This is a genomic window from Bacillota bacterium (assembly GCA_013178125.1).
Lineage (GTDB): Bacteria > Bacillota > SHA-98 > Ch115 > JABLXJ01 > JABLXL01.
On the sequence record JABLXJ010000014.1, the window covers coordinates 1 to 57,671 of the forward strand.

Below are 57,671 nucleotides of genomic sequence, written 5' to 3' on the forward strand. Positions count from 1 at the left end.
AACAACTAGGGAAGCCAACTCTGAATTGCTCATACACTAATGATACACTATGACGGCGGGAAAAGCCAGATCCAAATTTTGCAGCCAGTTGGAGCCAGATATTGGTGGAACTTTGACGGAACCCTGGGTAGGGAGCGACCGCCCCGACCGCCCGCTGCCTTATTCCCGATGTCTGAAGAAAAGGGGCTTGCGGTGGCCCATATAGCCCCATTTGCGCCATCACGCCATCACGAGGCCACCGTCAACATTGATAGTCTGGCCTGTGATGTAGCTCGCCCCATCAGATGCCAAAAACACGACCGCGGGGGCTACCTCCTCAGGCTCCCCCAGCCGCCCCATCGGGGTCTCCACCATCCAGCGCCCGATGTTGGGTTCCACGCGGCCATCCAGGATCTCCGTCTTTATCCTGCCCGGGGAGACGGAATTCACGGTTATACCATAGGGAGCGAGTTCCTTTGCGAGGGATTTTGTGAACCCGATCACCCCTGCCTTGGACGCCGCATAATGGGCGTGGGCAACCGAGCCGCGCATCGCCGCCTGTGATGAGATGTTGATGATCCTCCCGGACCTGAGGCTTATCATGTGGGGGATTACAGCCTTCGAGCAATTGAACACCCCCTTGAGATTGATATCGATGGTCTCGTTCCATTCCTCCTCGGTCATGTCCTGGACCCGGGCCGTGGTGAAAATCCCGGCATTGTTGACGAGGATATCGATCCTACCGAACCGGGCCAGCACGTCATCTACCATGGCAGCGACTTCCCTGGCAGATTGCACCCTGGCGCAGACTACAAGGCCCTCCACTCCCATATCTCTAATACAACTCAAAACCTCCTCAGCACGATCCCTGTGAGCAGCGTAATTTACAACGACACTGGCGCCTTCTCCTGCCAGCGCCAGGCAAATCGCCCTCCCAATGCCCCTCGACCCGCCAGTTACAATCGCCACTTTGCCCGTAAGCCCTGTTGCGTTCACAGAAACTCGGTGTAGGATGCCTCCCAATGAATTGGGAGGCATCCTACACCCATGCCCTCCTCCTGCTAGACTGTGGACTTCTCATGCTGCCAGCCATCAGCACGCTGCAATACCCTTCGGCCCCGCGCAGGTTGTTTTTTAGCCTTCCTCCAGCCACGCTTCAAAAACGGCCTCGATATTCTGCCGAGGATCCTTAACGCCCCACTCGCACTGGGCAATTACTCCCCCGCCTTTGCCATCCAAAGCCCGCCGCACCCTCCGCATCGCCTCTTTAATCTCTTACGGAATCCCAAAAGGAGAGAATATGCTGGCGATCTATCTCTCCCTAGGTAGGTACTTTCGCGAGAGATTTTCTCTCGCCAATCGATCAATTCATCAAGAGCCGGGTGGAATTCGTTTTGTCGAGCAATATATATCAGCCTTCTCATTATTGCATCGTATGGCTTAATCATACTGCATATTACACGTAATTGCAACTACTATCCTTGCAAACCAGTCGCTTCCTAAACCTTAGAACTGGAAATTCGACCTCCTCCGAGACAATTTCTACCACCCAGAAAGGGTTTTTGGAGCTTACTCCTAGGATTATATCCTTCCTACATTAAATTAAGCTCCAACTTCGGGCGAGTGTGATATAGCTCGACGCTAAAGCCTGGCTTTCAAATCTCTTACAACGCAGCATTACCAAAGTGCTTTGATGTTTTTCAAAGGGCCTTGAACTCAGGTATGGCTAGACTTGCGGCTTCAGGGTTGGAATTGGAAGCAAAATGCTGGTAGATGATCAAACGCTCGATACTCATGCATTCTACCTTTACTTTGTCGGCGGCGCATGCTGCGACGAAAAACTCATCGCCACCCAGATCTTCCCGCGTCATGAATATGGAGGCAGATTCAATCTGACTCGGCTCTTTGCCCGGTACCCATACCCTACCGTGCCCACCAAGCACGATGGCACCAAAGGCCGCCTTTTCTTGAATCTCCCATGTATATGACGGGTTGATAACGGTTTTCTTTGCGCTATATAGGTCGGGATTAGTCTTTTCGCTAGCTTTACCGCATCGGTAGATGACGAAAGCTTGAGAGCCAGCGTCCTGCTCACGTACTTTTACCGGCGGCCGGAAGTACTCTTGCCGAAAATTCTCTGTGTTGCCGGAATTCTTGCACCGTATCATGGAAAGCATATACTCGCAGACCTTTTCAAACCCGTCATCCCTGATGGTGACAGGTAAGTCCCTATCAATAAGGTCGGGCGGCATTACCATATCATTCACTCTGGATTCTGGGATACAGGTAACATCGGAATCCACTTGGAGTTCATAGGTTACAAGCGAGCCTGGGGCATGCAACGTGCAAGGAGGCATGTACCAGCCGGTCCCCGGTACCAGATTAATCGTATTAGCCAGATCGGTTAGACGGTTATCTCCTCTAAAATAAGCTTTCAAATAGCCTAAGATCTGACTATCCGTATACGTGCGATCAACACCCATCGAAGTAGCAGGATAAGCGTTTCTATTCATGCCGGAAAATCCCGCCGGTACGCTCGATTTCTTGCTCAATAAATTGCCTAATTTTCTTTTCATCAGTCAATCTTTGAAAGGTTAAAGTTTTGTCGAGTAGACATATCGATTTTGCTTCCTTTCTAAGCAGTTATCATTGAAAAAGTGCGTTTTCTCCGGCCGTAACTACATAATCTCCTCTTGGAGTTCTTATCGAAGCTGGTACTCCTCTCTAATGATGGAATGAAAGTCTCTTGCGCCATCTCTTAAGGTTAGTACCGTGGATGAAAACAGATATTCTTTATTTATAGCTATAACTGTTTCCTTTACTTCCCACAGACTATCTCATCAGCATCTCCTAGAAGCGCAATGGGAGTACCTATTGGGACAGTCTCCCCCTCACTAACCAATATCTTTAGCAAAACGCCAGAGATGGGGGATTCTACCTCTAACGTACTCTTTTCCGTCTCCACCTCCAGGAGAATTTCGCCTTTTGAAACCCGCTCGCCGACTTGCTTTTTCCAACTGGCTATGGTCGCCTCTTCTGACATGTGTCCTAGCTTGGGCATTATAAATTCTACCGCCATTGCCAACCCCCATTTGTTTTTTGATTTCAAGACTATTTAACTACTACCGGCTTGAAATCTAGAATCTCACATACTTCTACCAATTCTGCTATCCAATCACCATATACCATGTGCAAGTGGTTAGACCGAACTGCATCTATAAACTCATTCCGATTACAAAGCAATTTTAGGAATGCATGTGGGCGCTCCCAGATGGTCTCCCTTAACCTCTCACGAGGCAGTTCAACAACCTCAACTGGTGCAATTAACATTTCATATTTTTCGGATTCCCGACTAAGCCGTGCAACAGTTGCATGACCAGGACGTGCTACGTGCTGCGGACATGTACCCCCATACCTCCACTTAAATTCATGTACACCCTCTCGCTCCCAGTAAACATCTTTTTTACATTTAGCGAAATCGGTCGGTTGGGACCCACAGTTGCAAGTGGTGAGCACATTATCCTTCAAATTGAACTCCGTCAGATCGGTGAACAACACGGGGCCATCGGCAAGCATCTTGAGAATTTGCATCGTTAACGCTCCATTCAGATCAGCCTCGCAAGCAAAGATAAATCGTTCCTTGGGACCTTGGTCATCTTCAGCATCCCCCATGATGGCGTGAGCTAGACAGAAAGTAGTATACAACCTAGGCAATTCAGGTAGGCATTTGACCGCAATGAAGTCATAACCTTTCTCGGCTGACAACTCCTTTAATGCCAAATATAGTTTGATCTGCTTTATAATCACATCCTCACTAGCCACTAGTTTACCGAAGGTATCCTTCATCCATTGCAGAAAGGAAAAAGCACGACTATTGTCTATTGCCTCTGCACGATCAATCACTTCCATCTGCTCGAAAGAATCAATCTCGGTGCCAAATTTTACCCTTACCTCATTAGGATCACATACGGCCGTCACCATCCCCATTGAACGTCCGCCACCAACACCCAGCACTTGGCCTCTTAAACCCTTCGCAGCACATGCGGCATTTAAAAGGCATTTAACCTTTTTTCGAGTCTCATCATCATCAAAGAGACCATAAACCAGATGAGCGTGGCACCCCAGTTCTGCCATAGCCCCTCGTGCGATAGCACCGCCAACCAGTCCACAGGTTCCAGGAGTTGCATCTCCCCAAATCACAACCGGGACATCTGCCTCTAACGCAGCCGCCGCGGCACAATTAGCGTAGGTCCACGTGCCTACATAAATGACAAGTGCATTTATTCCTCGTGCCCGGAGGCTCCGTCCTGCCGACCTCATTTCTTCATAGGTTCGATGCAGGGGACCTTCATCCAACACATCAAACCCCATATCTTCCAAAGCGTTTTTTATTACATTATGCGTAACGGCAACTCTCTCTAATACTTCCTTCGCCCACGTATTGTCAGGTGACATAGTTGAAATTAATCCTATTGTTCTATGGTTCATAAAAAATGCCCTCTCCAATTCATCAAATTTGATTTTACGGGTTTAATACTTGCCATACTCCCTACTGACTCCTAACCCAGCTCGATAACGACAACTTTGAAGCGGGGTTTTCCAAAAATAGCATTGATAGAACCGGGAACAAAATCACCACCCATCTACAGCTAAGGCACACGCGCTTTACATTCTCACGAATAGTTTCCACCGGTCCGTACTAGGGGCGACCCCAAGTAATACATATCTTTAATGCCCCGTTGTGTTATAACTAAAGACTAGCTACCTACTCAAGGACCTCCCGAACACCTGCAATAATCCATTCATCATTTGGCACTACGGATTTTTCGATCTTCCCGTATGGAATTCCCGTTCTCATACCACATATACGCTTTACCGGTTTCTTTAGATCGCCAGAACACTTTTCTGTTACCACTGTAGCTGCTTCAGAGCTCCAACCGCCCTCTGCCGGAGCCTCAGTCACCACGACGCAGTGTCTAGTCTTTGATACCGAATTTACGAGTGTCTCTTTATCCAGAGGCCACAGAGTCCTGGGATCCACAATTTCACAAGATATTCCTTCTTTGGCCAGCTTCTCTGCTGCTTCAAGGGCATGCAAAACCATCCAGGACGTAGCAATAATTGTAACATCAGTCCCTTCACGCTTAATATCTGCTACTCCAATGGGTACCACATATTCATCTTCCGGCACATCACCTTTAGTAAAATAGAGGGATTTATGCTCGATAATTATAACAGGGTTATTATTTCTAATAGATGATTTCAGCAGCCCCTTCATATCATAGGGAGTCGATGGCATAACCACAATTAATCCTGGGACGTTAACAAACCAGTTCTCCAGACTCTGCGAATGTTGGGATGAATTGCGCATCCCTACCCCGCCTTGGGTCCGAAAAACCACCGGAACATTAACCGTCCCGCAGGAGAGTTGGTGATACTTACAAGCATGGTTTATAATCTGATCCATTGCAATGGTAATGAAATCTATATACATTATCTCAACAACCGGACGCATCCCCATTACAGCACTTCCGACAGCACATCCTGCTATAGCCGCTTCAGAGATTGGCGCATCCTTAACGCGTTCGGGGCCGAATTCTTGCAACAACCCTTTCGTTGCCCCGAACAGATTTCCCCACCGACCTATATCTTCGCCGATTAAATAAACGGCCTCGTCACGTTTCATTTCTTCACGCAAGGCCTCACGTATCGCATCACAGTATGTTATTCTTTTAACTTTACTCCCTGTCATTTCAGCCGGCCTCCCTCAGCTAAAGGAATCATAACATGATCGGTTGCCTGTTCTACTGTTGGGAATGGCTGTTCTAATGCCCAAGCAAGGTCGGATTCAAGCTCCCTGACCACTTCCTGTTCCAATGCGATGAGAACGGACTCTTCAACCCCTTCCTCTAAGAGACGGGCCTTGCAACGGGCAATGGGGCATTTTTTCCGCCACCATTCTACCTCATCCCTCGTTCTATACGTATATTCCGGGTCACCACCGTAGTGTCCCCTCGTACGATAGGTTATCGCCTCGATGAAGACTGGCCCATCTCCTGATCGAGCCGCGGTCACGCCCTTCTCAACAGCGGCCAGTACCTCTTCTACATCGTTTCCATCCACCATCACGCCCTCGAGGCCATAGGACGCTGCACGTTTGGAGATCGGATAGACAGAGACGAACTCGCGTACCGGCATAGCCTCGCCATACTGGTTATTCTCGCATATATAGATCACAGGTAATTTCCAGATAGCAGCCAAGTTGAGGCCTTCATGGAACGAACCGGTATTAGAAGCACCGTCCCCAAAGAAACACACACAGATACGACCTTTCCCCTCGCGTTTCATAGCCATAGCGATCCCTGTTGCAATCGTAATGCCGCTGCCAACTATCGATCCGCAGAAAAAGTTGTTTGGGGTATCAATCCACTGCATTGGACCACCAATACCCTGGCTGACTCCTCCCCGTCTTCCAAGCATCTCACAGAAAATCTGGCGAGGTGTGCTTCCTTTAGCTATAGAGTGACCTTGTGGACGGTGAGTCGAGATCACCGCGTCGTCGGGCCTAAGATTTGTACACACCCCTACGGCAACTGCCTCCTCTCCACTGTAGGGGTGGAATCCATCCATAATTAAATCCTTCATTTTAAGATCAAGACACATTTCGTCAAAATGCCGAAGCACGAGCATCTGTCGATATAGCCCTAATAATTTGTCTCTATCCATTGTTTAAACCTCCTTCTCGGATGGCCACAATGCGGACGGGGCATGCGTCAATCCCCTTGATCGGCAGTGGTAGGATAAAGACGGTTACTCGTTTATCTCCAATAGCTGCAAGGTTTGTTGCCGACTCCACCATAGCGATATCATGTTTGAACATGTTCAAATGGTTCGGCTGGTAATCCGTACCGGGCACTTCGAAGCCCGCGGCGTCCGTCCCTATTATAGAAGGATTAAAGGAGATCAACCACTCCATCGCCTCGACTGTCAGGTATGGCTGCTCTGCCCAGCGCTCCGTCCGAAAGAACTTATCCATGTCGGTCCGAATAAAGATCATATCACCTTCCTGGATACGGTCAGCATGGGCTTGAACCTCCTCGAGTGTGATCGCTTCTCCATTTGCCTTATGGGAAAAATCAAGGACCACAGCCTCCCCAATAAGCCTTTCAACGGGATAATCGGCCGCATCAGCCCCTTCCTTCCAATGATGATACGGAAATTCAATATGCGTTCCCATATGGGACGACATGTTGATCTCACTCAGAACATACCAGATGTCGGGTCGGTGTTTAACATCTGGAAGCAATTCTGTTACATCAAAGGTGCGAGTCTCTAATTTGAAATTTTCTTTCTCTGGAATCATAGGATGGCTCAATTCAATAATGAAGTCTTTTCTCATATCAATTCTCCTCGCCTGCCTACGTTTATTCCACAACTGAGATAGCACCGAGCATTTATGATTAACCTACGCGATACTGAGCGGGCCATTTAGCCGATGATTCTCCACTGTAAATCCCGAAAATCAAACTCTATTGGTTCAAGATGTATGTCTCATTCTTTCCCTATTAGTTTCCACTTTTGTTCCAAGTAGTATAGATAGTTTTTCAGTGTTACATCAGGTGGAATTAGGTGATCCAAGTGGGGGATATATCCACCCTGTTCCAGCAATGGAGCAATTCTCTCCAGTTCTTTGTCAATCGCATCCTTACCGGAAATCAGTACTCTCTTGTCAATGCCCCCTTGGAGTAAAACCTTCTTACCATATTTCTTACGTAACATAAACATATCTGTACCAGCAGCAACCTCACAGGGGAACATTATGTTGATACCAGCATCCAACCACCCCGGCACAAGGTCATGAATGAGGCCGTCACAATCAACACTTTGTAAGCAACAACCGTGTTTTTCAAGTATAGCAGTCACACGTTTATATAGTGGTACCATCAACTTTTCGAACGTGCGAGGACTGATTAAGGGTCCATAATTGAAACACATATCTTCCCACCAGCTAAAACGGTGAATGGGTACATCGTCAGGCACCTGTTCCAGACTATTGAGAATAAGTTGGAGATGATGATCAAGCATCTCTTCTACAAGAGCAGGATCATCATAAAGAAGATACGAAAGACCTTCCACCCCTAACCAGTTACGTAACTGCCCGTAAAAACCTGTTGCCGTGGATGTGACCTCGAATCCGGCAGCTGCAGCCTTACGTGCCTGATCCCAAACTTTGGGATCAATCTTTCTAACTGGAGACTCGATGCGGAGACGCTTTTTAAATTCTCCCCAATCTAAGCGGTTTTTGACAGGATATTCGAGGTATTGAGGGATACTCGCGAAACCACTTTTATGCTTGTACCAGCGGGCGATAGTACCATCTCTATCGCGTCGAACTTCAGTCTCTTCATCTTCCTCAAGTACTACGATTTCATAGGGTGGGTCAATATCGGTGTAAACTGGAATATTAACTTTACCCTTATAATAACCCTCCACTAACTGGTCTAATCCAAAATAATCGGCAAAGATATTAGAAAACGCATCATCACCGATTGTGTCAACCAACTCTTGCGGAAACCCCTGTTTGACCCAAGCCTGGATTGTTTGTGGCCAGTAACCAAATTCAACATCAGGGACACGATCGATTTCCTTATAAGTGAAGGTCTTATATATACGGGTTTGAGGTTCAATGAATTGCTGTGTAACCATATTTATTCCCTCATTTTAGTATAAAGCCGTCTTCGTTATGCCCCTCACAGCGAAGGGTTGCATCGCCGGAGTATTGCCAATTTACTCGTACTCTAAAGCCAACATTAAAAAAGTCTCTAATCTTGGGGCAGTAAATTCTGCATAGTCTTCTCTACACTCATAACTTAATTCTCTTTCATCCGGAAGTATTATGAAGCGTTTAACTCTCTTGTTACCTAATCTTATCCTGACCTTTATCTCATTAATTGGAATGTTGGGTAATTCTTCCTGAAAGTTGAGTAGGTTAACAATATATCGTTTTTTATCCGTTTGGTGAAATGCAGTTATCTCCACCGACTTTGGAGCATCGCTTTCGAATACAAATGGACTTCGGGAAAGTAACCTGATTAAATTGATAAATATCTTATGATGATATTCAACATTTTCTAAATCACCGGCCACATAGATTACTTTTCCTTTACCATATCTATTGAGAACGACGGCAGGATAATCCGTCCATATACCTGGAGGATTACTGTGAATAGAAGCATAACGCCTTATATCTTTAGGATCCGTGTATGGAAGAACTATTTTCCCTAAAACATTAGTATCTTTTTTTACCTCGATCTTTAATTGAGAACCATAAATACTTAAAGGGTATTTTGGGGTATAATCAAGGAAGACATCCTTTCCTTCCTCCGTTGGAGAAATATAAGTGAAATTCTCTTTCGTTTCTCCTAGATAAGAAATACCAAAGACATCAGCTAATAAGAAATTATCTTTTCTGATTCCACCTTTAGTGATCAAGGAAGTATATTTGCTTGCATATAAGCTACCACCAGACTTAACATAATTTTTGATTGCCTCAACTTCTTCTTCGTCCATCATTAACACATTGGGGAGTACAAGTACCTGATACTGCGAAAGTTCCCTGATGTTCTTTTTTGTGACAACCCCAAAGGGGATATGATGATTTATAAAAGACTTAGCAACACTAAGTGTAGCATCTAAATGAGGTATTTTATCCGAGATTTCTAGGATGTTAGAACGACCCTTGATAACATTTTCTCCACTATATTCCGGGTCAAATTTTGACTCAGTACTGAAATAAATAGCAACATCTTGACAAAATTGCCCTCCAAGGTATTTCTCGTATTCTTTTATTTTACGGTAAATTTCCCCCATTGTACTATAAACTCTTTTGTTCAAAGTCCCTACAGGATCAATGGCATCTATAAATATAAAGGCTCCGCCATTAACTAGAGCTGAAAACGCCTTGGCTTCTAGTAATTCCTTAGGTTTTAGCGTCGTATGATCTTTTAGATTTACGTTAGAAGAGGTCTCGAAACCAAAGGGCTTATTTTCGGTAAGATTGTAAAGAAGCTTGCAGACAAAAGAACCTTGCAAAGCATTACCATAAAAATCACCTTGTAAAAAATCGCTTTCTTTACTAAGTCCCACAGTCACCCCCCACCGCCAAGAAGCTGTATATGTCGAAGACTGGTGTTCAACACTGACATCTGGTTTTATTTTCTTTACTGTAGAAGTAGCTAAAGCAGCAAAGTCGATTAACCATTCTTCTCTTTTACGTTGAAAGGTTACCCACTTTGGATCCTCCCAATTAACGACTCTAGGCAGTTCACCACCAACCTCTTCAGAGTACCTCTTCTGGCAAGAAGAACAATAGCAGACCTCAGGCCAGAATGTCATGTCAAAACGAATCCCTTCAAATTCATAGTTGTTGCAGATTTCTTTAATTTGTTCTACAACGAAATCTCTATATGGAGAATTTGGACAGCAAACACCATAACGACTATTTTCAGCTGCTTCTTTACCATCTGCAGTAATAATCCTCCAATCAGGGAAATGATTATACGTCCAGTCATTAAAAATCAGACTATAATAAACCACTACTTTGATTCCCTTCTGATGGCAAAGATCAATTACTTCTTTTAATATATTTCTCCCCTTAAGCCCCTTGTGCATCTCTCCTACCTTTGTGGGATAATTACAAAGACCTACATGGGAATGGGCGTACACTACCGCTGACTCAGCTTGAGATAACTGTAACATCTCTACATATTTCTCCGAATCAAATTCAGATAAGAATTTCTCATCCCAATCTGTAATATGCATATCTATTACATTTCTACAATAAGCACTTTGGTACCACTTCTTTTGCATCTTTATCCCCCTAATCCCAATATTCCATTGCAACTTAAATTGGTATCCTTCTAGAACCGGATCATTACATTCTTATAATCATCATCCATAAATCACCTTACCAACTTTCGGATATAGTTTAAGGTTACATACATTTACTATTGCTATAATCACAGAAAGCTTCGTATACTGCTCTGATATTATCATCGGGAGTTCTGTAATCAATATCGGGAACAGATAACTCGAACTCGGTATCTTGGTGAATTGAATCCATAATCCGTCTAACATCCTCAACGAGGTCTTCCCTTGAAGCCGACATCAAGCGTTTTGCACTAAATATATAACTAATGCTAGCCTTCGGGAAAGTATCACACACCTTCCTCAGATTTGATTGCCATCCAACTTGAATATATGAAACATTATCATGGAGAGCATATTGGTCGATCATACGATCTACAACACCACAGTGATGGATTCCGAATGATGGAAACTCTTCCGATAGTCTATGATCATGTTTATAGAGAAACCGGCTGTAGATTTCTGGTGAGATAAAATCTACAGTGCAATTAGCAATAACTAAGCGGAGCGGTGTCTCACCGTGCCGCTCCATTAATAATAGTGCAAGTTGGGCAATGGTTTCTCGTATTATTTCAAAAAGCCTATGAGCCAGCTCCGGGTTTTCATAGTAGTCAATGAATAATTGTTCTCCTCGAAGTTTAAAGGCGATATTTTGTACTCCAAGATTCCAGATAGAAGAAGTTTCCCGACCGTACCGCTTTCTAATTTCGTCCCACTGCCTAATAAGCGGTGCTATAGGGTACGAATTATAAATATCAGGTACCTTAAGGTTTCTGATGTCCTCATCCCCAAGTCGCATTGGAACTTCCCAAGGAAAGTTATCTTCAGGTAGTTTTACCTGTGCACCAAAAAGTGCTGGAATCAAAGCATTGGCGAAAGGTGGAAAAAATAGTCCTTCCGGATCATCTAGTGGACCTGGCTCCGGGTTATCATCGCCTAAGCCAATGTCACCAAAGCGCTGGTAGAGATATTTCTGCATTTTCCTATGGATATTGCTTCTATACTCGAAATCGAAAGTGTAAGACTTTCCGAACTTAATACCATAATTTTTATTCCACCATGACGGAAGAAACACGAAATGTATTGTTTTATTACCCATTGTACCCACTTCTTCCTAAATTCTAATCCCACAACAAATCTTCATCTACAAGGTTACCTAAACGAACCCAATGTCATACCACGCATAATATTCTTGCTAAAAATTAGATAGAAGACAATCATCGGTACAGTTGCAATTGATAATCCGGCGAATAATGGTCCCCACGATGTCTGACCCCATAAACCCCGGTATCCTAAAAGACCTACAGGTAAAGTCTTGACATTATTACCCCAAAGGAGAACCATTCCCAGAAAAAGCTCATTCCAAAATGCAATAAAGTTTACAATTGCCACAGCCGATAGGGCTCCTTTAGAGATGGGGGCTACTATATACCAAAAGACTTCTAGTTCTTTGCAACCATCAACTCTAGCTGCATCTTCAAGCTCTGAAGGGAATCCTCGAAAATAGGATTGGAGAATTAAGATAGACATTGGTAACCCGACTGTAGAATATACTAGAATTAATCCGGGGTACCTGTTGAGTAGGCCCATTGTCTTGATTAGGTGATACAACGGAATGATCAATGAATGCATCGGGACAGCAACCATTCCAATTAAAAGCATCAAAAAGAACCTCTGCCCTTTAAATTTATATCGAGCAAGAGCGTACGCCGCCAGGGTAGCAATTAAAGTCAATGCAATCATGGTAGCCGATACGACAATTAAACTATTACTGAAGTATAAGCGGAGAACAACGTTACTCTTTTCACCGGTCCAAGCTATAGGGTAGTTCTTAAAAGTGGGCAGCCACGCCAACTTCAATGGGAATTGAACAATCTCTTGAGAAGTTTTAAGGGATGTATTTAACATCCATATTAACGGTAGAAACTGGACTAGGGCCCACCCAATTATAACAACAAAGAGAATAAACATACCGACATTGTATCTCTTTTTCATAACTCCACTCCTTCATTTTTTCAGCTATGGGTATCTTAACCTTCATCAGGTGCTTGCTCAAAACGTACTGCCCGCAAGTAAAACCAAGCTAATATCATTTCAAGCATCAACATTATTACAGAAATAGCGGATCCATAACCGAAGCGTCTAAACCAGAAAGCAACGTTATACATATATAATGAAAGAACTTCGGAGGCTTGTCCCGGACCGCCTTTAGTTATTACAAAGACCACATCAAATACTTTAAATGAGTTGATAACCTGCAACATCGTTACTATTGCTAAAACAGGTTTTATCATTGGAAGAATGAGATACCATACCTTTTTCCAAAAGGTAATTCCATCAATTTCGGCAGCCTCGTACATCTCAGTTGGAATACTCTCCATTGCCGTAAATAGAAATAGCATCGGATAACCCGAATATTGCCAAATATTGATTGCAGTTATAACCCACATTACCAAGCTGGGATTACCGAACCAATCGGGTGCTGTAATGCCAACCAATTTCAAAACCAGCTTAACGGGCCCGCCGATCGGGTGAAGAAGATTACCCCAAAGAATACCGACAGCTGTAATAGATAAAATCACATTCATAAAGAAAGCTGTTCGAAAGAAACGCCAACCTTTAATCTTAATATGCAAAGCTAGAGCAGTTAAAAATCCGATTAGGAGAGTACCAAAAACGGATCCTACTGTATATTTTAAAGTGTTTCCCAAGGCATTAAAAAATCGAGGATCCCGAAACAATCCTACAAAGTTTTCAAACCCGATGAAAATCTTCGATCCGAACCCATTCCACTGATATAAGCTCAGGACTAGTGCATTGAAGAGTGGATATACCATAAATACGATTAACATCAACACAGCAGGAGTGATAAGGAAATAGGCAAAGGCTTGACGCTGGGCCTCCAATGACCTTCTTCTACTGGCACGATTTGTCATATTAGATCCATATCTAGAGTAGCTTTCCAAGTTCGTTGGTCTATTCATGTGACCACATCCTTTTAGGCCTTTTCTCTCGTTTTTAAACTATATCTCGAATTTAAGACTGTACTTAAAACTCCTCATTGACGAAAGGAGCCACCGGATGGAGGCCCTTATTAGCCATAAATAAAGGTAATGACCTCCACCCGGAAGAGAATCTCACTTTTATTCCCATTTTTAGTTAATTGCTACTTTTTTGCTCCACGGACTCGCGCTGCTACTTTATCCAACTGAACTACGGCTTCTTTCGGGCTAACCTGACCCCCGATGACCTTTTGGACGACGCTCCGTAGTTCAGCGTAAAGTTCGTTGCCCCAGAAGGTAACAATCTCGTCAGTTGTATCATATTTACCACTGCCAAATAGCTCCATTATTTCAATGGCAATAGGGTCAACCTTGCTACCTTTAAAACTTTTACTTGTAAGATCGGTGCGAATCGGCATAGCCCCTGTCGTCGCGACGATCTTTTGTCCCTCCGTGCTCAACACATAGTTATAGAAATCAGCGATGATATCCTTTGTCCGCTGATCAACATAAGCAGACAGAATATACTCATCGGGATATGAAACAGTTAGCACAATGGGTATATTATTATGAACTTGGGGGAATAGGAAGAAGCCTAGCTCGTCACCCAATCCTTTTCTAAGTTCGCTAATGATCCAAGTTCCGCTTTCATACATGGCGCCCTTCCTATTCAAGAAAACCTGTCGCGCTTCCATATCATCCATAGATAGTACACCGTCGCCCCAAACCCCTTTAGTTTCCATATCACGCATAATCTGGAACGCTTCTGCAAATCCAGGATAATCGCCCATCTTAACCTCGTTACGTGTCATATATAGTATCTTATTGTACTCTTCGAGTGGAGTCGTTCGAGAAGCAATAACCTGATACATGTGGAATCCAGGCCAAGCGTCGCGATCCCCCATCAAAAGGGGTTGGTAGCCTGCTTTCCGCAACTTAGCACTTATAGTGAATAAATCTTCCAACGTTTTTGGTGTTTCAATTCCAACCTTAGCAAAGATCGCCTTATTGTAAAAGATGAGTGGAGTTGTGACAAAGGCTAATGAGAAATGATACATACTACCGTTAATCCGGTGGGTATTTAAATGTTTTGGAAGAAAGCTCCACCAGCCATACTTTTTATAATATCGATCAAGGTTCTCTACGGCTCCTGTTTCCACCAAGGCCGGCACATCGCCCGATCCATAATTGAGCCAACCTGTTGGTGGGGCACCTGGCGTAGACATGATAACAGGAAGTGTAGCCCGCTGTTGTTCCTGTTCCATAACGGTCAAGGTAAACTTGACATCTGGGTGCTTAGCTTGATATTTCTCTATCAATTGTGATAAGTATTCGACCATACTACCTGGACATGTCACAATTTCAATCTTCGTGGAAGCAAAGGTAAAGGATGCCTGGGCAAATAACATAGCAAATATTGATAACAAAAGAATAAATCTCTTCATCATTGTTTACCTCCTCATGATTTTTGGACGTATCTTGAAAGCACTCATAAACTGATATAGCTATTTTTATATAACACTTTCTACTCCTAGATTAGACCCACTATTTCGTCTGGAAATTTGTTTGGACTTCGCATAACAACCCCAATAGTAACTCAACTCATCCCAGATTCTACATGACTATCCATTCCATCACCTCTTCCCTTTCAACGTCTTCTTCCTCCTGAGGGCTACTGTACTTTCATACGTGTAACTACCGAACATATCCCTCCTTTAGAAGGGATAGAAGGACCTATTCAGAAACTCCCTCCGCGCTAAAGGCTTGGCTTCCAGCATACCCTTCCTGCTGCACTACCTCCACCATTACAAAACCCAGATCAGTAGAAAGGGAACTCGTCACGTTCAACTGGAACGACAGTCGTGGACGTCGCCCGGATAACTGGCCGACAGGGGATCAATAACGGCTCAGCGCCGGCCACAGCTACCGGCGCGGTATCATCAACGCTATCGGGATCAATTAAATAAAGGAAGCTGCGAGCCGCTGCCTGACCGATTTCATACATAGGCAACTGGACACTGGAAAGCCTGGGCCGGGTGATGTGAGTCACTTCCCGGTTGTCGAAACCGATGATCCCTAATTCATCCGGAACGGTGACGGATTCTTCGTGAGCCGCCTGTAAAGCTCCTACAGCCATGAAGTCATTCGCTACAAAAATAGCGTTAGGATGGACCTGGCTCAAAAGTTCCCGGGCATGCCGGTAGCCGCTGTCTGGTTTCCAATCGCCATAACGAACGAGTTCGTGGGTGTAAGGAATTCCATTATCTATTAAAGCCTCCTTAAAACCTTGTAACCTCGCTTGGCAGGCATGCCAGGTGTATGGCCCGTTAATCATGGCGATTCGTCGATAACCTTGGCCCACCAAGTGGACGGTAGCTGCATAAGCTCCTCCACGCTCATCGGGCAATATGGTCGGATAGCGTCCACTGGCGGGAAGGCAGTGAGCATAAACCGATCGGACCCCGGCTGGTATCCAGCTATCGTCAAGAATTCGGATCCAACCCCCCGCTATTAACAAGCCAGCTAGATGGCCCTGCTTGAGTAATGAAAGAAATGGCTCAACCCCGCCGAAATTCGGGCCGGCTTGACCAAGAAAAAGGGTCCACCCCCGTTCCCGTAACCAACTTTCAGCCCCAGCAGCCATAGCGCTAACTAAGGGGCTAGCTAGGTTATCGGTGATAAAAGCCAGCATATTTGCCTTCCCGGTACGGAGGTTACGCGCTAGACTATTAGGCTGATAACCCATTTCCACTGCTATCTTGATAATCTTTTTCCGAGTGGGGCCACTTACAAGAGAGCTGCCGCTCAAGGCCCGGGAAACTGTAGAGGGGGAGACCCCCGCTCGTTTGCCGATATCATATATAGTTACTGACATAGGCATCCTTTTTGCAATCCAATGCAAAAGCTAAAAGTTAAACTAACTCAATAATTATATGGAGTTACCCCGGGTTCACAAGGTACCATTAATGGAATCGATTGCAACCAAAAATAACCTTTCTATTTTCGTCGCTTATAATATTCAACACCATAATGCATATTCCTGCTTACTCAAAAAATTTCTTGTTAGAGGTAGCACCCAGACCTTCCCGTTCCACTGGGAGGCATCCCAGACTGCCGGCATGAAGTCATCAACATCAAACCAGGCTTTGTCGGTGAGCTTCGAATTCGAAATATAGGTATTCAGTGGCTCGACGAAACCTGCCTTCGCATACTGTGGGATAAACATAAGGTCGGTCATCACGACATCGAATATGCCGCTCCGGGAGGCGAGATCCACCAGTGTCTTTTGATGGAGCTCGAGCTCCGGGTATTTCTGGATCCGGACCTTTATCCCGGTAAGCTTCTCGAACTCAGGAATCTGCGGCTCGAGCTGGTCGGTCTCGTTCGTCAGCAGCAAAGCCACCACGATTTGCTCGCCTTTGCACTGCCCCCAGTCAATCTTGGCATCACGCGGCGGAGCAGCGAAGACTTGCATCGCTGAAACCGATAATGCCAACAGTATCACTAGACCAAATAGTGCCAACCGGCCATTAATCTTCATCTCTCAGACTACCTCCTCGGGCATTATGCCACAGTCTTGGAATCTGGTCCCTCTCTGACTGAATGTATTAAACTTCATCCCCGAATCAAACCATACAAAATTATGAGATTACGATAACCCTATGAGACTGTGGTAGCTGCAGCCCCCCTTCCCGCCATCTATTAGCTATTCTAATCCCCGGGCCCCATTCCCGGACGTGATAGCAGCTCAGGCAGCTTGGGGAGTTCCGCCCCGCTCCTCCGCTCCCACACTCCCTCACTTCTTCACTCCTTTACTCCTTCACATACTGCCGCCAGTACTCCACAGACTCCTTGAGGTCGTCAATCACGCGGTCTTCATCCGGATAGAAGGCTTTATGGCTTACCTCAAATACAAGGAGCACCTCCTCCGCCCCTGAATCCTCTATGGCCTTCAGGATATCCTGCGGCTTGATGACCCCCTGTGCATTGTATTCGCTCGTAAACGGCCAGTGGCGACTACACTCCTTATCTGTCTGCTGAATGTGTATAACAGGCGCAACCTTCCCAAACGTCCTTATCCATGCGCAGGGATCCGCATCGGCAGGGTCGCCCGAGTTTACCGAGCCGTGCCCTACATCAAGGCAGAGCCGCATCGGGACCGCCATGTTAGCGCAACGCTCCAGGAGCCCCGAGGTCTCTGATATGGTGCAGGCCATCTCGCGCGGCACCGAGGTAGGCTCAAACATCAGGTACTCGAGCCCCACCTCCGCAGCATAGTCAGCCAGACGGCGATAAGCCTGGACCGCCTGCTCCGTGATGTATTCCCTTCTCTGGGGGTCAGCGGTGTCTCTTGCCGACATGATTGCGAAACAAGTCCCGGTCCCCTTGGCGCCCAGCATCGCCGCCTGCGCGATGAGCCTCTTCATCCACCTCTCGCCCTCTGCCCTTATCTCATCATCCGGGTGGCCGAGATAGTGTTGATGGGCGAAATGGCCGCCGAATGCGGCATATATCTGTATCCCGTACCTGTCACATGCGGCCCGGGTCTCTGCGCAAACCCTCTTCTGGATAGCATCGGGGAGATAGGGGTCGAGCAGGTCGCTCGCATATTGGACGTAGCGCAGCCCGAGCTCCTCGCCTACAATCCGCGTCCACTCCTCTGGCTCCGTATAGCGGTTTGCCGCAAAGTTACAATTCATGCCAAGCAGTACCCTCGCCATATCCCTTGCCTCACCTTTTCATTTAACGCTATTTCATTTAACGCTGTGCCTATATTTGCGTTTAGTGTATACCACCCTCGTTTAATGCTGCGCCATTCCCATCCAATTCTGTGCCGCGCCAATCTCATTCGATGCTCCCATTCTCGTCGATGCCACGCTGATCTCGTTCAGTCCTACACCCACGGCTTTACGACAACCTTCATCCCTTCCCTCGACTCCATCAGCCTGAAGCCCTCCTCTATCTGATCGAGAGGGATCACGTGCGTTATCAGCTTACGCGTATCGATCTTGCCACTGGCGATGAGCTCGAGAGCCTCCCGGTTTCCCCTCCCTGTGCTCGAGGAGGCACCGGTGATTATGCACTCGCGGTAGTGGACGATGTTCGCATCCAAGGTATTGAGGGAATCGCTATGGGCCAGGCCGCCGAAGAAGCTTATCCTTCCCCGCTTGGCCACCATTTGCACCGCTTGCGCCTGTGCCTCCTTCGAGGCGCAGGCAACTATGACCACGTCCGCCCCCCACCCATCTGTTTCCTGGAATACGCGCGCTACAAGATCTTCCTGACCCGCGTTGACAAATACGTCGGCGCTGAACTTGCGGGCAGCCTCGAGCCTGCCGGGGGAACGGTTGGCTAAGATGATCTTGCCTGCACCCCTAGCCCTGGCGAGCTCCACATGGACGCAGCCGGCGGGCCCTGCACCTATCACGACCACCGTATCTCCCTCGTTAATCCCCACGCGCTCCTGGCCATTAATGCAGCATGCGATGATCTCGGCCAGGCTCGCATCCTCATAGCTGACCCCGTCCGGGATCTTGTTGACGAAACCTTCGGTTATTGCCTTTCCGGGCGGGACATGGTACTGCGCGAACCCCCCCGGCCAGGCATAACCGATAGATATCATGTTCTCGCACAGGTTCTGGTAGCCCCTCTGGCAGCTGCGGCAGCTGCCGCACGAAATACCGGGGGCGACTGTCACGCGATCCCCAACCTTCAGGCCCTTCACGAGTGGACCGGCCGCCTCGATTATCCCGGCCGTTTCATGGCCAATAACCTGCGGAAGCTTCGCCCTCTTATCCCCCCGGCGATAGATTCTAAGATCCGTGCCGCAAATCGCACAGGCCTCAACCCGAATCATGACACTATCATCGAGAAGCGCAGGTTCGGGCACTTCCTCAATGCGCAAGTCGTTCAGGGCATGGACTACTGCAGCTTTCATCTACCTGCTCCCTCCCCGGAAGTCTCTTTCTGAAGGTCTCTTTATTTGGAAGCCTCTTAGAATTCTAATTAGAAGTCTTGCTAGGAAGCTCTCTAGGAAGCTCACTCGGAATCTTGCCAGGAGTATGGTCGGAAAATCATCCAAAGTCCTCTGTTATGAAAAGCACCTTGTTGAAATACTCGGTCTTGTTTTTCAGCATCTCAAAGACCTTCGGGGCATCATCCAGTCTAAACCGGTGGGTCACCAGTGGGGCGATCTTGATCTCGCCGCGCTCCATAAACCCCAGGACGGTCTCCCAGTCATGATGCGGGTATGAAGTGAATTCAAACCCCCACGTTCCGGCGATGCTGACCTCCTTGCGAAGTATGGTGGTATATGTATCCGGGCTGAGGCGGATCTCGCTGCCGGGCCGGCCAATCAGAACGATACTGCCCATCCGCCTGACGGCGTCGACCATCGTATTGAACGTGAGCGGGGATCCAGCTGCCTCGACGGCCAGGTCGACCCCGCGACCACCCGTAAGGGAATTGATTACCTCCCTGGCGTCCTCGCGCGAGGCATCTATTGTTGCTATTGTTGCCTCGATCCCCAGGGCTCTTACGGCATCAAGCTTCTGTCTCTGGACGTCTACCGCAAACACCCGCCTGGCGCCCAGGGCCACCGCACACTGCGCCACCAGCGCCCCGATGGCGCCCACCCCGAAGACCGCAACCTCGCTTCCCGCAAGCTCACTCCCGGCCCGCCTCAGCGCATGCAGCGCAACGGCCACCGGTTCCGTAGCGGCACCCAGCTCGAAATCAACCTGTGCTGGGAGTCGCACAACGTTTGTCACCGGCACCTTGACGTATTCAGCGAAACCGCCGTCACAGCGGGAGCCAAGATAGGTGTAGTTGATACAGTGGAAATAGTTTCCTCTTTCACAATATATACACTTGCGACATGGTATACAGGGTACCACGGTGACGCGATCCCCGGCCCTGATAGGGTTGGCACCGGGCGAACTGGCGCCGGGCCCGACCTCAACCACCTCGCCGGAGAATTCATGGCCCGGGATGAGGGGATGCCTGTAGGCCCCTGTTACCATAACACGAGGGATATCGGAGCCACAAACGCCCGCGGCCTTGACATTGACCAGGACCTCCCCCGGTCCCGGAACAGGCCTCTGGACCATTTCGCAGCGGATATCGCCGGGACCGTGAAGGACAGCGGCCTTCATGGTAGCAGGCATGGTAATCAGTACCCTCCTCAGGATCTCCACGTTGCCGACCTTAACCCCTTCGGCCCTCATCAATAACCCCTTCGATTTCGATCAACCTTGGACCTCGGATTAAATGTCGACGGTTGATCCAATACAAATGTGGTGAGTCAAATATGAATACCCGATTTGCATTTTCAGACTTCGACAACTGCCTTGATTACTTCGTCCTTGCGCCGCGAAGCCAGCTCAAAGGCGTCCACAACCTGAGCCAGCGGGAAGGAATGGGTGATGAGCGATGCGGTGTCAACCCTCCCGCTACCCAGGAGGTTGATGGCCTCCGGGTAGACGTTGGAATACCGGAACATGCCCTTGACGTCGAGCTCGCGCACGCCGATGGTCTGAATGTCAATGGGGACCTCGGGCTCGTTGACCCAGCCCACCAGCACGACCGTTCGGCCCTTGGACGCGCTACGTATTGCTTGTTGCGTGGTAACTGTGCTCCCCGCAGCCTCGATTACGATGTCAGCGCCCTTGCCCTCCGTAAACTCCATCACTGCGTCCACCGTGTTCCCCTTCGATGCGCCCACGATCCGCGTGGCACCGAGGCGAGAGGCCAGCTCCAGCCGCTTTGGGTAGATATCCGAACCAATGATGTTGGTAGCTCCCTTTGCCTTCGCCACCTGGAGAACAAGGAGACCAATGGGGCCCAGCCCGAGGATAGCTACGGTTTTACCTATCTCAAAGCCGGCGCGGCGTCCTACATACACGGCCACCCCCAACGGGGTGTTGGGACGTCCACCTCTCTAATCTCAATCCTTTTCGGACCGCAGAGGAAAGCTGCGCGCATCTTGTCACCCATTAACCCCCACCTCTTTCTTGAAGCCTTTCCGCTGAGGCCCCCGGCACGTTTCTCAGGATGGGCCCTTTTTCACAACTCAAGCCCGGCGGATAACTGGATGCCTGAGCGAGTCTGAGCGGTCACCTAGCGCTGTCATTCAGCATGTGCTGTCATTCAAATTCACTATGAAGGCACGAATTTGTGCGGATTGAGTTAGACTTTATGCCACTACGACAAATCTGCTGTTTTATTTATGTTCGTCTATGTTATTCTAAGTTCTACATTGTTGGGGAAAATCCTCCTGCCTTTATAAATTTTTGTTGCATCGCCTTTGTTGTGTATTTGCTATATGGATTTGTCATATGACTTCACCAGCATTTCATTTGCTCCGGAATATGGCCTTGACGCTGGGATAAATCCTCTCAAAGACAGGCATGCGTTCGTCATAGAGCGCTGCCAAGTTCTGGTCGGGCGTAAAAACCTCTCCAGGCTTAACCATAACCCCCGCGGCCTGGGCGACAGACTCATATTCCCCCAGGGCTGTTGCAGCAAGTATTGCAGCGCCGAGGCACGGGCTATCTGATACCTCGAGCGACACTACCTTGGTCCGGAACATATCCGCTTTAAGCTGCAGCCATGTCCTGGACCTGGAGCCGCCACCGGTGGCCCTCAATTCCTTCACCTGGAACCCCAGGCCGGACAGGTATTTCAGGTTGAGCTTCATCTCAAAGGTAACGCCCTCGATGATAGCCTTTATGATCTCCGCTTTGGTGGTGGATAGCGTCAGGCCAACTATAGCCCCCTTTGAGGATGGGTCACAGTAGGGGGTCCCGGAGAACGCGAAGTGCGGGAGGACGTAGATGTCTGAAGGACCTGAAGAACGGCTGCTTGCCTTCTCCAAAATGACATCATACACGTCGCGACCGGCTGCGCGAGCCTCCTCAATCTCCTCCCTGCCAAAGGTATCACGGTACCACTTCAATAAGGCCCCTGCAACCAGGTTGAATGCGACTGTGATATAGGTATCCTCGAGCACATATGGATAGCACGGGTAATTGTATCTGCACATATCATCCTTGAGGATGGGCACCGGGGAAACTAGGGCTATACTCTCGGTGGTCCCTGTGGCATCCATGCCTATATCGGGTCCTGTAACTCCAGCCCCCAGAGCCCCCGCTGCCTGGTCGTGGGCCCCCACGACCGCTACGACGTCGCTCCTGAGGCTAAGCTCATCCGCCGCGGACTTACTGATCCTCCCAATGATCTCCCCTGAAAGGTGGGGCTCGGCCAATTTCGATTCGTCAATCCCGACGATATCCATTAACTCGGTGGACCATCTCTTCGTGATAACGTCGAACATCATCGTCTTGCCGGCGAGAGAGAAATCTATTACAGGCTGGAGTCCCAGCTTATAATGAATGTAATCCTCATAACATAAGAATTTCCAGGCGTCTCTGAAAACCTCCCTTTTATTCTCCCTTAGCCACAGCAGTTTGCAGGCGGTATACATGCCACTGAGAGGTATGCCCGTTATTTTGAATATCCGGTCCCTTCCTACGTTCTCTTCCAGCACCTCGACCATTTCAGCGGCACGGCTGTCAAACGTGACTATGCTGTTATCCAGGACATTGCCGCGGCGATCCACCGGGATGACGGCTTCACCCTGCGCTGAAACGGATAGGGCTCTGACCTCGTCCCCGGCCATCCGCGCGACCTCCCGCACAGATTCCCTTACTCGCTCCCACACCACTGTTGGATCAAGCTCGGCCCAGCCCGGCCTGGGATGTATAAGAGGGTATTCCCTGTAAGCAGCCGCCCGGACGCTGCCACGCTCATCGAAGATCAAAGCCTTACAGCCTGTAGTCCCGACATCTATCGCCAGCACCGCCATAGTTACTCTGCCCCCTCATTCCAAATTGGCGTGCGCGGCCCACATCTGTTCCTCGGTAATACCAAAACGCTCCTTCAATTTCATGGAGACGCTATCGAAGAATATCAGGAGGCTCTGCTCATATAAACTACCCATGGGTTGGACAGACTTGACCTCATCCGGGCGATGAAGCTTCGTGGGGCACCGCAATGCCACAACGCAATCGGCTATTCTGCCCAGGTTCGATTCCTTATGTGCCGTTATAGCCGCGATCCTCGCCCCATGCTGCCGAGCGAGCCGGGCTATATTTAAGGTTGTCATAGTCTCACCCGAGCCCGAGCAGGCGACCAGTAGATCATTCCCGCTAATTGGGGGGATCGTGGTTTCCCCGACTACATAGCTCCTTATACCCAAGTGTCTGAGACGCTTGGCGAAAGCCTGGGCCATGAACATGACGCGCCCGACCCCGATAACAAATACCTTGTCTGCATCAAGAATCGCCTTGATAAAGGAATCAACCTCGGCTTCGTCCAGGCCGGATAGGACATCCCCTATCTCCTGCAGAATCAAGCTTCCTACCTTGCGGAGCTCCATAATTACTTACCCCTTTCCAATTTGATTTGATCCGATTTAATTCCCAAGATGAAAACGACCTTCATGAAATTAACTTCAAGGTGTTAGAAAAGCGGGGACTCAGCCTGGCACAAGGCGCAATAGCTAAGGCGTAATACAGAGGTTCTAAAGTCGAGCCGACAGCATCCCGGGGGTGGAGGGGGGCATCCCGGGGGACCGGATCCAAAACGCACCCGAGAAGGGCCTCTGGGGGTTAACGGGCCACGATAACTTCAATCGACCTCTTTTGCAGCCCTTCGATGTATTCGGGCGGGACCTTGTCGTCAGTGACTACGTAGGTAACGCTCTCGAGTGGGGCTACTTGAATCAGCCCAACCTTGCCAAACTTGCTATAATCCGAAAGAAGGACAACCTCAGAGGAGACTCTTATCTTGTTTCTTTTCACTTGAGCCTCCGCAGGGTCGTTCTCGGTTAGACCTGACTCAAAGCTAATCCCCTTTACAGCAATAAATAGCTTATCCGCGTGAAGCTTCAAAAGGAATTCCTCTGTCTCAGGCCCAACGAGCGAACCGGTCGAGTGCCTGAGCATGCCACCGAGGCAGATTACCTGGATCGTAGGACACAGCATAAACTCAGAAGTAAGATATGGGGAGTTCGTTATGACCGTCAGGTTTGAAAAGCGCTTGAGCTCCTGGGCAAAGTAATAACAGGTCGAACTTGCATCGAGGAAAATGGATTCCCCATCCTTGACCATCTGGGCGGCCCTCTTGGCGATTCTCTTCTTCTCCTCGGCATGGATATGCAGCCGGAGAGCCAGGAGAGGGGTGCCGTTGGTGCTGAACTTCGAGACCGCGCCGCCGTAGGTCCTTTTCAGCGCAAAGGTCTTATCCAGATAGTCGAGATCCCGCCGGATTGTCATCTCGGAGACATTAAGTTCCTGGCTCAACTCGCTGGTGGTGACGCTTTGCTTCTCCTCCAACATCTCGAGGATCTTCATTCTACGTTCTTCCGCTAACATTTGGGTTTCCGACTCCCGCTTTTAGATTTTCCGCTTTTCAATTCCGAGTCTATAACAAAAACAAGCTACATACGAACTTACTTACACATACGATCTGCGATCTGCAACATTTCACCTACAAATAACATTTATACCATAATATAAATATAAAACCCGGACAATAAGACTAGACCAATGCAAATAGAGGTCGTTATGGCAATTGAACTGGACATAACCGGAAAACCAGTTTTACCTGAGAGGTGTTTACCTGTATTGTTTTATGTTCTTCTATGTTCGACATGCACATCAAGAATCCTTCTGTGGCGACAAAAGTTTTCTTGCCGTGCATAAGGTCGCGGATAAGATGAGTGTGACTGAGATGTTGGAAAAATAAATAGCAGCGTGGCTCTGACATCTGGTACAAATGCAATATAGCTGTATTAGGCGTTACTTGTTCCTTCAATAAAAGAGATAATCCTCCGGGCCAAGACCAGGGCTTCTCTAGCATCTTTTTCTGAAGGGAGACTCTCTGATAAAGAGCCGGGTAGGGTGTCGGGGTAATGCGTAGGGATATGGAATCGATCTAGAGAATACAAATCATCCGCAAGACAAAGCAGACGCCGACTGCTTGGGAATACTCTCCCAAAGCTGCCGGCGTTTCTGAAATAATACACAGAGCGGGTGATGCCGCCTTAGGGGATCTATCCACACGCTCTATTACGCTCTACTGCAACAGAAAAGTGCATATCTCGTGCTTAGCCAGGTGGAATCTGAGGGTACCTCCCTCGAGCTTTATCCCACTCCCGGGACTGGCCATGGTCGCCGGAACTGGCCGCTCGATGATGTCCAGCTCTGTAACCTTTGAAACATTAAATCCGAACAAAACCTCAACATCCGCCTCGCGGCCTTCACTCTCATAGACCCGGATTACCAGGCCATTATCATCCTCGGCCCGCTTAAAAGCGGATATCATCGCATTACCGGGGTTCACCCGCACGAATGACCTGGACTCCGGGAGACTCATAACCTCAGGGCATGCGGGGCACGCCTCAGCGGTCTCCGAAGTCTTGGTAGCATCCAACGACTCCCCGGCAAGTTCCCCGGCTACCCCAGTTAGGGGAAGCGCCAGGAGGGGGCGATTAACCTCTTCGCCGCGGCGCGGAGTCCCGGCCTCGCGCCAATCGCCCTCATGCGGGTAGATCGAATACACAAATCGGTGCAGCCCCTGGTCGGGGTGGGGATCAGGCTCGTAGCTCGTGCGTAAGAGCGTAATGCGCATGGTGTTACCCGATACATCGAAACCGTACTTGCTATCGTTTAGGAGGCTAACTCCATATTCATCGTTAGAGAGATCCACCCAGCGCAGGGCGGGCACCTCACGCCCATCGGCAGGGCGCTCTATATACCCATATGGTATCTCAAAGGTTGCCCTGGCACCTGGAATGTCCGGCGTAAAGGCGGCTTTGAGCATGGGGGCATCCTTATCAGGCCCGGATTCCTCCCGCCAGTCGATCTCCGTTACGAAATCTACCCGCTTGATGCCACGATAGATGGTGATCTCCTGCGAGATAGTGGAATGTCCTACATGGTGGGTGACCCTTATCGCCCCGCGAACCGGGCCCGCCTCCACCAGCTCTACCTGAGCTCCCCGGATCAGGTTTTCGACCCGGCTGATTCCCCCGATAATCCAGGCCGACATGTCGTGGGGCACTTCGTAGAGCACCTGCAGGAGGTTGTTATACACGGGCTGGACATGAGGCTGGCGCTCCTTCGTCATAGCCATGCGCCTTGCAGCCTTGTCATACACCTCCGTAAGGCAGCCGGAGTCAGGGTCTACCTTTAAGCTGAGATATTCATTCTCCAGGCGCCAGTCCTGTGCCGAGGCGAGAACCCCGGCTTCAGGACCCGCATCTCTAACATCCCTACCCTCCCGCTCCAAACCCCAACTACAATCCCCACAGCCATCTCCATCTCCATATCCATACCCATGTCCCTCTCCATGTCCCTCTCCATCTCCGTTGCACAGGTAAAAGACTTTATACCCAAGGGATGGCACACCGGGCGCGACGAAGATGAGCTTATCCCCGGCAAGCTGCACAGGGTGTGGGGTCCCGTCCGCCTCCTTTATCACCGGCTTTTCCGGCAACTCGAGGCCTGCGGTGGGCAATGTCACTACGTCCGTGCGGTCCCACCCGAGCGAATTAAAGACTACTATGGGGACACCGGCTACACCCTTGGGCACACCTTTGCCAGGTATGTCTTTGGCTATGTCCAGGAGCGCCTGGCGAATGACCGCCGAGGCATATTCCTCGGCGCTCCGGGCGAGGCGGTCCGAATACCTGTAAGATGGCCCGATGGCGCTGCCGTCCAGTATATCGTGGAATTGGTTGAAAAGGGTGATGTCCCAGGCCTTCCAGAGCAGGTCATAGGGGTATGAAGACCCCATGAGGGAGGATATGGCAGCAAAGGTTTCGGCATCTAACAGGAGGTTCTCGCACCTCCGGTTGTGTCGCTTGATGTCTGCGTGGGTGGTATAGCAGCCATCGAAGACAAAATTGAGCTCATCCCGGACTACCGGAAGCTCGGGGTTCTCCTTCGCTACAGCATCGAAGAAATCCACCGCGCGGGATAGCTTAACATGTGGAAATCCCGGTTCTCCATCGAGGGCCTTTGCCTTGGCGATCTCCGCCCTGGTTGGGCCGCCGCCGTGATCCCCGACGCCATAAACGATCAGGCTATCTTTGACTCCGACCTCCTCCTTGAGCATCAGGGCGCGACCTATAAGCTCCGCGGGGTCTGCCACATTGTTATATGTGTTCGGCTCGTTGAATGCCATCACCCGGGAGCCGTCGGGCCCTTCCCACCAGTAGAGTGGGATACCCTTGCCCGCCCGCATGTGGTAGTAATAGTCAATCCCTGTTTTCTTGAGTATCTGGGGCAGGGTCCAGGGGTGTCCGAAGGTATCCGGCTCCCAGCAGATCCTCGGCTCCACCCCGAACTTATTCATGAGATAGCGCTTTGAATAGAGAAGGTGGCGTGCGATGGACTCCCCCCTGGCCATATTGAGGTCGCCCTCAACCCAGGTGGAGGCCGTCACCTCCCACTGGCCCGAACGGATCTTCTCTTGTATCCTCTCAAAGAGATGCGGGAATTTCTCCTCAGCCGTCTTATACAGGAAGGCCTGGCTCTGAGAGAAGCGGAAGTCGGGGATATCATCCATGATCCTGGTAACTGTCTCAAAATCCCTGCGCACCACATCGAGTGTATCCTCCCATGGCCAGAGCCAGTTCATATCGATGTGAGCGTGGCCGACCATATGTATGGTATATGATTTCGCCAGGCCCTGCTTTTCCTTGAGGATCTCCCGGGCCTGCCGGAGGCTTAATCGCACACGCTCCCAGTCCCTCTTGTAAAGTGCGTCCAGGTCAACAGCATCAGCTGCCCGCCCGGCCACACCGGAGCGCCCTTCAAGAGTAGAACGCCCTTCAAGGACGGAGACGAAACGCAGCGCCTCGATTGTGGCCTCGAGCTCAAAGATGAGATCTTCCACCGCGCTGTATTCAACCACCATCGCCGGGACCGCTGCCAGCCCCTCCTTGGAAAACGCATGAATGGCTACGACGAACCTGTCCCCCGGCTTGACCGATTTTGAAAGCATAAGCTTCGGCCCGCGGAGATCCGCCCAGTATGGAGCGAAGAAGATACGTTTCCCGTTCACGTAGACCTCGGTGCCTATAAACATTACGAAAGAGGATAGCTCAGCCACGCTACCTGTGACATCTATCCCCTCCACACCCGGGGGGACCAGTATCTCCCGTCGAAACCAGGCCTCGCCCCTTCGCGCATCCCAGGAATGGGGCAAGTTTACCTCCTGCCAGCCCGAGTCATCAAAATCCATATCCGGCGCCTTGCGAGCAGGCCCCTGGAAATATCGGCAGGGATTTGTCCCGCGATAGCCCTTCAAGTCATTCAAAACCTCGCTAACGGCCCGGTAGACTTCTTCCACCATTTTTGTGCTCACTTTTAACCCTACCCCCTCGTACCCCTAGGAGATTGCTCGAAAACCTTCACAGCCTTCATATGTTGTAGCCATCCTTAGGAATTGTCCCAAATATATTGTGGGATGTAGCCCCTTCGATAGGGTTTCCGAGCATATTCCTAGGCAGCTTTGCGCCGGACCTGTATGTCGCTATGTTTTATCAAGGGCGCCTCAAAAACGACCTCAAAAACGAGTTATTGGGATTCATTCACAACCTCCCCCACCAGCCGCACCCTTTCGATATCCCCATCCGGGGGAATTTCATCTGATATCCCCAACACAAGGCGCGGGTGAAATAATTTTACGACCTTCTTTGCACATTCAACAAGCGTCTCTATTGGATACGACGGGAGAAAATATACAGCCGGAATCCCGTCAAGGAGCACCATATCTCCCAGCGCCTCCTTGATCTCCTCCAACGTTACATCCCCTTGCGGCAACGGGGTTGCGGCCTCGATCCCGTCCCACGGGCAATCGCGCAGGTACGGCAGGAGGGGCTTCATCGCTCCGTCCACATGGATATGAACGAATTTGCCCGCCGCATGTAACTGCTCAGTACGTGCGCGATAGTAAGGTATGAGGCGTTCGCGCCATATCACCGGCGAATCCATATATGCGTCGATATTTTCTCCAAGGTTCAGTATATCCGTGGGGCACTTGCAAAGAATATCATACATGGCATCATCCGCCCTGCTCGCTACTTCTATGTAACGCTTTATGACCCCGGGGTAGTCATGCAGCATGTAGATCGCTCGCTCAAATCCTACATGGTTGATAAACAACCCCTGAATGGGTGAACGGCGAAAATAGAATTGCGGCGCACCGCGTTTGCCGACGCGTTCCACGTCCTGCTCATAGGCTTCCTGATCCCAATACCATTCTTCGTCCTGGAGGATGAATTCCAGCACCCGGAAGTCCTCTGGCCGCTTGATCTTGTATTCGACGTTGTAAGAGGAAATCTTCCATTCATCAAAATGCAAGACCTCGGTCAGGGTCCCGACAGGGGTCTCCCAAATATACCTGAGGTTTCTTTCATCCTCCAGCCTGCTGGTGACCTTTACTTTGCTGTACCGCACGCCCAACCCGTTGCAAAAGTAACGAACGGATGCGTGGCAATAGTCGTAGACATCAAGCAGGTCGGCGTCGCGCAGGTGCGGCGGCAGGGTGCCTCGCTTTTTGTTTACATTGTACCAAAACTCAAGCCTCGGTTGCCAGACCACCCCGCCCGGGTCTTCCCCTCGGAACACCGCCAGATTCATATCACGAAAGCTGCGGTCTTGATTTGTCCTGTCTCCTTGATTTACCCTATCTCCCTGATTTGTCATGTATACCCTCTCTCCCTGAGCTGCTATATCAATCCATATAGCACCTGAGCCCACCTGACGGTGACATCTATGCTACGGTCTTGCCGGCCTACCTTATCATGGCAACTTTTTTACCGGTCTCACGTGTTCACCGGCTGGGGGTGGCAATTATATTACCACCCCGCACTCTACCATGAACGTCCTGATCTCATAGGGTTTGATGAAGAATTTGAGTTTGTTGCCGCTGAACTCCACAGGCGCCTCTTCCCGCTCCATCAGGTTGCACTCTCGTGCAGCCTTGATGGGGAATCCGAAGCTCAGGGTCACTGGACCGCGCCTGTTGCCATACTCGTAGACCCTCACTACCGTGGCCTCACCGTCCTCGGCCTTCTTTACCGTCTCCACGATTACATTGGGCGCATCCACCCTGATAAACGAGAAGCTATCGGGAAGGAGGTTATCGCTCTCACCCTGGCCCTCCCCGCTCTGGTTCCCGTTCAAGACAGCGACGCCCCTCAAAGGATAGTTGAGGCTATAGCCCTCCCTGACCGTCCCACCCTGGTACCAATCCCCAGGATGGGGGTAGAGGCTGTAGGTGAAGGTGTGATGGCACTTATCCGCCAGCGGATCGGGTGCGATTGCGGACTTGATGAGGGTTAGCCTCATCACATTATCCTTTATGTCATGGCCGTACTTGCAATCATTGAGGAGGGAGACGCCGTAACCGCCCTCTGAAAGGTCGGCCCACTTGTGCCCGCAGGTCTCAAAGCGCGCATAGTCCCAGCTTGTGTTCCAGTGGGTCGGGCGCTCCACGTTTCCAAACTGGATCTCATAAGTCGCCTTTGTAGAACGAACATCCACCGGGAATGCGACCTTGAGGAGGAGCTGGCGCTCCCTCCAATCAACCTCGGTCCTGAAATCTACCCTGGGGATGGCCCGGTAGATGGCGAGTCGTTGGGTTATGATGGAATTCATAAACCTCCAGACGAGCTTCAGCACACCCCGCTCCGGGCCGGCCTCCTCCACGGTCGCCTCCACCAGGTCGGTGACCTCCCACATCTTATCCCTGTAGAAGATGTCGATATCCCATGCATCATGCCGTAGAGGCTTATCCTCGAAAACCTGGATGATGTTTGCCCGGGCGCCCGGCGCCAGGACCTCCCTCCCCTTAAGCTTATCCCAGATGGATGTTATCTGCCCCGCAGGGTTGAGGGAGATGATGAAAAACCTATTTTCCAATCGCGCAGGGGCAATACTGATCTCACCTGATGCGAGAGGCTCTGACTCTCCTCCATTCAGGCCCACAGGCTCCCCTTCCTCGAGGTAGACCGCCTTATACCCGAAAGCCGGGACATTTTCAACATAAAGAAGAAGCTCCTTCTGCGCCTCTACGACCTGGCTCGCAACCGGCCGTCCACCTGCGTCCACAAAGCGCTTCCCCTCAAAGGCAGGGTCCCACGGGACGATCACCACATCCGACCGCTCCCAGGAGAGGGAGTTGAATACAACTATCGCCTCCCTCTTCTTCAGGCTCATATTTGCCACAAGGTGCCCAAGCGCCCCCTCCAGGACCCGGTTCGCCAGCATTGCGACCTCCTCGTAATCCCTTGCACAATCCTCGTAAACCTCACGTATTGAGGACCCTGGGAGTATGTCATGGAATTGATTCAAAAGTATGAGCTCCCACCCGCGGTTTATATCCTCCTGCGGGTAGATAAATCCACGCCCGAAGGCCTTTGCCAGGCATGAAAACCCTTCCGCATCGTGGTAGAGAATCTCGGATAGCCTGTTTGCCCTCTTGTTGTGGGCTTGAGACGTATAGGTCCCCCGGTGGTATTCAAGGTAAAGCTCCCCATCCCACACCGGTAGTCGCGGGTGATCCTTGACCTTCTCTGCAAGCCGTTCGAAGAAGGGCTCCGCCTTACCTACCTCCGCCCTCGGAATCCCTGGCACGTCCTTGAGGCGCCTCGCCATCTCCAGCATCGTGCGGGTTGGCCCGCCTCCACCGTCTCCAAAGCCGAAGGATAAGAGGAGCTCGTCGTTTATCTCCTTTTGCCGGTAGTTATCCCAAATGCCCTTCAATGTAGCAGGTGTGATTTCGCCGTTATATGTAAAGAACCACCAGTTCTCGTCACCGCCATGCGGTGTGGTGATGAAGTGCGTCAGGACCTCTGTGCCATCCATGCCCCGCCACATGAAGGTATCGTATTCAGGCCGGTTGTATTGATTCCAGCTGATCTTCGTGGTCATGAAGTATTCAAGCCCGCTCTTCTTGATTATCTGCGGGAGGGCCCAGCTATACCCGAATACATCAGGAAGCCACAGCACCTTGCACTCCCTCCCGAACTCCTGCCGGAAGAACCTGGTCCCAAACAGGAGCTGGCGCACCAGCGACTCGCCCGAGGTGACGTTGCAATCGGCCTCGACCCACATGCCTCCTTCGGGCTCCCACTGCCCTGAGGCTACCTTCTCCCTTATCCGGGCGTAGATCTCAGGGTGGTCCTCCTTGATGAACTTATAGAGCTGGGGCTGGGACTGGATGAAACAATACTCCGGATAGAGTTCCATAAGGTGAGTCGCGGTCGAGAAGGTGCGCGAACACTTCTCGCGGGTGTGCCGGAGGGGCCATAGCCACGCTACATCGATGTGTGAGTGGCCCACGCAGGTAACCCTGGGCTTGATGCCGCCCCTGGGGAGCCTGGCCATGGCGGAGTCAAGGCGTCTCCTCGCCTCCCTGATAGATTCATAGAATGCATCTGACCCAGGCTCGCGCCAGTCGATGTAGCCTACTGCATCGTCCAGGATATTGAGAAGGGCTATCCCATCAGGTGAATCCGGCCCGAGCACCCCCACCGCCTCGATCCCCGCCTTGAGTGAATAGTAGAGGCTGTCAGCGTCCCGGTCGATCAAGACTAGCTCCGCAGCCTCAAAGACATGCTCCGCTTCCTGCATCCCGCTCGTGGCCTTGATGGCTATAACGAGGCGCGGCGCGGCCTCATCTGTGGCACCTCCGGTCGCCGTAGTCCCTGCAGTCCCTGCAGTAACCGTGGTAGCCGTAGCTACCGTAGCTGCCGTAGTAGCAGTGGTAACCATGGTCGCGTTAGCTCCGGTAGTCACGTCAGCCCCCGTACCGCCCGCCATGGTGTTGACCATGGCTGGGGTAAGGATGACCTCTGTGTGGTTCCTGTCGATCCCGCAAATCGGCCGGCCGTTTATATACAGCAACCCCTCGGGCCCGCTCAGGTGGGCATTTTCACCGCTAAAGAGGCGGAGGTGCAACGCGAGAAGCCTCCTACCTCCATCATCGCGCCTGCGCCGCTCATCCTCATGCCTGACCCCATCATCCCCGGGCCTATACCCATTTCCATTTGGGCTATCAAAGCCCCCGGATTCGCCCTCAAATTCAGAATACGCCCACTCAGGAGGTATCTCCACCTCCCCCCGAAACCACATTGTCACATCCCGGCCGCCCCACCGGCTGCCGATTTCAAAGCTATCCCAGGCTGAATCATCATAGCCCACGCGACTTGCGCCCTCGGGGTCCCCTTCAATGCAACGCAAATTCGTTACCGGCCTGCGTGCGCTGTAGATGAAGCTGCCGAGCTCAGCCACGCGCCCCTGAATTTTCTCCCCGGTAAAATACATGGATTTAGCTACAGATAAATCCCCAGTAGACATCCCCAGCATCATGTCCTCCTTGCAGCATTCTTGCAGCATTCTATAATCGCAATACCATTATTCTAATCTCTCTAACTTTGCCCAGGTTTGGTGGCTGAAAACCGCCTCATTTCATTACCACAATGGCGGACAGGTTCCCATACCAGCTATCCCTGCTTCAACTCGTATTCGCCTCGCCTCAGCGCTTATTCAATTACTGCCCTTATTTCAACTGCTGGCCAAAAAGTCCTGCCACAAACCAATTCTGGAATAAAAGGAATAGAACCACCGGGGGGATCAAGGCGAGGATCCCGAGGGCACATAGGCCTCCCCAGTAAGTTCCCCACACGCCTAAGAATGATAGCACCCCCTGAGGCAAGACCCGGTGGGTTGGGGAGGAGGTAAGGGCGAAGGCATACATATAGTTGTTCCATGAATTGATGAAGATAAATATGATCACCGCGACAAGACCGGGGGCCATCATGGGGACAGCCACCCGCCACAGGACCTGAAACCGGGAGCACCCGTCAATCAGCGCAGCCTCTTCGATCTCGTAGGGGTTGGCCAGGATGAAATTTCGCAACATCCAAATAGCAAAGGGCATATTGAAAACGGTATTGGCGATGATAACGGCCAGATAGGTATCGTACAGCCTCAGGCGGTTCATGTAGGCGATAAGGGGAACCAGGATCGCCACCGCCGGGAGCAGGGGCAACACCAGGAATAAGATTCCAAACTGGCGTCCCGGGAATTTGAAGCGTGCCAGGGCATAGGCTGCTAGCAGGGCTACAGGTGCAGCTATGGCAATCGTCCCTGCCGTAATAGCCAGGCTATTACGGAGGTATATATAGAGTTCGGGGCGCTGGAAGAGCGCCCGGTAGTGCTCAATCGTAAACTGAGAAGGAATGAGTCCGGAATCATATCGGGGGGCAAATGACGTCCGCACCCCCCATAGTATAGGGAACAGGCAGAAAAGCGCGATCCCGAAAAAAGCAATCCACGTAAGGATATTTTGTATGTCTTTCCAGGTCTCCCTCCAGATAGTCCTCCTACCTTGCCTTCCCTGTTGACCTGATATGCTGCCATTCTCCGCCTGCATTAAGCCCATACTCATAGCTCCTTCACTCCCCTCAAGAGCCGCAGGTAAAAGAACATGAAGACAATGCTTATCATAATAAGTATCACCCCGATTGTAGCGCCCGTGTTGAGGTCGAAGTTAATAAAGGACAACTTGAAGAGGCGAATCGCCAGGGTTTCAGTGGCGTAGCCGGGGCCACCCTGGGTAAAGGCGTATATACTCTCGGCATCGTGCAGGGTCCACATCGTAACGGTAAGGAGAGATATGCCGAGCTCGCTCCTGGTGAGAGGAAAGGTCACGTTAGTGAACCTCTTCCAGCTTCCTGCCCCGTCCACCTTCGCCGCATCATATACTTCGTCGGGGATAGTCGCTATGCCGGCCGCCAAAAAGAGCATGATGAACGGAAAAGAGCGCCAGAAGCTATGGAAGATGATCATAAACATGGCCCACTTCGCGTTGGCAAGCACTACCACCTGTTCCCCAGTCAGCCTCTCCAGCAGCAGGGCGATGGGACCCATGTTTGGGTCCACCAGGGAACGAAAAAGCACTGTGCTAACCACGGGCGCGATGATCCAGGGCAAGAGGAAAACGCCGCGGAAAAAACGCACCTGGGGCAGTTTGCTGGTGATAAGGATCGCGGCTGCATAGGCAAGAGGGGTTGAAAGGGCGATGTTGCCTACCACGTACACAACCGAGTTTTGAAGGTTGGTCGCGAAACGGGCCTCCCAGAATAATCTCAGGTAGTTTAACAACCCTGTCCAGCTTGTTGTCCCGTCCAACCTGGTCTTCTGAAGGCTCAGCAATATGCCAGCAATAATCGGCGATATCAGAAAGGCCAGCAAAATAGCTACGGCAGGAAATAGAAAGAGGTAGGGGAGCCTGTACTTCCCTAAATACAGGCTCCCGCTCCTGCGCAGGCGTGAAAGCCTGCGCAGGTCCTCATTTTCGATGCTGGACGGCAACTGTGACAGGTGTTGTGTACCTTTCCTGTTGCTCTTGTTACTCTCCAGCATATTGGGCATTGTACTCCTCCTCGAACTTCTTGAGCGTTTTCGGAATAGGGGCCTTATTCACCAGGATCTCCTGCAGTGCGGCAGCCACGGTATCGGCCAGCTCTCCATAGTGGGCGGTTGGAGGCATCCCTTTACCCTTGGCTACAGCGAGACGCCAGGTCTGGTAGAACGGGGTCTGCAGCTCCGGCTTCTGCCATAGGGAGGCCCGAGGAGGAAGCCCCGCATCGGGGTATGCTATAATGTTTTCGGGCTTTAATATGAACTCGATCAACTTGAACGCCTCTTTGGGATGCTGGCTCAGCTTATATATGGACAGGGACCACGTATTGGTGAACTGAGCCTGTGGAGCTGTGGGGGTTATAGCCACATCGGCTATAACTGGCTTACCCTGTGGAGTTGGCGGGAAAACGCCCTTAAGCCATCCCTTATCTTCCAGCACGGATATCCAGTAGCTGCCCCAACCCCATGCCATGCCGAGCTTGCCATCGAGGAAAGGTCGAAGTATATCGTCATCGTAGGTGCCGGACACAGCCCACTCAGGGGTTATCTTGTGGGTGTATATTACATCGTAAGCGAACTGTGCAGCCTTCGCACCGGCATCGCTGGCGAAGGTCGCCTTCTTAGTCTTTGGATCCCAGAGCTCTCCGCCATAGTGCCACACAAATGGAGCAAAGTATAGTTCAATAGTAGCCCTGGATGGCCCGTAGTACATCCCCAGGCCCCAGACATCGGTTTTCTTATCTCCGTCGGTATCTCTGGTCAGCCTCTTGGCGCAGGCTATCAGCTCTTCCAGGTTCCTAGGGGGGTTATTCGGGTCCAGCCCTACCTGCTTGAACATGTCGCGGCGATATACTAAAGCGCGGGTGTGAGCACCCGTGGGCAGGCTGAACTGCGCCTTGCCGAAGATCCCACTGGCCCAAGCAGCGCTCCAACTGAAATCCTCTATCTCTTTCTTCGGCCAGCTCTGAATATATGGAGAAAGATCCAAGAGATCACCTACCAGGTTGTGCTGGGCCATCAGTTGCGGGGATGTAAAGAATACGTCATGCTGCTTTATTCCAGCGCGGTAATCAGCCATTGCTTTGACATCTATCTGGTCCCACTGGAATATCTCCTGCTCTACCTTGATATTTGGGTTTGCCGCCTCAAAAGCCTTGATTACCCTCCCCAACCATTCATAGGTCAGCCTCACGCCCGGGCCGCCCATGGGATCATATAGATGTCCAATCTTGATAGTCACCGGCTTCTGCGCAAAAACAGTCAAGGATATCCCCATTACCAGGATCAGAATCAGCCCCATGATTACACCCGATGATATACACTTCCTCACAACCAGCACCTCCTGAATTTTGCGTGTAATCTTAAGAGCTACTCTCAAATATTTACACTAAATTTAATATGTAGCCTATCAATGTTGAAGTTTCGTTTAATATCTTTCAATATCACAACCTTTCCGTCGTTATCCTACTCATCATCCAACCTACATCGATCCAGCTCCAGCCCCCTGTCCCCCATTCTCACCTCCAGCATGGCAAAGTCCTCCAGCATGACAATCCTGATGACCTGCCATCACCCCCAACTTCATTACTCCTCGCCCCTCATGTCGACATGGCCGGCTCCAACACTCCCCCGCTCGACTCCCTTATAATGAGCTCTGTCGGGAGGGTTATAAACCGGTCTTCGACTGGTTTGCCGTCGATCATGTCAAACAGCATATGCGCCGCGGTCACTCCTATTTCGGGACCAGGCTGGTAGACGAGCGAGAGACGCAGGGGAAGGTAAGCATCAAGGCCGCGCCCGTCGAATGTTATCATAGCAATATCGCCGGGTATCTTCAGGCCCAACTCCCGGCATAACCTCAAGAACGTAACGGCTACGCGCTCATTCAGTGTGATGACCGCAGTAGGCCTTATCTCCTTAAGATAACTGATACACCCGCCTATATCGCTATCAGCCCTGCCATCCAGGAGAGATGACAGCTCCGCTACCTGAACATACCAAGGATACGAATCGAAGACCAGGGTTGGTTCATACGGAATATCCGCAACCTTGAGGGCGTGCCTGTAGCCTCGCAGGCGTTCAGCGACCGAGGTCGTTGACAGGTTGTGTGTTGTGATGAAACCGATGCGGCGGTGCCCGAGGCTTATAAGGTACCGTGTTGCCGCAAACGCGCCACCGAAGTTATCCGATGCTACAGCGCAGGCGTTTGAGCCGGTAAGATAGCGGTCTACCAGGACTATAGGGTATCTCGCTTCAATGAGGTTGCGCACAAAAGCATGAGCCTTGCTGCCATCAACGGGCCAAAGGGCGATGCCACCCACGTCATCCTTGACCAGTTTGTCAAGGACGTCGAGCTCAATTTGAGGATCGTTGGCAGAATTCACCGTGAAGGCAGTAAAACCGCGGCTCCTGGCGGCCTGCTCCAGGCCGGATGCGATATCCCCCCCATACTCTGTATGCAGGGGGCTGGCTACAATGGGGCCGACAAAGGCTATATTTGGCCTCCGGCGGCGGGCGCCGGCACCGGCTGGCCTATGGGCAGCCTCCTTGCCAGAATCGCTGGTGGAATTGCTGCCATCATCATGTCCAGCCTCGCTTGCGCCCGCCGCGCCTGCGGATTCGAATTTACGCATAGCGCGCACGAAGGTCCCCTTCCCCTGCGCACGGTAAAGCAGCCCCTCCGCCGCCAGCTCCGCGAGGGCCTGCCTTGTTGTTATGCGGCTCACTCCAAACTGGCGCGCCAGCTCCGCTTCGGATGGGATTCTCTTGCCGGGCTCAAAGCGGCCGCTTGCAATCTCTCGCTCGATGTATGCCTTTATCTGCATATATAATGGTGCAGCGTTTGGCGAAGTCATTATATCATCCATAAGGTTTTGTCCCTTTCTTGTATCATATAAAAACTGAACTCGTATATAATGTTATATCGTTTATTCGTCACCACAGCCCAAATTCCTCCTAATGTGTGCGCCTTCACGTGAAATATTCTTACCACCACGTAATAACCCCTTGGCAGCCCTTTGATGCGCGGTGGTATGGTGGTATTGACAGGTTGCTATGACACTATGATATTGTGAGAATAGGGTGCCTGTATAACCTCACATAGACCGGTAGCGGTCCCCCGATTAGCGGCATGGCGTAGTCTATGAATTCCCGCGTCACGAAGTTTCCCCCGGCATTTATGAAATCATCGGGTAGCTTCTTCTCGGCATTTGCTATCTCTTCGAGGTCCGCAAGCCCTGTTGTACATCTATACCCAGGGCCTTCCTCCCTCACCAGGATCACCATCTTATCCGTCTCGCCATCTGTCGCATAGCGCACCGCTGCCTCCCCCACCATGTAAGCTTCCTTCAAGTCTACCTCAGATACGCATACCATGGACATCCTCTGTATGGTGCCAGGCTTGTCAAACCTCGCCTTTAATCCGAGGTTGTTTGAGATCATCTTGCAGAGTGCATCAGCAGCTCCACCCAGCTGTTTATGGCCAAATGCATCAACATCTATAGCCCTGGATGAGGTGAAAAGAAGGTTACCCGATCCTTTCCTCAGACTTCCTTTCCTTTAACCCGTTCCATCCATCTGGCCGTTGCGAGAAGCGCCTCCTCACTCGTAGGCATGGGGAGTATCTCAGCCGACAAGAAACCGTTATAACCTATCTCTATAAGCGCATCCAGGACTGGTTGAAAATCTATGTGACCGAGACCAGGGGCCCACCTGTTGCTATCAGCTACGTGAACATGCCCGATCCTGCCCTTCGCGCGTCTTATGCTTCCCTCGATAGATGCTTCCTCGATATTCATATGGAAGGTATCAACCAGAAGGGAGATATTGGGCGCGCCGACAGAATCAAGGAAAGCTAAAGCATCATCTACGGTGTTTATCAGGTCAGTCTCATATCGATTTATGGGCTCCAGCACAAGCTCGACTCCCATGCCTTCTGCGTATCCAGCAAGGCTTGCCATGGCATCTTTAACCCATGATAATGTCACGTCATAAGGTATCCCGGCGGTATGCCCGCCATGCACCAAGCCTATGATAACCTTGGAGCCGAGCTTAGCCGCAAGATCGATGTGGCTTTTTACTCGTTCGAGGGCCGCCTTTCTGATTTTTATATCGGGACTTGAAAAGCTAAGCCCATCCGTCCCGAATGCCTGGCCCGTGCCGATCGCGGGAACCGGTAAACCTGTCGCCTTTAGCACGCGCTCGAGGGCCGGGATATCCACGGCTCCAGGATCGCGGATCGCGAGCTCGACCCCGTCGAAGCCGAGCTCTGTGACCTTCGCGACGCTTCTTTCGAAGCCATCCTTCAGGGCAAGGGCAGAGAAACGGGCATCCGGTGTGGAAACCGCAATGGCAGTTTTCACGTTATTACAACTCCTCTTGATTTTGTTTCTCAGCCTTACCATTCTCGTATTTCTATCATAATTCATCTACTACATTGTTTCTCGCTAATTGTCTACGCCGGCGGATATACGAGCGAGTAGATGCTTCTACCGCCTGGAGCGAGCGGACCCTTGATGGCAGCCTCGACCTCCTCGCGAGGGCGCTGGCTCATCTCCTCGATAGGTGGAAGCTTGCCCGGAGGGAACGTCTTCAAGATATCGTCGTGGAGCTTTACCATGTAATCGAGAAGAGCCTCGACACCTGGGCGCGCCTTCTCGGCGTCGGCTGCGGTAGCCTTGCCAACTACTCCCTCCGGCGTGGCAGCGAATTCAGCAGGCCCACATCCAACCTGGCCGTACCAGGCTATTGGCCTGTGGAGCAGGTTCCCTGCCTTGTCTACGTGGCCGTCTGGCAGATAGGCCCGCGGCTTCGTATCGACGGCATCCTCCATGCGAATCATCTCGGGAAACAGCGCTAAAGACCAGGAGGTCTCAACTTCGTCGGCGTGAATGAAGTTGGTTTCATATGGGCCGCCCTCGGACTTCAGCTTGAAGTAATCCTGGACAGCGTGATACCAGTTCAGATTGACTATCACGGCAGGGACCTGATAGGTCTTGGCAAACTGGTGAATAGCTGTCGGGATAACGTATTCCTGGCCGTGACCATTGAGCAGGATCATCTTTCGGAAACCCATGTTCCAAAAGCCTGCCATCATAGCTTTGAGCTGTCCTATGAAGATCTCCTCGGGCACGATGATGGTTCCAGGCATCCCCATGTGGTGGAATGGGTGTGACCCGTACCATACTGGTTGGGCAACCGTGCAGCCCGTTTTGAGAGCTACAGCCTCAGCCATGCGGGTGACGAGGAACGTATCTTCCCCGATGCATGCGTGCGGGCCGTGGTTCTCCGTAGAGCCTACGGGGACTATTAGGATATCATCCTTTTTGAGGCGCTCCTGGATTTGTTTCCATGTCATGTTTTGAAGGTAAACTCCTGTCGCGAGATCCATATGTCCGCCTTTAGGCGGAATCTGCCAGTTAGACATTTCGAAGCCCCCCTAATTCTTAATCTGTTTTGTTTTCATTTCATGGATTTTATGGGGAAACTACTACCTTGATCGCCTCTCCATTCTTCATTGCCTCGAATCCCTCGAGCACCTCGCTGAGCTTGAGCCTGTGGGTTATGAGCTTTTGAACAGGGATCACACCAGATTCGAGGATCTTTACGGCCATAGGGAAGGCGAATTTCGCGATATAGGTCCCAAGGACCGCAACCTCATACCGGGTTATATCAAATTGCTTAACCTCGGGCCTTGCGTGCTGGTTCATCCCGAAGATAAGCACCTTTCCGCCTCGTTTGACGAGCCCGACGGCATCTGATAGAAGCGACCCTACAGCATCGACTACAACGTCTGCTCCTACCTCCGTCTCTCTTTTTACTATAGTGGCTAGATCTTCATTCTTGGGGTTCACCACAAGGTCTGCTCCACTTTCCTTTGCGTATCTGGCGCGAAGGGGAAGCACCTCGGCCACAATTATCTTCCCGGCACCAGATGCCTTGAACATCTGGGTGAAAAGGAGGCCGATTGGACCTGCTCCAAGGATTACGGCCGTCTCTCCCGGTTGAAGCCTGACCTTCTGGGTTCCATTTACTACGCAGGACAGGGGCTCGGCAAAGACTGCAATCTCGGGAGGGACATCCCTTGAAATCCGGTGAAGGGCCTTTGCCGGGGCGACGTTGTATTCGGCGAAACCGCCATTCATAAATATACCTAGAGTCGTCATATTCTCGCACATGTTAGGCATTCCAGAACGGCAATATACGCAGTTCCCACAGGTCAGATTGGGGTCGACTACGACTCTATCACCCTTTTTGATCGTTGTTACGCCCGGGCCTACATCCAATACCTCTCCGGCATACTCATGACAGAGGATGCTTCCGGGAGTTGCGGGATGTCCCGGGGGGACAGAGAGAATATGCACGTCCGTGCCGCAGATGCTTGCCGCCTCGACCCTGAGGAGGACATCATCATCTTGCGCGATTTGGGGTTTGGGGACGTCGCGGAGTGCTAATTTCCCCTCGCCCTCAAATACCGCTGCCAGCATTGGCATCATCTCCCTTTGTTTTAATTGGTCTTGCAATCGGTTTCAGAGAAGGCCTGTTTAATACCGTGTTGGAACCACAGGAGGTGGTTATGCATTTTATTCCCGGCCTAAATGGTGACGCTAATCCATCACACAGGATATCTTGCACTCCGCACGATCGGTCTGCAACCGGATTATGTTCTCGGGTACCTCATCCAGGGAGATGCGCTTGGTGATCAGCGGGAGCATATTCATACCGGATGCCATGGAGCTGATAACCCGGGGGAATGTGCCATGCCCGGAATGCCCTTGAGCACCCACGATTTGAGCTCTCCTGACTTGGAACACCTCACCCGTGACAGGGATCTTGGCATCGGCCCGGGCTACGATAACGACCGTGCTATTGATCATCCGACCTTCCCAGATCGCTCGTTCAATACCAGGAAACACGACATGCGGCAGCCCCGTGGCCTCAAGATAGAGCTTTGCCCCGAGCCCATTAGTGATCTCGAGGACTCGCTCGGTGAAATCCTCTTTAGTCGGGTTTATGACGTAATCTGCTCCCATCTTGCGTCCGAGCTCAGCCCGACCCTCCGAAGGCTCTGAGAGAATTACCTTTGCTGCTCCTGATCGCTTGAGTATCGTCACCGCTGCAAGCCCTATAGGACCTCCTCCCAGGATTACGACGTTATCGCCGGCTCTGATGCCGCCCCCGCGCTCAATTACGGCATTATATGCGACGCTGGTTGGCTCTACAAGGCTTCCCGCAAGGAATAGATCATCATCCTTGTAGACACCTCTGAGTTCCTCCAGGCTCCATAGATATCTGGCATCCACTTTAATGAATTCCGCAAAAGCTCCGTCCACGCTGAACCCCAGCTCCTGTAATGCCTCGCAGTGGTTAGGGTAGCCATCGGCGCACGGACGGCAACTCCCGCACCAGAGCATCTCCTCCGCGCATACGGCCTCGCCGGGCTCAAAGCGTTTCATTGTCCTCTTATTGACGGCCCTCTCCCCGGCCTCGACGACGACCCCTGAAAATTCGTGTCCAAGGACGCACGGAAATGCCGTGAGCCCCGGGTAGAAGATGTAACCATCTTCACCGGCCTGAGCCATATGTACGTCGCTTCCGCATATGCCGCAGGCCTTCACCTTGATTAGGACCTCAGTCGGCCCTGGCTTGGGGATCTCCTTATCTGTTAGCGAGAGCTCTGGGTTCCTCCAGACTTTGCTTCCAAGGTAGGTTAGCTTACCGTCGATGTCCTTAGACCCGAGCTTGAAACCGGGTTTGGGATCCCATTTTGCTGATAACACTACTGCCTTCATGATGCTCAGGCGGCCCCTTTAAGTTTCAAAAGCGGGCGCCCTTTCCCCTCCTTTACCTCTCGCTCTTACAGTAATAATGCCCTCTATGACCTATTACTCGATACGATATACACCATTCGTTACATAAAACCATCACCTCCTCGCGCTTTACATTACCTATCAATGCGACTGTCGGACGCGGTGCGAATCTCTATTGAGGTGCAAATCCACTTGTTTTACGGATTTGAAGCTTTGGGGGCAATATGATGCGCTGTGGCTCGCGTTGTGCCTGCGGAGATTCTATCTTCTCCAGGAGGAGTCGTGCAGCGATTGCCCCTATGTCGTATTTAGGCTGAGCCACCGTCGTAAGCTGAACCAGGTGCAGGGATGCAGGGGGTATATCATCGAACCCCACAAGGGATATATCCTCAGGAACGCGAAGGCCAGCTTCAAATATTGCTTCAAGTGCCCCTATCGCCATGAGATCGTTGGCCGCGAAGATCGCAGTAGGCACTTTTTCTGTCTGGAGGAGACGCTTCGCTGCAGCATACCCTCCTTCCTGTTTAAAGTCACCGGCCTCGATCTGGCACTGGTCGGCAGCTAGACCGGCCTCCGCCATGGCCTTCAGATAACCCTTCTCTCTATCTATACTTGCCGAGACGCCCTGAGTACCGGCTATGAAGGCGATCCTCGTATGGCCGAGGTCTAAGAGATGGCGAGTGGCTTGATATCCTCCAAGGACGTTGTCAACAATCACAAGATCAGCGTCATGCCCTGATAGCTCACGGCCTGCGAGCACGAAGGGCATGTTGCGCTTAGCCAGCGCAGAAAGGTCCGTCGTCCCGATGCGAACTGAGGCAAATATGATTCCGTCGACTCGCTTTTGAAATAGCAATTGTATGTAGCTAGCCTCCCTCTCTGGCCGGCCATCCGTGTTACAAAGAAAAACATTGCGATTGTATGCACGCATAACATCTTCCACGCCCCTTGCCAGCTCAGGGAAAAAGGGGTTAGTTATATCGTTGATTATGAGGCCGATTGTTCCTGTTCTTTTAGTTGCAAGCCCGCGGGCAATATCATTTGGCGAATATCCGAGCTCTTTTATGACTTCAAGGACACGTCTTTTCGTATCCATATCAACAACCGGGATATTGTTGACGACACGCGATACTGTGGATTTTGAGACGCCCGCGGCTTTCGCTACGTCGTTGATGGTTATGGGCACAGACATATCCTCCATGCGCGGTCGCGTAAGGATAATAGAAGTTTATTTGCAAACGGTTTCATTGTCTTTTATTCAACGCTACCGCTGCAATTCCTCCTTCGGGATAAAATTTCTTACCGCACATAAGATTATGGAACGGAGAGATGAATGGGATAGATATAAAAAGCGCGCCCGGCAAACGTAGTGTAGTGTGCCGGGCGCCCTTGTATGTCCATCTGGAGTCTAACCAGAAACCCACATCATACTGCCTCATAACCCGTTATGTTGCCCTGATCCTATATTAAATAGGATTCTCAGGCTAACATCCCCCGGTCGGGAGGCATATTTGATTACTTTCCCCTGCGCTCGAACTCGAATATTCGCACTCTATCGTCTTCGCTCCCGAGGCGTAAAGCGGCAATCTCGGTGCTCATGCGCAACCTGCTCTTTTCCACGAGCTGTTTATTAGATATCTGCGCCCAATTCAACTTTACGTATATGGTATCTGCTCCTTTTTTGCCGACCTCAACGATGCGGTAGGCATTGGGGTACTCGACTAATGCGGAGGTCGCTACATATATCACACCATTCTTCTCTTTGATATCCATGCCGTGATGTTGACCAGTGAATACCATTTTCACATTGGGGTAGGACTCCAGTATGCTTCGCACCTCTGTCGCGTTAGTCGGCAAATACCTGGGATCATCCTCCCAGCCGAAATGTAGCGAGGCGAGGTTACACATATATTGCCCGGGGGTAAAAAATGCGTAAAATCGGAGCTGTCGTGGCGGGGCCGGCATCGGCATCATATTGAGGGAAATAGGTCCTGAAATATAAAAAAAATGGGGTGGATGATGGGATTCGAACCCACAACCCCTGGAGCCACAGTCCAGTGCTCTGACCGTTGAGCTACATCCACCGCAAAACGCGTGAAACCTTTGCAGTTCTATTGACAGTTCCAATTATATCAGGATACGTGCCAGCGTGTCAAGGGGCGGCGCGCATCCATGCATCCATGGTGCGCATCCATGGTATTCTTGCCCATCTATACCTCATTCATGCATGAATTCGTGGTCATTAAGGCAATACTTGATACAGCAGCATCCCGGGCGGGGGATACATCCCAGGTGGAGGATAAGATGCGGGTACATATCACGGTGACCGGAGAGATCCAGGGAGTCGGGTTCAGGCCATTCATCTATCGCGTAGCCAAGGCCTGCGGCCTATCAGGATGGGTTGCGAATACCCTTGAAGGAGTCGAGATAGAATGGGAAGGCCCTGAAGCCTCAATTGAAGCAGGGCTTCAGACGCTGAGGGCTCGCCCTCCCGCAATTTCAACCATAAAGGCGATCCGGGTCCGCAAGATGCCCTCCCAATGCGCACGCGAGATATCTCCATCGTGTGAGACATTCTCCCGGTGCGCGGCAGGTAATGCTGCGATTCCGAGCTCGACCCCGGAAAACGCACGGACCAAGGGATTTGTTATACGCCAGAGTCAGATCGACAGGGATCGGTATAGACGCGCATGGGTTGAGTATGTTGAGTATAAAGAGAATAGCCGGGGGAATAGGCGTGGGGAAAGCAGGGATAACGGTGGCCTGCTTCTCATTATGCCCGACATCGGACTCTGCGATGATTGTAGGATGGAGCTCCTATCCCCCGGAAACCGAAGATTCCGTCATCCCTTCATTAGCTGCACCTACTGTGGACCTCGCTTCACCATAATCTCGGGGGTTCCGTATGACCGGGAGAAGACATCGATGTCGCGTTTTGAGCTATGCGGCGAATGCCGCAGGGAGTATGAAGACCCCGGGGACCGGCGCTACCACGCGCAGACTGTAGCGTGCCATGGTTGCGGCCCGCGACTCGAGTTCATCGCGCCGCACCTGGAAGCAGGCCCGAGTTTAAGCCCGGTGACCCCGGGGACCGGCCCGACCAATCAGGGCGGCAACCATATCTACGGCAACCATAGCGACCCGTGTCACACGACCGACACGATTGACGCGATTGACGCGGCGGTCGAGCTTCTCGCTGCCGGCAAGGTCGTAGCAGTGAAAGGCATTGGGGGATATCACCTGGCATGTAATGCGATGGATGAATCCGCGGTGCGGTTGCTCAGGGAACGCAAGCAGAGGGAGGACGAGCCCTTCGCTGTCATGATGAAGGATATTGATACGGTTCGCCGGTACTGCCATGTTTCACCTGAAGAAGAAAAGCTCCTGTTAAGCTGGGAAAGACCGATAGCCCTCATCACGCCAAAGGCCGCGGCCACCGGTGGCGTAAGTGATGCAAGTGCAGGCGGCACGCGCGTAGGCTCCGGTGCAGATACAGACGCAGGTGCAAGTGCAGGGGCAGGTACAGGCTCACGCGGGAACAGAACGGGCGCCGCAGGAGAAGATAGCGCAGCCGTAGCAGGCCTGGCTCCCAACGTGTCGGGCCGGAGCCGCTACCTCGGGGTGATGCTCCCCTATACGCCCGTCCACGAATTACTCCTGGCGCATACGCGCTGTCCGGAGGTCCTTGTGATGACCAGTGCCAATAGGCATGAGGAGCCGATGATCTACGGCTCCGACCCTGGCTCCGACGCCCCTAACTCCGACAGCCATAACTCTGACGACTATAGCTGCGACGACTATAGCTCTGACGGCCGTCCCGACTCACGCCTTGACTCGCGCCTTGGGACCCTCGCCTGCGGGATCCTGACGCACGACAGGCCTATTCTGCGGAGGTGCGATGACTCAGTGGTGCGGGTTCAATCCGGCCGCCCCGTCATCATCCGGCGCTCCCGTGGCTATGTCCCGAGGCCGGTCCCGGTCTGCACCCCTGCCCGGCACTCAGGTCGCGCCCCGGCGATCCTGGCCATGGGGGGACATATGAAAAATGCCTTTTGCATCGCCAAAGGAGATATAGCCATCCCGAGCCAGTACATTGGCGACCTGGAGAGCCGGGAGGCGCAAAGGGAATATGAGATATTTATCGTCGATTTCCTCAAGCTTTTCAGATTCCGGCCTGAGCTGATAGCCTGCGACCTGCACTCGGGCTACTATTCAACCCGGCATGGACTTCACCTGGCCCGGGAATGGGGGATACCGGTCGTGAGAATTCAGCACCATCACGCCCATATCGCCTCCTGCCTGGTGGAAAACGGTATCAGCGGCAGCGCCATAGGGGTTGCTTTCGATGGGACCGGCCTTGGATGCGACGGCCAGCTCTGGGGCGGCGAATTCCTATTTTACTCGCCCTGCCGGGGCGGTAGCGGGAATCATAGTCCCTTTGCACCCTTCGATAGCCCCTTCGTACGTTGGGCCCACCTCTCATATATACCGATGCCAGGCGGAGAGAAAGCCATCCGGGAGCCCTGGCGGATGGCTGCGGCTTACGCCGCTTTAGCCATCGGCGAAGACATATCGGCCGCCCCCCTCCCCTTCCGTGGCAGGTTGCAAGATGGTAGGTGGGGTCTCTTATGGCGAGCCACGACTGAGGGCTTGAAGGACGGACGCACGCTCCTGACCTCTAGCGTTGGGAGACTCTTCGATGCCATATCCGCCCTAATCGGTCTGCGTGAGACAACAACCTACGAAGGCCAGGCCGCGGTGGAGCTTGAATCCGAGGCTGTAAATGGCTATGGCTATGGCTATGGCTACGGGCCCGAGGTATACCCGTATGCGATATCCGGGGCGGAAGGTGACATACCCTGGACCATCGACGTGATGGAGATGATTCGAGAGATCATGCAAGAGATGATATCCGGCGTCCCCAGGGCCAGGATCGCCAGGAAATTCCACCACACCCTGGCCACGATTATAGTTGACGTCTGCCGGAGGATCAGGAAGATAACGTCCTGTAATACAGTTGCCCTGAGCGGCGGGGTATTCCAGAATGAGCTCCTTCTCTCGGATACGCTCTCTCAACTCGAGGGCGCTGGATTTACAGCTCACATACATCATCTGGTGTCAACCAATGACCAAGGCATCTCCCTAGGGCAGGCCATACTCGCTTCCGCTGTGGCTGGCACCGTTATCGCTCGCACCGCTATCGCTGATTCCGCTGTCATCGGCCCCATCGCCCATGCGGGCGCAACAAGAGGCTAAGTCGTAGGATCGACGGCCATATTGACTGTATTGATCGGATGGCCGGACTGGCCAGATGGGCTGGCTCGGCCGGATTGGCCAGCCGTGAATTGACAATGAAAATTGATAATGAAACTGAAGATGATGGTAAGAATGATAAAGAAAATGGAAAGAGCGAATAAAGATAAACAGAGGGAGTGCTGAAACCCGTGTGTATCGCGTTTCCTGGCATGCTCATAAGCATCGATCCCGATAACCAAAAGGGCTGCGTGGATTTCCTGGGGGTGAAGCGGGAGGTCTGCCTCTCGCTTGTTCCCAGTGCAAAAATCGGGGACTTCGTCCTTGTTCATGCTGGCTTTGCGATCGAGCAGCTCGACCCCGACATGGCGAAGGATCTTACGTCAATGCTCGAAGAACTTGGAGAGAAGCTAGAAGAGATCTATGGGTCTGAATCTCTTGCACATGAATCTTTTGCATATTGATCCCTTGAACATGGATCTCTTGCGCATTTTTAGAGATAAAGCCCTGGTGAATCTTCTGGCCGACAGGCTCAGGGCATATTCCGGCCCACCGGTGAGATTCATGGAGGTATGCGGTACGCACACGATGTCCGTTTTCCGCAACGGGCTTCGCGCCCTCCTGCCTCCCAATATTCACCTCCTTTCAGGGCCAGGCTGCCCCGTCTGCGTTACGCCGTCCGGATTCATAGATCAGGCGATCAGGGCCGGCACAAGGAGAGATACAATAATCACAACATTTGGAGACCTCATACGGGTGCCGGGGTCATTAGGCACCCTTGAGCGGGCCCGGGCAGCGGAGGCTGATATCCGCATCGTCTACTCGCCCCTCGACGTGCTGCCTATAGCTCAGGCGAACCCGGGCAAGCTCGTGGTATTTCTGGCAGTGGGCTTCGAGACTACAGCCCCTGGTATTGCGCTCATGATCCAGGCGGCCGAATCCAGGGGCATTCCCAACATCAGCATACTGCCAGGCCTGAAGCGCATGCCCCCGGTCCTGCGGGCGCTGGCATCTCCCGGGGCTGGGGGGCACGGGCTGGACGGCCTCATCTGCCCGGGACACGTCGCCGCCATCATCGGTGCAGACTCATTCGGATTCCTCGCCGGTGAATGCGGGCTTCCGGCCGTGATCGCGGGATTTGAGCCGCTTGACCTGATGCTCGCCATATACAAGCTCATCAATCAGGTTGACCAGATTAACCGTGGAATACGTGAAGCTCCAGGGCTGGAAAATGCATACAAGAGGGTGGTAAAACCAGGGGGGAATACGATAGCCTGGGCAAGAGTGCAGGCTGTATTTGAGTGGTCCACCTCGGTCTGGAGGGGATTCGGGCCGATCCCCGGATCTGGAATGGCGCTCAGGGCCGGCTACGCCCACAGGGATGCCCGGGTGATCCTCGGGCTCGACCCGGAAGAGACCATGACCGATAACCTGGCGACGGGATGCGAGTGCGGCCTGGTCCTGAGGGGGCAGCTTTCTCCCCCCGAATGCCCGATGTTTGCGCGTGGCTGCTCCCCGGAAAGCCCGCGCGGGGCGTGTATGGTCTCCTCAGAGGGGGCATGCGCAGCCTATTACCGCTACCGCCATAGAGATGTCATAGGAGGGTGATGGCTATGCAAGATCAAGCTGTCGTTCAATATATGGATCAATGCATAGATCGAGATGTAATAACGCTCGCGCATGGTGGAGGGGGCGAACTAACTTACGAGCTCATCAAGGAGGTATTTCACCCTTGCTTTCATAGCCCATACCTCGATATCCTGGATGACGCCGCTCGCCTGAATATAGGGGTGGAAATGGGCACAGGCTGCCAGGGACATGACACGCTATCGCTATCGCTCCTCCCGCCTGAGCCTCCCGGCCAGCCGGCCACCGCCATGCAAGGGTGGGCGAGCTTACAGATCGCCGTTACTACTGATAGCTTTGTGGTAAGGCCGCTCTTCTTCCCGGGCGGGGATATTGGAAAGCTCGCGGTCTGCGGCACAATAAACGACCTCTCGGTCAGCGGTGCGCGCCCCCTAGCCCTGACGTGCTCCGTTATCCTCGAGGATGGCTTCCCCCTGGATGACCTGCGCTGCATAATCGCATCCATGGCCCGGGCAGCCCGGGAGTGTGGTGTCCAGATCGTGACGGGCGATACGAAAGTCGTGGAGAGAGGGGCCTGCGGCGGGGTTTACATTAATACGACCGGACTGGGCGCCGTGTTACATCACACATCCATCAGCGGCATGAATGCACGCCCTGGTGACAGGATCCTCATCTCAGGGACCATAGGCGATCATGAGGCTTCGATCCTCCTGGCACGGCTGGAGTCGGGTTTCGAATCCGACCTGACAAGCGATGTGGCGCCGGTATGGCCGGTGGTGGAGCGGCTCCTCGATTCCCCATTTGGGCGTGATATCCATGCCATGAGGGACCCCACTCGCGGCGGTGTAGCCGCAGCCCTGAATGAGATCGCGCTGCAATCAGAGATCGAGATTCTCATTGATGAAGCTGAGCTGCCTGTGAAGCCACAGGTGAGCGCCACCTGCGAGCTCCTGGGGCTGGACCCGCTCTACCTGGCGAGTGAAGGAAAGGTTTTGATATTCGTGTCGCTCGAATCCTCCCGCCAGGTCCTTGATATACTGAAATGCCATCCCCTGGGACGGGAGGCGCGCGTCATAGGGGAGGTAGCCAGGAAGCGCCGGCCTCGAACAGCGGCCGGCGGCCGGGTCTGGCTCAAGACGGCCTCAGGGGGAATGCGGGAAGTGCCCATGCCCGCTGGCGTGAGCCTCCCACGTATCTGCTGAACCTGGTCTAAATACGGTGGCTAAACCCCGGCAGCTAAATCCGGTGGCGCTGGCGACTTCGAAATTACTTCCCTGCCCCTTTGCTCTCTGCTCCCTGCTCCCTGCTCATTCCCCTGCTCATTGCGGTCGCATCGGAGCGGGCATCTTCAGGCGCCTTCGTGGAATAGCACATCGTCGCGGAACGGTAATTGTCGCGAAGCGGTACATAAAAATGGAGCGGATGACGGGATTCGAACCCGCGGCCCTCGGCTTGGGAAGCCGATGTTCTACCACTAAACTACATCCGCTCGCAAGGTAAAGCTCTCAACGCTTTATCTTTAAATTTATACCTTTGAAAAAGTCCCTGTTGCTACATATTATACTTAAGATCCACCCGGAAGGCAAGTACCTCCCGGTCGTTGAATTTCACGGAAAATGGTGGGCGAAACAGGACTTGAACCTGTGACCTCCTAGATGTGAACCAGGCGCTCTGGCCAGCTGAGCTATTCGCCCACTTCCTTCATTACCGGTATCAACGGTTCCTTCCCGGCAGAATTTATTATACTATATCCCCCTCAAAAAAACAAGTGAGGGAGAGGATTTAGTAGGGAATTTTCCCATTCGCATCATCATAGTATCCATGGTAGTATCCATAAGTCTTACCCATAAGCCCTACCCATGAACCTTACCCGTGAATCAACTGCGGCAGGCATCTCACGCATACCCAGAGGCTCTCGCCCTTCCACCTGCAAGGCATCAGGGCTCGGTCCTCCTCGCCCGCCCCGCACCTGAAGCACCTCTGCGAGATGTAGACTCCGGCCCCGGTCCGACCCGCCATATGCTCGGCGACTGCGGCCTCCGAGAAATCCGCCGCTTCCCGCTCCTCGATGGATAGAGCCCCTGTCGGGCATACGGCGAGGCAAAAGCCCGCCCCGTCGCAGAGCTCCTCCCGGAGGACCTTTGCCTTGCCGTCAACAATCTGAATTGCACCTTCGGCGCATGGGGTGACACACAGCCCGCAGCCGGTGCACTTCTCCTCGTCGATTCTGACTATCTTTCTCACTTGCCGGTTAGACATGTTCTACTTCACTTTCCTTAGCTCCTTGGCTCCTTAGTTCCCGACCCTATATACCCAGCGCCTGCCTCTTAGCCACGATATGCCCTTCGATGCCGTCCACTGCAGCCACAGCATCTGTCTCCACGGCCAGCTTACCGCCGGTGAGGCCCTCCACATCCCGGGTGAGGAGATTCACCACGTCAGGAGCACCAGTTACAGGAGGCACCGGCGATACATGTGTGTAGAGGCCGAGCGCCACTGCTGAAAAGGCATCAATAACCGCCTTCTGCTCCATGTATTCAGGAGCGGTCACCGCCACGGGAAGCTGGGCTGCATCAACACCAAGCGCATTCGCCACGGCCCCGACCAGGAGCGCAAGCCTGCCGGTATCAGTGCAGGTCCCGAAGCTGAGGACCGGCGGGATTCCCAAAGCCCTGCAGACCGCCTTCAACGCGTCGCCTGCGATCTCCTGGGCATCAAGGGAATTCAAGCCCGCAACCTGGCATGCCGCGTTACCGCAACCAGCCGAAAGCACCAGCATGTTGCGGCGTATGAGTTCCCGGGCGACCTCGGTTGTCATCGTATCCTGGCCGCCGTTCTTCAGCGATGTGCAGCTGACCAGCGCAACGACGCCCTTTATAGAACCGCTCTTGATGGCCTCGAGCAGAGGGTCCAGCTTCCCACCCAGCGCGCCGAGCACGGCCTCGGTGGAAAAGCCCGTTAGTATCCTGGTCCGCTTCAGGTCCCGGGCAGCGCGGTTCGCGTTCGCTTTCGCCCTGCGCCTCTTGAAGTTCTCTATCGCTATATCGATGATCTCGAGGGCCTGCTCGCCTACGTGCTCAGGGTCATATATGATCCTCTTCTCCACCCCGGGCACGCCGACCAACCTGGATACGGAGACGAGGGTTGCGCCATACCTCTCGGCTAGTGGACCAAGCGAAGGCAAGGAACAGTTCATATCCATGGCGAACACATCAACCGCCCCGGTGGCCAGGGCGAACTCCTGGGCCAACCAGTTGCCGGTAAGCCCCACAAAGACATCGTCACACGGCACCCTCTGCATTATCTCCTGGCCTGTTTCAATGGACCCGACGATTCTCAGCCCTTTTGCCCCGGCCTCCTGCGCCCTCCTCTGGACCTCCCGGGACCGGGCAGCCTCTATAAGAGCCATGCCTACAAAAGGCTCGTGACCGTTGGGGAGAATATTGACGTAATCTGGATCGAGGATGCCAAGATCTACATACGCCTCATGGGGGCTGGGCGTGCTGAAGAGGGCATCCTGCACGATCTCGAGCGGCACGAGCGCGCCATAGCAGCTTGCGATACCAAGGCGCAATGCATTCTTCGCGAGCGACACATAATCACCATCGATGTTAGTCATTGCCCGCGCAGTCGAATCCACGAGTTCACTCGCGGGTCCACCTGGGAATATGCCGAGATCGCGCCACAGCTTTTTCCTGGACTCTGGTGCAAAGGCATTGACAAGCACGGACTCCTCCGCGCTGTCCTGGTGAAGCGCGGCCAGCATAGCATCGGCGGTCACCTTCTCATAGCCATCGCTGCCGGTCGAGATCCCAAATGCATTCGCCAGCAGGTCCAGCTTTCCCCTGTCCTTGATCTGGAATGGAGTCCTGCCTTCTGCTGTCGCCTTAAGCGTCCTGGCCACCTCCCGGGCGTGAAAGACATAGGCTGCTATTCCCATATTCGCCCTGTGAACCATGTTGCGCATAACCATGCCATTTGCATCTATGCCGCACGCTCCCCTGTCAGCCTTCCGCATGATCCTGCATGGTCCCATGGAGCACAGCTGGCAGGTTATACCCTGCTCACAAAAGCTGCACCTGGCTCCCTGGGCCTCGAAGCGCTCCACCACGCTTTCAACCCCGGTATCCTTTAGCCCTCCATGCATCCTCCGGATCGACTCGTGTTCGCTTACCTTCTCCAACATGCTTTTCTCCTCCCCTTTTTCTTGGTTTTTGTGTCTTGTTTTTCTTGGTCTCCCATATGGGCTTTATTTTAGAATAGGTCTTATCTTAGATTAGACCCCGAGCCACTGGCATAGCGCCACAGGCAATGGAAATATGATTTGAGAATGACCAGGTAATTTTCAGGCTAGGCCCCCATGCCACGGTGCGACACCTTCGCCCGGGTCATCACCATACTGCTGCCTGGTAAGCCCCTCCAGGGTTATACTCTCGAGAAATCCTACAAACTCCCTTTGAATACCGACCCAGCTCTCCCGGAGCTTGCAGGTGTCCCAGCGTTCGCAAGCATCCCTGCCAAGAAGGCAGCGATTGACGGCTATAGGTCCTTGAATTGCCTCCACTATCTCACGAGCCGTTATATCTCTTGGGTCCCGCCCAAGCGAGAACCCACCTCGAGATCCTCTAGTGGAAACAAGGAGCCCAGTGCCTACAAGCTTCCGGAATATCTTGCGCAGAAATTCCTCCGGGATGTTCTCGGCCGCAGCAATTTCCGCGATCGAGAAAACATCGCGCGACGGCTGGCCTGCCATATATACGAGCGCGCGGAGCGCGTAATCTGTGTTCCTCCTGATAAACTCCACAACTGCAACCCCTATCCAACATGATCGTATTAAGTATTGACTTTAATATCTTCCCAATTAATACTTTCTATATCGAACACCTTCGCATTAAACACCTTCGTGATTATCCTTATTATTTATTATCCTTGGCATCCTCGGTTTTGAACCTGTGATTCTCATCACAATTCTATACAGGACTATTTTAGTCCCATATCTTCGAGATGTCAATACCCAAAATCAACACCCCAAAGTAGAGTCCCACCTGATTCATCCCCGGGAATATGCGTGCCACATATGCGCGCCACACGCACGCTATGAAATGGCCCGCTCCATTCCCCAAGGTTTCATATGGAATATATGGAACATGTGGAATATGAAAAAGGAAAATCATGAACTTCGTCGAATGAATCAACGGGTTATAGAAATCAATGGATTATAGAATTATAATTGCAAACGATCCACGGCTTATATCTAAGCTTGATTTAATTACATCCAGAATGTTGAACGGCAAATCTGCCGGGGCGTTTTTGTGCCGGTGTTTTCCATGATGGGTAGCACTGCTGCTAAAGCACTGCTGATACGTAAAGCTTGGGGGTGGGGCTATGGAGATTGAATTCAGAAAACGAGCCCTTTGCGAGATGTGCGAAGCTGTGAATTCCGCGCTGGAACTCAGGGAGGCTCTGGAGGTCATCACAAAGAATGCCGTTGATAAGCTGGGGCTCAAGGCAAGTTCCATCAGGCTCTTGGACCCCAAAAGGGAGATATTGGAGATAGCGGCAGCCTGCGGGCTGAGTGACGCATACCTCAAGAAGGGCCCCGTCAAGGTCAGCAATAGCCAGATCGATAGGGAGGCTCTAGGGGGCAAGCTGGTCTTTGTATATGATGTGACAAGCGACCGCCGCGTCCAGTACCCAGAGGAGATGAAAAGGGAGGGTCTATCCTCCCTCCTGTGTATACCGATCTCCTTTAAGGGCCAGCCGATCGGGGTATTGCGGGCCTACACCGGGGAGCTACACGAGTTTACACCCGATGAGATCGACGTCCTCTGCATCCTTGCAGCCCAGGGCGGGGTAGCGATAAGAAATGCCAGGCTTCACCACAGGACGCGCACCCTTTCTGAGATTGCAGGGAGAATAAATTCCACCCTCGAACTTGCAGAGGTCCTGGATCTCCTGGTGGAGAACGCGGCGAAAGCCCTGGATGTCAAGGCTGCCTCGCTCAGGCTCTTAGATCGTTCGGGGAAGAGGCTCGTTGTCAGCTCGGCCTATGGCCTGAGCGAGGAATATCTCCAGAAGGGGCCTGTAGATGTTGAGCGGAGCATACTTGACGGGGAGGTGCTCTCCGGAGGGCGCCCTGTGAAGCTCCTGGAGGCTGCAGAAGACCCCCGCTTTCAATACCGCCAGGAAGCCGAGCGAGAAGGAATAAGGTCGGTGCTCTGCGTCCCTCTTTTTGTGAAGGAAAAGCCTGTAGGGGTGCTCAGGGTTTACACTGAAATGCCGTATGACTTCGCGGAGGATGAGGTCGATTTCCTTACTGCGCTTGGCAACCTGGGGGCGATCGCCATCGAGAATGCGAGGATGTACAAGGAGCTCAAAGATAACTACGACCGGCTTATGACGGACATAGCGGCCCTTCATGAGTGGGGAGGCGGGCGTCATGGAGTGCATGGAACACAGGGAACACCACAGGGAACACAAGGAGACTTGCGCGGATGAGACTTGCGCGAATGAAGCTCACGCGGGTAAGGCTTGCGCGGGCGAGACGATAGCCCAAGCTACAAGAGCCGCGGGCCAAGCAGAGGGGAAGACTGCAGGACTTACTGAGATTG

45 protein-coding genes and 3 tRNA genes (1 of these 48 running past the window's edge) are annotated in these 57,671 nt (G+C 52.0%); 6 read left to right on the forward strand and 42 right to left on the reverse strand.

All coding sequences use genetic code 11. The annotated features are described in order from the left end of the window. Positions 1 to 219: 219 nt before the first annotated feature. From HPY71_11575 to HPY71_11755, 37 genes are all read right to left on the reverse strand, one after another. Entirely contained in the window at positions 220 to 1,017 is a 798-nt protein-coding gene (locus HPY71_11575; protein ID NPV54146.1) for a 3-oxoacyl-ACP reductase FabG, read from the reverse strand. Between the two features lie 662 nt (positions 1,018 to 1,679). Next, a complete protein-coding gene (locus tag HPY71_11580) occupies positions 1,680 to 2,555 on the reverse strand; it encodes a hypothetical protein (protein ID NPV54147.1) in 876 nt (291 codons plus the stop codon). A 242-nt stretch (positions 2,556 to 2,797) separates the two neighbouring features. Then, positions 2,798 to 3,058 (reverse strand): biotin attachment protein, encoded by a 261-nt coding sequence (locus HPY71_11585; protein ID NPV54148.1) that lies wholly within the window; start codon positions 3,056 to 3,058, stop codon positions 2,798 to 2,800. 32 nt (positions 3,059 to 3,090) lie between these two features. Then, complete coding sequence (locus HPY71_11590) at positions 3,091 to 4,467, reverse strand: hypothetical protein (GenBank protein ID NPV54149.1); 1,377 nt, start codon at positions 4,465 to 4,467, stop codon at positions 3,091 to 3,093. A 277-nt stretch (positions 4,468 to 4,744) separates the two neighbouring features. After that, complete coding sequence (locus HPY71_11595) at positions 4,745 to 5,731, reverse strand: alpha-ketoacid dehydrogenase subunit beta (protein NPV54150.1); 987 nt, start codon at positions 5,729 to 5,731, stop codon at positions 4,745 to 4,747. Beyond that, positions 5,728 to 6,705 carry a thiamine pyrophosphate-dependent dehydrogenase E1 component subunit alpha gene (locus tag HPY71_11600; GenBank protein NPV54151.1) on the reverse strand — a complete coding sequence of 326 codons (978 nt, stop codon included), beginning with the start codon at positions 6,703 to 6,705 and terminating at the stop codon, positions 5,728 to 5,730. Before HPY71_11600 ends, HPY71_11595 begins: the two co-directional genes overlap by 4 nt. Then, complete coding sequence (locus tag HPY71_11605; protein NPV54152.1) at positions 6,698 to 7,378, reverse strand: hypothetical protein; 681 nt, start codon at positions 7,376 to 7,378, stop codon at positions 6,698 to 6,700. The genes HPY71_11600 and HPY71_11605 overlap by 8 nt, the downstream gene beginning before the upstream one ends. 152 nt (positions 7,379 to 7,530) lie before the next feature. After that, positions 7,531 to 8,685: a hypothetical protein gene (locus tag HPY71_11610; GenBank protein NPV54153.1), complete on the reverse strand. Its 1,155-nt coding sequence runs from the start codon at positions 8,683 to 8,685 to the stop codon at positions 7,531 to 7,533. A gap of 81 nt (positions 8,686 to 8,766) precedes the next feature. Beyond that, entirely contained in the window at positions 8,767 to 10,848 is a 2,082-nt protein-coding gene (locus tag HPY71_11615) for a family 10 glycosylhydrolase (protein NPV54154.1), read from the reverse strand. 124 nt (positions 10,849 to 10,972) lie between these two features. Next, positions 10,973 to 12,013: a hypothetical protein gene (locus HPY71_11620; protein ID NPV54155.1), complete on the reverse strand. Its 1,041-nt coding sequence runs from the start codon at positions 12,011 to 12,013 to the stop codon at positions 10,973 to 10,975. A 44-nt stretch (positions 12,014 to 12,057) separates the two neighbouring features. After that, positions 12,058 to 12,900: a carbohydrate ABC transporter permease gene (locus HPY71_11625; GenBank protein ID NPV54156.1), complete on the reverse strand. Its 843-nt coding sequence runs from the start codon at positions 12,898 to 12,900 to the stop codon at positions 12,058 to 12,060. 35 nt (positions 12,901 to 12,935) lie between these two features. Further along, a complete protein-coding gene (locus tag HPY71_11630) occupies positions 12,936 to 13,889 on the reverse strand; it encodes a sugar ABC transporter permease (protein NPV54157.1) in 954 nt (317 codons plus the stop codon). 182 nt (positions 13,890 to 14,071) lie between these two features. Further along, positions 14,072 to 15,355 carry an extracellular solute-binding protein gene (locus tag HPY71_11635; GenBank protein NPV54158.1) on the reverse strand — a complete coding sequence of 428 codons (1,284 nt, stop codon included), beginning with the start codon at positions 15,353 to 15,355 and terminating at the stop codon, positions 14,072 to 14,074. Between the two features lie 371 nt (positions 15,356 to 15,726). Further along, complete coding sequence (locus HPY71_11640; GenBank protein ID NPV54159.1) at positions 15,727 to 16,782, reverse strand: LacI family DNA-binding transcriptional regulator; 1,056 nt, start codon at positions 16,780 to 16,782, stop codon at positions 15,727 to 15,729. Between the two features lie 144 nt (positions 16,783 to 16,926). Beyond that, the gene (locus HPY71_11645) at positions 16,927 to 17,448 is read right to left on the reverse strand and encodes an extracellular solute-binding protein (protein NPV54160.1); all 522 of its coding nucleotides are present in this window, start codon (positions 17,446 to 17,448) and stop codon (positions 16,927 to 16,929) included. Between the two features lie 271 nt (positions 17,449 to 17,719). Further along, positions 17,720 to 18,628, reverse strand: a complete 909-nt coding sequence (locus tag HPY71_11650; GenBank protein ID NPV54161.1) for a TIM barrel protein — start codon at positions 18,626 to 18,628, stop codon at positions 17,720 to 17,722. A gap of 173 nt (positions 18,629 to 18,801) precedes the next feature. Beyond that, entirely contained in the window at positions 18,802 to 19,845 is a 1,044-nt protein-coding gene (locus HPY71_11655; protein NPV54162.1) for an alcohol dehydrogenase catalytic domain-containing protein, read from the reverse strand. A 136-nt stretch (positions 19,846 to 19,981) separates the two neighbouring features. Continuing rightward, a complete protein-coding gene (locus HPY71_11660) occupies positions 19,982 to 21,133 on the reverse strand; it encodes a galactitol-1-phosphate 5-dehydrogenase (GenBank protein ID NPV54163.1) in 1,152 nt (383 codons plus the stop codon). 104 nt (positions 21,134 to 21,237) lie between these two features. Then, on the reverse strand, positions 21,238 to 21,810 hold the full coding sequence (locus HPY71_11665) for a zinc-binding dehydrogenase (GenBank protein ID NPV54164.1): 573 nt from the start codon (positions 21,808 to 21,810) through the stop codon (positions 21,238 to 21,240). Between the two features lie 450 nt (positions 21,811 to 22,260). Next, complete coding sequence (locus HPY71_11670; GenBank protein ID NPV54165.1) at positions 22,261 to 23,772, reverse strand: hypothetical protein; 1,512 nt, start codon at positions 23,770 to 23,772, stop codon at positions 22,261 to 22,263. Between the two features lie 15 nt (positions 23,773 to 23,787). Next, complete coding sequence (gene hxlB, locus HPY71_11675) at positions 23,788 to 24,345, reverse strand: 6-phospho-3-hexuloisomerase (protein ID NPV54166.1); 558 nt, start codon at positions 24,343 to 24,345, stop codon at positions 23,788 to 23,790. 232 nt (positions 24,346 to 24,577) lie between these two features. Beyond that, positions 24,578 to 25,342, reverse strand: a complete 765-nt coding sequence (locus tag HPY71_11680; GenBank protein NPV54167.1) for a DeoR/GlpR transcriptional regulator — start codon at positions 25,340 to 25,342, stop codon at positions 24,578 to 24,580. Positions 25,343 to 26,045: 703 nt separating this feature from the next. Then, positions 26,046 to 29,342 carry an alpha-mannosidase gene (locus HPY71_11685; protein NPV54168.1) on the reverse strand — a complete coding sequence of 1,099 codons (3,297 nt, stop codon included), beginning with the start codon at positions 29,340 to 29,342 and terminating at the stop codon, positions 26,046 to 26,048. A 212-nt stretch (positions 29,343 to 29,554) separates the two neighbouring features. After that, a complete protein-coding gene (locus tag HPY71_11690) occupies positions 29,555 to 30,685 on the reverse strand; it encodes a hypothetical protein (protein NPV54169.1) in 1,131 nt (376 codons plus the stop codon). A 147-nt stretch (positions 30,686 to 30,832) separates the two neighbouring features. Next, positions 30,833 to 34,342: an alpha-mannosidase gene (locus HPY71_11695; protein NPV54170.1), complete on the reverse strand. Its 3,510-nt coding sequence runs from the start codon at positions 34,340 to 34,342 to the stop codon at positions 30,833 to 30,835. A gap of 202 nt (positions 34,343 to 34,544) precedes the next feature. Further along, positions 34,545 to 35,429 (reverse strand): carbohydrate ABC transporter permease, encoded by an 885-nt coding sequence (locus tag HPY71_11700; GenBank protein ID NPV54171.1) that lies wholly within the window; start codon positions 35,427 to 35,429, stop codon positions 34,545 to 34,547. A gap of 2 nt (positions 35,430 to 35,431) precedes the next feature. After that, the gene (locus HPY71_11705) at positions 35,432 to 36,421 is read right to left on the reverse strand and encodes a sugar ABC transporter permease (protein NPV54172.1); all 990 of its coding nucleotides are present in this window, start codon (positions 36,419 to 36,421) and stop codon (positions 35,432 to 35,434) included. Beyond that, positions 36,399 to 37,742 (reverse strand): extracellular solute-binding protein, encoded by a 1,344-nt coding sequence (locus HPY71_11710; protein NPV54173.1) that lies wholly within the window; start codon positions 37,740 to 37,742, stop codon positions 36,399 to 36,401. Before HPY71_11710 ends, HPY71_11705 begins: the two co-directional genes overlap by 23 nt. 268 nt (positions 37,743 to 38,010) lie before the next feature. After that, the gene (locus tag HPY71_11715) at positions 38,011 to 39,237 is read right to left on the reverse strand and encodes a GntR family transcriptional regulator (protein NPV54174.1); all 1,227 of its coding nucleotides are present in this window, start codon (positions 39,235 to 39,237) and stop codon (positions 38,011 to 38,013) included. A 235-nt stretch (positions 39,238 to 39,472) separates the two neighbouring features. Next, positions 39,473 to 39,853, reverse strand: a complete 381-nt coding sequence (locus HPY71_11720; protein ID NPV54175.1) for a hypothetical protein — start codon at positions 39,851 to 39,853, stop codon at positions 39,473 to 39,475. A 101-nt stretch (positions 39,854 to 39,954) separates the two neighbouring features. After that, complete coding sequence (locus HPY71_11725) at positions 39,955 to 40,773, reverse strand: sugar phosphate isomerase/epimerase (protein NPV54176.1); 819 nt, start codon at positions 40,771 to 40,773, stop codon at positions 39,955 to 39,957. 92 nt (positions 40,774 to 40,865) lie between these two features. Continuing rightward, positions 40,866 to 41,837, reverse strand: coding sequence for a creatininase family protein (locus HPY71_11730; protein ID NPV54177.1), 972 nt, complete (start codon positions 41,835 to 41,837; stop codon positions 40,866 to 40,868). A gap of 49 nt (positions 41,838 to 41,886) precedes the next feature. Then, positions 41,887 to 42,903 (reverse strand): alcohol dehydrogenase catalytic domain-containing protein, encoded by a 1,017-nt coding sequence (locus HPY71_11735; protein ID NPV54178.1) that lies wholly within the window; start codon positions 42,901 to 42,903, stop codon positions 41,887 to 41,889. A gap of 114 nt (positions 42,904 to 43,017) precedes the next feature. After that, positions 43,018 to 44,202 carry an alcohol dehydrogenase catalytic domain-containing protein gene (locus HPY71_11740; GenBank protein ID NPV54179.1) on the reverse strand — a complete coding sequence of 395 codons (1,185 nt, stop codon included), beginning with the start codon at positions 44,200 to 44,202 and terminating at the stop codon, positions 43,018 to 43,020. A 190-nt stretch (positions 44,203 to 44,392) separates the two neighbouring features. Beyond that, positions 44,393 to 45,406, reverse strand: a complete 1,014-nt coding sequence (locus HPY71_11745; protein ID NPV54180.1) for a LacI family DNA-binding transcriptional regulator — start codon at positions 45,404 to 45,406, stop codon at positions 44,393 to 44,395. Positions 45,407 to 45,735: 329 nt separating this feature from the next. Beyond that, positions 45,736 to 46,077 (reverse strand): hypothetical protein, encoded by a 342-nt coding sequence (locus HPY71_11750; protein ID NPV54181.1) that lies wholly within the window; start codon positions 46,075 to 46,077, stop codon positions 45,736 to 45,738. A 151-nt stretch (positions 46,078 to 46,228) separates the two neighbouring features. Then, positions 46,229 to 46,304 (reverse strand) — tRNA-His (locus tag HPY71_11755). Positions 46,305 to 46,422: 118 nt separating this feature from the next. On the opposite strand from HPY71_11755, the gene HPY71_11760 reads away from it, so the two are divergent. From HPY71_11760 to hypE, 4 genes are all read left to right on the forward strand, one after another. Then, positions 46,423 to 49,476, forward strand: a complete 3,054-nt coding sequence (locus HPY71_11760; protein ID NPV54182.1) for a carbamoyltransferase HypF — start codon at positions 46,423 to 46,425, stop codon at positions 49,474 to 49,476. Positions 49,477 to 49,685: 209 nt separating this feature from the next. Next, positions 49,686 to 49,937, forward strand: coding sequence for a HypC/HybG/HupF family hydrogenase formation chaperone (locus HPY71_11765; GenBank protein NPV54183.1), 252 nt, complete (start codon positions 49,686 to 49,688; stop codon positions 49,935 to 49,937). Between the two features lie 10 nt (positions 49,938 to 49,947). Beyond that, entirely contained in the window at positions 49,948 to 51,081 is a 1,134-nt protein-coding gene (gene hypD / locus HPY71_11770; GenBank protein ID NPV54184.1) for a hydrogenase formation protein HypD, read from the forward strand. Positions 51,082 to 51,113: 32 nt separating this feature from the next. Then, entirely contained in the window at positions 51,114 to 52,262 is a 1,149-nt protein-coding gene (gene hypE / locus HPY71_11775) for a hydrogenase expression/formation protein HypE (GenBank protein NPV54185.1), read from the forward strand. A 212-nt stretch (positions 52,263 to 52,474) separates the two neighbouring features. Here the strand turns inward: hypE and HPY71_11780 are convergent. From HPY71_11780 to HPY71_11800, 5 genes are all read right to left on the reverse strand, one after another. Continuing rightward, positions 52,475 to 52,549 (reverse strand) — tRNA-Gly (locus HPY71_11780). Positions 52,550 to 52,677: 128 nt separating this feature from the next. After that, positions 52,678 to 52,754, reverse strand: a tRNA-Val gene (locus HPY71_11785). 172 nt (positions 52,755 to 52,926) lie between these two features. Next, the gene (locus tag HPY71_11790) at positions 52,927 to 53,319 is read right to left on the reverse strand and encodes a 4Fe-4S binding protein (GenBank protein ID NPV54186.1); all 393 of its coding nucleotides are present in this window, start codon (positions 53,317 to 53,319) and stop codon (positions 52,927 to 52,929) included. A 46-nt stretch (positions 53,320 to 53,365) separates the two neighbouring features. After that, complete coding sequence (gene cooS / locus HPY71_11795; GenBank protein NPV54187.1) at positions 53,366 to 55,246, reverse strand: anaerobic carbon-monoxide dehydrogenase catalytic subunit; 1,881 nt, start codon at positions 55,244 to 55,246, stop codon at positions 53,366 to 53,368. Positions 55,247 to 55,405: 159 nt separating this feature from the next. After that, positions 55,406 to 55,864 carry an Rrf2 family transcriptional regulator gene (locus HPY71_11800; protein NPV54188.1) on the reverse strand — a complete coding sequence of 153 codons (459 nt, stop codon included), beginning with the start codon at positions 55,862 to 55,864 and terminating at the stop codon, positions 55,406 to 55,408. A 581-nt stretch (positions 55,865 to 56,445) separates the two neighbouring features. Here HPY71_11800 and HPY71_11805 point away from each other — a divergent pair. Together HPY71_11805 and HPY71_11810 are read left to right on the forward strand one after the other, a co-directional pair. Continuing rightward, complete coding sequence (locus HPY71_11805) at positions 56,446 to 57,558, forward strand: GAF domain-containing protein (protein ID NPV54189.1); 1,113 nt, start codon at positions 56,446 to 56,448, stop codon at positions 57,556 to 57,558. Then, positions 57,500 to 57,671 carry the 5' end (the start) of a (2Fe-2S) ferredoxin domain-containing protein gene (locus tag HPY71_11810; protein ID NPV54190.1) on the forward strand. It continues 269 nt past the right edge of the window, so the window shows 172 of its 441 coding nt (coding positions 1-172); it begins with the start codon at positions 57,500 to 57,502; its stop codon lies off the right edge, out of view. The genes HPY71_11805 and HPY71_11810 overlap by 59 nt, the downstream gene beginning before the upstream one ends.

Excerpts from the sequence above, each read along its gene's own strand:
- HPY71_11575 (NPV54146.1), bottom strand. The coding sequence starts at position 1,017 with ATGCCTCCCAATTCATTGGGAGGCATCCTACACCGAGTTTCTGTGAAC.
- HPY71_11580 (NPV54147.1), bottom strand. The coding sequence starts at position 2,555 with ATGAAAAGAAAATTAGGCAATTTATTGAGCAAGAAATCGAGCGTACCG.
- HPY71_11585 (NPV54148.1), bottom strand. The coding sequence starts at position 3,058 with ATGGCGGTAGAATTTATAATGCCCAAGCTAGGACACATGTCAGAAGAG.
- HPY71_11590 (NPV54149.1), bottom strand. The coding sequence starts at position 4,467 with ATGAACCATAGAACAATAGGATTAATTTCAACTATGTCACCTGACAAT.
- HPY71_11595 (NPV54150.1), bottom strand. The coding sequence starts at position 5,731 with ATGACAGGGAGTAAAGTTAAAAGAATAACATACTGTGATGCGATACGT.
- HPY71_11600 (NPV54151.1), bottom strand. The coding sequence starts at position 6,705 with ATGGATAGAGACAAATTATTAGGGCTATATCGACAGATGCTCGTGCTT.
- HPY71_11605 (NPV54152.1), bottom strand. The coding sequence starts at position 7,378 with ATGAGAAAAGACTTCATTATTGAATTGAGCCATCCTATGATTCCAGAG.
- HPY71_11610 (NPV54153.1), bottom strand. The coding sequence starts at position 8,685 with ATGGTTACACAGCAATTCATTGAACCTCAAACCCGTATATATAAGACC.
- HPY71_11615 (NPV54154.1), bottom strand. The coding sequence starts at position 10,848 with ATGCAAAAGAAGTGGTACCAAAGTGCTTATTGTAGAAATGTAATAGAT.
- HPY71_11625 (NPV54156.1), bottom strand. The coding sequence starts at position 12,900 with ATGAAAAAGAGATACAATGTCGGTATGTTTATTCTCTTTGTTGTTATA.
- HPY71_11630 (NPV54157.1), bottom strand. The coding sequence starts at position 13,889 with ATGAATAGACCAACGAACTTGGAAAGCTACTCTAGATATGGATCTAAT.
- HPY71_11635 (NPV54158.1), bottom strand. The coding sequence starts at position 15,355 with ATGATGAAGAGATTTATTCTTTTGTTATCAATATTTGCTATGTTATTT.
- HPY71_11640 (NPV54159.1), bottom strand. The coding sequence starts at position 16,782 with ATGTCAGTAACTATATATGATATCGGCAAACGAGCGGGGGTCTCCCCC.
- HPY71_11645 (NPV54160.1), bottom strand. The coding sequence starts at position 17,448 with ATGAAGATTAATGGCCGGTTGGCACTATTTGGTCTAGTGATACTGTTG.
- HPY71_11650 (NPV54161.1), bottom strand. The coding sequence starts at position 18,628 with ATGGCGAGGGTACTGCTTGGCATGAATTGTAACTTTGCGGCAAACCGC.
- HPY71_11655 (NPV54162.1), bottom strand. The coding sequence starts at position 19,845 with ATGAAAGCTGCAGTAGTCCATGCCCTGAACGACTTGCGCATTGAGGAA.
- HPY71_11660 (NPV54163.1), bottom strand. The coding sequence starts at position 21,133 with ATGAGGGCCGAAGGGGTTAAGGTCGGCAACGTGGAGATCCTGAGGAGG.
- HPY71_11670 (NPV54165.1), bottom strand. The coding sequence starts at position 23,772 with ATGGCGGTGCTGGCGATAGATGTCGGGACTACAGGCTGTAAGGCTTTG.
- hxlB (NPV54166.1), bottom strand. The coding sequence starts at position 24,345 with ATGGAGCTCCGCAAGGTAGGAAGCTTGATTCTGCAGGAGATAGGGGAT.
- HPY71_11680 (NPV54167.1), bottom strand. The coding sequence starts at position 25,342 with ATGTTAGCGGAAGAACGTAGAATGAAGATCCTCGAGATGTTGGAGGAG.
- HPY71_11690 (NPV54169.1), bottom strand. The coding sequence starts at position 30,685 with ATGACAAATCAGGGAGATAGGGTAAATCAAGGAGACAGGACAAATCAA.
- HPY71_11695 (NPV54170.1), bottom strand. The coding sequence starts at position 34,342 with ATGTCTACTGGGGATTTATCTGTAGCTAAATCCATGTATTTTACCGGG.
- HPY71_11700 (NPV54171.1), bottom strand. The coding sequence starts at position 35,429 with ATGGGCTTAATGCAGGCGGAGAATGGCAGCATATCAGGTCAACAGGGA.
- HPY71_11705 (NPV54172.1), bottom strand. The coding sequence starts at position 36,421 with ATGCCCAATATGCTGGAGAGTAACAAGAGCAACAGGAAAGGTACACAA.
- HPY71_11715 (NPV54174.1), bottom strand. The coding sequence starts at position 39,237 with ATGCAGATAAAGGCATACATCGAGCGAGAGATTGCAAGCGGCCGCTTT.
- HPY71_11720 (NPV54175.1), bottom strand. The coding sequence starts at position 39,853 with ATGATCTCAAACAACCTCGGATTAAAGGCGAGGTTTGACAAGCCTGGC.
- HPY71_11730 (NPV54177.1), bottom strand. The coding sequence starts at position 41,837 with ATGTCTAACTGGCAGATTCCGCCTAAAGGCGGACATATGGATCTCGCG.
- HPY71_11735 (NPV54178.1), bottom strand. The coding sequence starts at position 42,903 with ATGCCAATGCTGGCAGCGGTATTTGAGGGCGAGGGGAAATTAGCACTC.
- HPY71_11740 (NPV54179.1), bottom strand. The coding sequence starts at position 44,202 with ATGAAGGCAGTAGTGTTATCAGCAAAATGGGATCCCAAACCCGGTTTC.
- HPY71_11765 (NPV54183.1), top strand. The coding sequence starts at position 49,686 with ATGCTCATAAGCATCGATCCCGATAACCAAAAGGGCTGCGTGGATTTC.
- hypD (NPV54184.1), top strand. The coding sequence starts at position 49,948 with ATGGATCTCTTGCGCATTTTTAGAGATAAAGCCCTGGTGAATCTTCTG.
- hypE (NPV54185.1), top strand. The coding sequence starts at position 51,114 with ATGGATCAATGCATAGATCGAGATGTAATAACGCTCGCGCATGGTGGA.
- HPY71_11790 (NPV54186.1), bottom strand. The coding sequence starts at position 53,319 with ATGTCTAACCGGCAAGTGAGAAAGATAGTCAGAATCGACGAGGAGAAG.
- cooS (NPV54187.1), bottom strand. The coding sequence starts at position 55,246 with ATGTTGGAGAAGGTAAGCGAACACGAGTCGATCCGGAGGATGCATGGA.
- HPY71_11805 (NPV54189.1), top strand. The coding sequence starts at position 56,446 with ATGGAGATTGAATTCAGAAAACGAGCCCTTTGCGAGATGTGCGAAGCT.